Source organism: Saccharopolyspora sp. ID03-671 (assembly GCF_045278815.1).
Classification (GTDB): domain Bacteria; phylum Actinomycetota; class Actinomycetes; order Mycobacteriales; family Pseudonocardiaceae; genus Saccharopolyspora; species Saccharopolyspora ipomoeae.
Genome location: NZ_CP134054.1, coordinates 1,367,326 through 1,424,996, shown reverse-complemented (window position 1 = coordinate 1,424,996; position 57,671 = coordinate 1,367,326). Strand labels below are relative to the sequence as shown.

General features: G+C 70.3%; 49 protein-coding genes and 3 rRNA genes (2 of these 52 only partly in view). 43 read left to right on the top strand and 9 right to left on the bottom strand.

The features are described from left to right. On the bottom strand, positions 1-1,279 hold the 5' portion of the coding sequence (locus REH65_RS06690; protein ID WP_406691730.1) for a GntP family permease. Its footprint begins 125 nt before the window's first position; 1,279 of the gene's 1,404 nt are visible here — the first part of the coding sequence; it begins with the start codon at positions 1,277-1,279; the stop codon falls past the left edge of the window. 8 nt (positions 1,280-1,287) lie between these two features. Next, positions 1,288-2,874: an amidohydrolase family protein gene (locus tag REH65_RS06685; RefSeq protein ID WP_406691729.1), complete on the bottom strand. Its 1,587-nt coding sequence runs from the start codon at positions 2,872-2,874 to the stop codon at positions 1,288-1,290. A 147-nt stretch (positions 2,875-3,021) separates the two neighbouring features. On the opposite strand from REH65_RS06685, the gene REH65_RS06680 reads away from it, so the two are divergent. Further along, the gene (locus REH65_RS06680) at positions 3,022-3,408 is read left to right on the top strand and encodes a Rid family detoxifying hydrolase (RefSeq protein WP_281455977.1); all 387 of its coding nucleotides are present in this window, start codon (positions 3,022-3,024) and stop codon (positions 3,406-3,408) included. A gap of 40 nt (positions 3,409-3,448) precedes the next feature. Here REH65_RS06680 and REH65_RS06675 read toward each other — a convergent pair whose 3' ends face one another. Further along, complete coding sequence (locus REH65_RS06675) at positions 3,449-4,684, bottom strand: amino acid deaminase (RefSeq protein WP_406693105.1); 1,236 nt, start codon at positions 4,682-4,684, stop codon at positions 3,449-3,451. Between the two features lie 175 nt (positions 4,685-4,859). Here REH65_RS06675 and REH65_RS06670 point away from each other — a divergent pair, with 175 nt between their 5' ends. Next, entirely contained in the window at positions 4,860-5,603 is a 744-nt protein-coding gene (locus REH65_RS06670) for an IclR family transcriptional regulator (protein WP_406691728.1), read from the top strand. 1 nt (position 5,604) lies between these two features. Here the strand turns inward: REH65_RS06670 and REH65_RS06665 are convergent, their stop codons facing one another. Further along, on the bottom strand, positions 5,605-5,889 hold the full coding sequence (locus REH65_RS06665) for a DUF1844 domain-containing protein (RefSeq protein WP_406693104.1): 285 nt from the start codon (positions 5,887-5,889) through the stop codon (positions 5,605-5,607). A gap of 365 nt (positions 5,890-6,254) precedes the next feature. Here REH65_RS06665 and infC point away from each other — a divergent pair, with 365 nt between their 5' ends. From infC to pheT, 6 genes are all read left to right on the top strand, one after another. Next, entirely contained in the window at positions 6,255-6,830 is a 576-nt protein-coding gene (infC, locus tag REH65_RS06660; protein WP_281455975.1) for a translation initiation factor IF-3, read from the top strand. Between the two features lie 86 nt (positions 6,831-6,916). Beyond that, positions 6,917-7,111: a 50S ribosomal protein L35 gene (rpmI, locus tag REH65_RS06655; protein ID WP_093415814.1), complete on the top strand. Its 195-nt coding sequence runs from the start codon at positions 6,917-6,919 to the stop codon at positions 7,109-7,111. A 109-nt stretch (positions 7,112-7,220) separates the two neighbouring features. Further along, positions 7,221-7,589: a 50S ribosomal protein L20 gene (rplT, locus tag REH65_RS06650; protein ID WP_093415812.1), complete on the top strand. Its 369-nt coding sequence runs from the start codon at positions 7,221-7,223 to the stop codon at positions 7,587-7,589. Further along, positions 7,589-8,428 (top strand): TrmH family RNA methyltransferase, encoded by an 840-nt coding sequence (locus REH65_RS06645; RefSeq protein WP_406693103.1) that lies wholly within the window; start codon positions 7,589-7,591, stop codon positions 8,426-8,428. The genes rplT and REH65_RS06645 overlap by 1 nt, the downstream gene beginning before the upstream one ends. Before the next feature lie 184 nt (positions 8,429-8,612). Continuing rightward, a complete protein-coding gene (gene pheS / locus REH65_RS06640; RefSeq protein ID WP_406691727.1) occupies positions 8,613-9,674 on the top strand; it encodes a phenylalanine--tRNA ligase subunit alpha in 1,062 nt (353 codons plus the stop codon). Positions 9,675-9,807: 133 nt separating this feature from the next. Next, entirely contained in the window at positions 9,808-12,300 is a 2,493-nt protein-coding gene (gene pheT, locus REH65_RS06635) for a phenylalanine--tRNA ligase subunit beta (RefSeq protein WP_406691726.1), read from the top strand. A 96-nt stretch (positions 12,301-12,396) separates the two neighbouring features. On the opposite strand, the gene REH65_RS06630 is transcribed toward pheT, so the two are convergent. Next, a complete protein-coding gene (locus REH65_RS06630; RefSeq protein ID WP_406691725.1) occupies positions 12,397-12,993 on the bottom strand; it encodes a GNAT family N-acetyltransferase in 597 nt (198 codons plus the stop codon). Between the two features lie 192 nt (positions 12,994-13,185). Next, complete coding sequence (locus tag REH65_RS06625) at positions 13,186-13,869, bottom strand: DNA alkylation repair protein (protein ID WP_406691724.1); 684 nt, start codon at positions 13,867-13,869, stop codon at positions 13,186-13,188. A gap of 205 nt (positions 13,870-14,074) precedes the next feature. On the opposite strand from REH65_RS06625, the gene argC reads away from it, so the two are divergent. The 28 genes from argC (at position 14,075) to REH65_RS06485 (ending at position 46,232) form a co-directional block, all read left to right on the top strand. Beyond that, the gene (gene argC / locus REH65_RS06620) at positions 14,075-15,103 is read left to right on the top strand and encodes an N-acetyl-gamma-glutamyl-phosphate reductase (protein ID WP_406691723.1); all 1,029 of its coding nucleotides are present in this window, start codon (positions 14,075-14,077) and stop codon (positions 15,101-15,103) included. A gap of 28 nt (positions 15,104-15,131) precedes the next feature. Beyond that, on the top strand, positions 15,132-16,292 hold the full coding sequence (gene argJ, locus REH65_RS06615) for a bifunctional glutamate N-acetyltransferase/amino-acid acetyltransferase ArgJ (protein ID WP_406691722.1): 1,161 nt from the start codon (positions 15,132-15,134) through the stop codon (positions 16,290-16,292). Continuing rightward, positions 16,289-17,197 (top strand): acetylglutamate kinase, encoded by a 909-nt coding sequence (gene argB / locus REH65_RS06610; RefSeq protein WP_281455968.1) that lies wholly within the window; start codon positions 16,289-16,291, stop codon positions 17,195-17,197. Before argJ ends, argB begins: the two co-directional genes overlap by 4 nt. Positions 17,198-17,268: 71 nt before the next feature. Next, entirely contained in the window at positions 17,269-18,456 is a 1,188-nt protein-coding gene (locus REH65_RS06605) for an acetylornithine transaminase (protein WP_406691721.1), read from the top strand. Next, positions 18,456-19,379: an ornithine carbamoyltransferase gene (gene argF / locus REH65_RS06600; protein WP_281455966.1), complete on the top strand. Its 924-nt coding sequence runs from the start codon at positions 18,456-18,458 to the stop codon at positions 19,377-19,379. The genes REH65_RS06605 and argF overlap by 1 nt, the downstream gene beginning before the upstream one ends. After that, a complete protein-coding gene (locus REH65_RS06595; protein WP_406691720.1) occupies positions 19,376-19,879 on the top strand; it encodes an arginine repressor in 504 nt (167 codons plus the stop codon). Before argF ends, REH65_RS06595 begins: the two co-directional genes overlap by 4 nt. A 139-nt stretch (positions 19,880-20,018) precedes the next feature. Then, positions 20,019-21,440, top strand: a complete 1,422-nt coding sequence (gene argH, locus REH65_RS06590) for an argininosuccinate lyase (RefSeq protein ID WP_281455964.1) — start codon at positions 20,019-20,021, stop codon at positions 21,438-21,440. A 43-nt stretch (positions 21,441-21,483) separates the two neighbouring features. Continuing rightward, a complete protein-coding gene (locus REH65_RS06585; RefSeq protein WP_406693102.1) occupies positions 21,484-22,098 on the top strand; it encodes a DNA-3-methyladenine glycosylase in 615 nt (204 codons plus the stop codon). A 33-nt stretch (positions 22,099-22,131) separates the two neighbouring features. Further along, positions 22,132-23,406 (top strand): tyrosine--tRNA ligase, encoded by a 1,275-nt coding sequence (tyrS, locus tag REH65_RS06580; RefSeq protein WP_406691719.1) that lies wholly within the window; start codon positions 22,132-22,134, stop codon positions 23,404-23,406. Positions 23,407-24,028: 622 nt separating this feature from the next. Next, positions 24,029-25,551: ribosomal RNA gene (locus REH65_RS06575) — 16S ribosomal RNA — on the top strand. Between the two features lie 218 nt (positions 25,552-25,769). Then, positions 25,770-28,846 (top strand): 23S ribosomal RNA (locus REH65_RS06570). A 126-nt stretch (positions 28,847-28,972) separates the two neighbouring features. Further along, a 5S ribosomal RNA gene (rrf, locus tag REH65_RS06565) occupies positions 28,973-29,089 on the top strand. The 16S, 23S and 5S rRNA genes sit together here, the layout of an rRNA operon. A gap of 279 nt (positions 29,090-29,368) precedes the next feature. Then, complete coding sequence (locus REH65_RS06560) at positions 29,369-31,342, top strand: hypothetical protein (protein ID WP_406691718.1); 1,974 nt, start codon at positions 29,369-29,371, stop codon at positions 31,340-31,342. Further along, the gene (locus tag REH65_RS06555) at positions 31,339-32,337 is read left to right on the top strand and encodes an HAD-IIA family hydrolase (protein ID WP_406691717.1); all 999 of its coding nucleotides are present in this window, start codon (positions 31,339-31,341) and stop codon (positions 32,335-32,337) included. Before REH65_RS06560 ends, REH65_RS06555 begins: the two co-directional genes overlap by 4 nt. A gap of 121 nt (positions 32,338-32,458) precedes the next feature. Then, positions 32,459-32,689, top strand: coding sequence for a hypothetical protein (locus REH65_RS06550; RefSeq protein WP_093421418.1), 231 nt, complete (start codon positions 32,459-32,461; stop codon positions 32,687-32,689). A 4-nt stretch (positions 32,690-32,693) separates the two neighbouring features. Continuing rightward, entirely contained in the window at positions 32,694-33,548 is an 855-nt protein-coding gene (locus REH65_RS06545; RefSeq protein WP_281455741.1) for a TlyA family RNA methyltransferase, read from the top strand. After that, positions 33,545-34,432, top strand: coding sequence for an NAD kinase (locus REH65_RS06540; RefSeq protein WP_281455740.1), 888 nt, complete (start codon positions 33,545-33,547; stop codon positions 34,430-34,432). The genes REH65_RS06545 and REH65_RS06540 overlap by 4 nt, the downstream gene beginning before the upstream one ends. Before the next feature lie 119 nt (positions 34,433-34,551). Then, positions 34,552-36,348, top strand: coding sequence for a DNA repair protein RecN (gene recN, locus REH65_RS06535; RefSeq protein WP_281455739.1), 1,797 nt, complete (start codon positions 34,552-34,554; stop codon positions 36,346-36,348). Positions 36,349-36,575: 227 nt separating this feature from the next. Beyond that, entirely contained in the window at positions 36,576-37,760 is a 1,185-nt protein-coding gene (gene steA / locus REH65_RS06530) for a putative cytokinetic ring protein SteA (RefSeq protein ID WP_281455738.1), read from the top strand. After that, positions 37,757-38,701, top strand: a complete 945-nt coding sequence (locus REH65_RS06525) for a copper transporter (protein WP_406691716.1) — start codon at positions 37,757-37,759, stop codon at positions 38,699-38,701. The genes steA and REH65_RS06525 overlap by 4 nt, the downstream gene beginning before the upstream one ends. 236 nt (positions 38,702-38,937) lie before the next feature. Next, positions 38,938-40,653, top strand: coding sequence for a CTP synthase (locus REH65_RS06520; RefSeq protein ID WP_406691715.1), 1,716 nt, complete (start codon positions 38,938-38,940; stop codon positions 40,651-40,653). Positions 40,654-40,729: 76 nt separating this feature from the next. After that, on the top strand, positions 40,730-41,386 hold the full coding sequence (locus REH65_RS06515; protein WP_406691714.1) for an NUDIX domain-containing protein: 657 nt from the start codon (positions 40,730-40,732) through the stop codon (positions 41,384-41,386). After that, positions 41,383-42,330, top strand: coding sequence for a site-specific tyrosine recombinase XerD (xerD, locus tag REH65_RS06510; RefSeq protein WP_406691713.1), 948 nt, complete (start codon positions 41,383-41,385; stop codon positions 42,328-42,330). The genes REH65_RS06515 and xerD overlap by 4 nt, the downstream gene beginning before the upstream one ends. Positions 42,331-42,505: 175 nt before the next feature. Further along, positions 42,506-43,444 carry a ParA family protein gene (locus REH65_RS06505; RefSeq protein ID WP_281455733.1) on the top strand — a complete coding sequence of 313 codons (939 nt, stop codon included), beginning with the start codon at positions 42,506-42,508 and terminating at the stop codon, positions 43,442-43,444. Continuing rightward, on the top strand, positions 43,441-43,800 hold the full coding sequence (locus REH65_RS06500) for a hypothetical protein (RefSeq protein ID WP_406691712.1): 360 nt from the start codon (positions 43,441-43,443) through the stop codon (positions 43,798-43,800). The genes REH65_RS06505 and REH65_RS06500 overlap by 4 nt, the downstream gene beginning before the upstream one ends. After that, positions 43,797-44,717 carry a segregation and condensation protein A gene (locus REH65_RS06495; RefSeq protein WP_406691710.1) on the top strand — a complete coding sequence of 307 codons (921 nt, stop codon included), beginning with the start codon at positions 43,797-43,799 and terminating at the stop codon, positions 44,715-44,717. Before REH65_RS06500 ends, REH65_RS06495 begins: the two co-directional genes overlap by 4 nt. Then, a complete protein-coding gene (scpB, locus tag REH65_RS06490; protein WP_406691709.1) occupies positions 44,717-45,469 on the top strand; it encodes an SMC-Scp complex subunit ScpB in 753 nt (250 codons plus the stop codon). The genes REH65_RS06495 and scpB overlap by 1 nt, the downstream gene beginning before the upstream one ends. Beyond that, complete coding sequence (locus REH65_RS06485) at positions 45,459-46,232, top strand: pseudouridine synthase (protein WP_281455729.1); 774 nt, start codon at positions 45,459-45,461, stop codon at positions 46,230-46,232. The genes scpB and REH65_RS06485 overlap by 11 nt, the downstream gene beginning before the upstream one ends. 60 nt (positions 46,233-46,292) lie before the next feature. Here REH65_RS06485 and REH65_RS06480 read toward each other — a convergent pair whose 3' ends face one another. Both REH65_RS06480 and REH65_RS06475 read right to left on the bottom strand, forming a co-directional pair. Beyond that, the gene (locus REH65_RS06480; RefSeq protein WP_406691708.1) at positions 46,293-47,468 is read right to left on the bottom strand and encodes a cation:proton antiporter; all 1,176 of its coding nucleotides are present in this window, start codon (positions 47,466-47,468) and stop codon (positions 46,293-46,295) included. 55 nt (positions 47,469-47,523) lie between these two features. After that, positions 47,524-48,006, bottom strand: a complete 483-nt coding sequence (locus REH65_RS06475) for a cation:proton antiporter regulatory subunit (RefSeq protein WP_281455727.1) — start codon at positions 48,004-48,006, stop codon at positions 47,524-47,526. A 182-nt stretch (positions 48,007-48,188) separates the two neighbouring features. On the opposite strand from REH65_RS06475, the gene cmk reads away from it, so the two are divergent. From cmk to REH65_RS06450, 5 genes are all read left to right on the top strand, one after another. Beyond that, the gene (cmk, locus tag REH65_RS06470) at positions 48,189-48,911 is read left to right on the top strand and encodes a (d)CMP kinase (protein ID WP_406691707.1); all 723 of its coding nucleotides are present in this window, start codon (positions 48,189-48,191) and stop codon (positions 48,909-48,911) included. Continuing rightward, a complete protein-coding gene (locus REH65_RS06465) occupies positions 48,908-49,579 on the top strand; it encodes a lysophospholipid acyltransferase family protein (RefSeq protein ID WP_281455725.1) in 672 nt (223 codons plus the stop codon). Before cmk ends, REH65_RS06465 begins: the two co-directional genes overlap by 4 nt. An 11-nt stretch (positions 49,580-49,590) precedes the next feature. Further along, positions 49,591-51,009, top strand: coding sequence for a ribosome biogenesis GTPase Der (der, locus tag REH65_RS06460; protein WP_406693101.1), 1,419 nt, complete (start codon positions 49,591-49,593; stop codon positions 51,007-51,009). 71 nt (positions 51,010-51,080) lie between these two features. After that, the gene (locus REH65_RS06455) at positions 51,081-51,770 is read left to right on the top strand and encodes a response regulator (RefSeq protein WP_406691706.1); all 690 of its coding nucleotides are present in this window, start codon (positions 51,081-51,083) and stop codon (positions 51,768-51,770) included. Beyond that, on the top strand, positions 51,767-52,852 hold the full coding sequence (locus REH65_RS06450) for a sensor histidine kinase (protein ID WP_406691705.1): 1,086 nt from the start codon (positions 51,767-51,769) through the stop codon (positions 52,850-52,852). The genes REH65_RS06455 and REH65_RS06450 overlap by 4 nt, the downstream gene beginning before the upstream one ends. A 56-nt stretch (positions 52,853-52,908) precedes the next feature. On the opposite strand, the gene REH65_RS06445 is transcribed toward REH65_RS06450, so the two are convergent. Further along, on the bottom strand, positions 52,909-54,987 hold the full coding sequence (locus tag REH65_RS06445; RefSeq protein WP_406691704.1) for a prolyl oligopeptidase family serine peptidase: 2,079 nt from the start codon (positions 54,985-54,987) through the stop codon (positions 52,909-52,911). 326 nt (positions 54,988-55,313) lie between these two features. Here REH65_RS06445 and REH65_RS06440 point away from each other — a divergent pair, with 326 nt between their 5' ends. Both REH65_RS06440 and REH65_RS06435 read left to right on the top strand, forming a co-directional pair. After that, entirely contained in the window at positions 55,314-56,270 is a 957-nt protein-coding gene (locus tag REH65_RS06440) for a glycosyltransferase family 2 protein (protein ID WP_406691703.1), read from the top strand. Further along, positions 56,270-57,671, top strand: partial view of a GtrA family protein gene (locus REH65_RS06435; protein ID WP_406691702.1) — the 5' portion only. Its footprint extends 1,028 nt past the window's final position; the window shows 1,402 of its 2,430 coding nt (coding positions 1-1,402); its start codon is at positions 56,270-56,272; its stop codon lies beyond the right edge, outside the window. The genes REH65_RS06440 and REH65_RS06435 overlap by 1 nt, the downstream gene beginning before the upstream one ends.

Below are 57,671 nucleotides of genomic sequence, written 5' to 3'. Positions count from 1 at the left end.
AGAAGCCGCCGTCGTTGACGTGCGAGGCGATGATCGACCCGGCGGCGATGGCCACGGCGATCAGCGCCAGCTGCGGCTGCGACAGACCGGCCGAGGCGACCAGGGGGGCGACGATGCCGCCCGTGGTCACGATCGCCACCGTCGCCGAGCCCTGCGCGATCCGCAGACCGCTGCTGATCACGTACGCCGAGACGATCATCGGCAGCCCGATGCCCCGCAGCGAGCCGGCCAGGGCGTCGCCGACGCCGGTCTCGGCCAGCACCTTGCCGAAGAAACCGCCCGCGCCGACGACCAGCAGCAGCATCCCCAGCGGGCGCAGCGCCCCGGCGGTCAGCTCGGACAGGTCCCGGCCGGTCATCCCGCGCCGGGTTCCCAGCAGCCAGAACGACAGCAGCACCGCGAGCGTCAGCGCCACCGTCGGGTTGCCCAGGAACGTCAGCACCGACAGCGGGCCGCTGCCCTCCGGCAGCGTGATGCTGCCGAACGTCGCCCCGAGGATCAGCACCATCGGCAACCCGATGATCAGCGCGACCACGCCCAGCGACGGATCGCGCCGGCCCTCGCGCTTGGCGGCGAGCTCGTCGGCGGTCGCCAGCATGTCGGCGGGCACCGGCAGGTCGATCCGCTTGCCGATCCACACCGGGTACAGCAGGCCCGCCACCGCGAAAGCGGGCAGCCCGCAGACCAGTCCCATCAGGATGATCCAGCCGAGGTCCACGCCGAGCAGACCCGCGGCCACCACCGGACCGGGGTGCGGTGGCAGGAACGCGTGCGTCATCGACAACCCGGCCACCAGCGGCAGGCAGTACAGCAGGATCGAGCGCTTGCCCTGCCGCGCCACCACGTACACCAGCGGTGCCAGCACGAAGATGCCGATGTCGAAGAACACCGGGATCCCGAAGATCAACCCCGACAGCCCCATCGCCAGCGGCGCCCGGTTCTCGCCGAACGCCGCGAGCAGCTTGCGGGTCAGCAGCTGCGCGCCGCCCGAGGCCTCCAGCATCGAGCCGAGGATGGTGCCGAGCCCGATGATCGCGGTGATGTGCCCGAGAATGCTCGCGAAACCGCCTTCGAGCAGCGAATCGCTGCTCTTCTGCGCGGTGCCCACGATGTCCTCCACCGGCAGCCCGGCGGCCAGCGCGATCAGCAGTCCGCTGACCAGCAGCGCGATGAACGGCTCGATGCGGAACCGGATGATCATCACCAGCAGCACTGCGATCCCGGCCGCGCACAACGTGAGCAGTCCGGACGTCGAGTGCTGCAGCCAGTCGAGGAACACGGGGACTCCTAGCGGTTCTCGCGCAGCGCGCGTCCGGGGAGAGCGTCGGTCCGATGTCCGTCGTCGATCACCGGCACGCCGTTGACCAGCACGTGCGGGATGCCGACGGCCTGCTGCCGGGGTTCGTCGAAGGTGGCGGTGTCGCGCACGGTCTCGGGGTCGAACAGCACCAGGTCGGCCACGTGGCCCGTCCGGACCCTGCCGCGATCGGTGAGCCCGAGGCGGTCGGCCGGCCGCGAGGTCATGTTCCGCACGCACTCCTCCAGCCCGAGCACGCCGAGTTCCCGCACGTAGTGGCCCAGGTAGCGGGGGAACGTGCCCCACGCGCGCGGGTGCGGGCGCGCGCCGACCAGCAGCCCGTCGCTGCCCGCCGTGTGTGTGCGGTGGCGCATGATCGCCCGCACGTTGTCCTCGTGCCCCACGTGCATCAGGCACGAGGCGCCCAGCCGCTCGTCGACCAGCACGTCGAAGTAGAACTCGGTCGGCTGCGCGCCCGCGGCCAGCGCCGAATCGGCCACGCTGCGGCCGACCAGGTGCGCGTTGCCCGGTTCGCGGACGCCGTTGATCTCGATGGTGCTCCAGTCGACCGGGACGCCGTGGCAACCGTCGGAGCCCTCGACCTCCAGCACCTCGCGAATCCGCCGCCGCTGCGCGGGATCCCGCAACCGGTCCACCGTCGCGGTCACGCCACCGGCCATCGCCCAGCTCGGCAGCAGCGCGTGCAGCGAGGTGCTGCCCGGCAGGTACGGGTAGGTGTCGAGGGTGATGTCGCACCCGCCGTCGAGCGCCGCGTCCAGCATCGCCAGCAGCTCACCGGCCCGCCCGGCGTTGACGCCGAAGTTCATCGTCGCGTGCGCCAGGTGCAGCGCGCACCCGGAGGCGCGGCTGACCTCGATCATCTCCTCGTAGGCCGCCAGCGCCCCGGCTCCGTAGCTGCGGTGGTGCGGGCTGTAGTAGCCGCCGCGCGCGGCCACGACCTCGCACAACGCCGTCAGCTCCGCGGTGTCGGCGTACATCCCGGGCGTGTAGGTCAAGCCCGAGGACATCCCGAACGCGCCCTGGGCGAGCGAGTCGTCCAGGACCTCGCGCATCCGGTTCAGCTCGTCGTCGGTCACCGGACGGTCCTCGTAGCCCGCGCACAGCAACCGAAGCGTGCCCTGCGGCACGAGGTAGGCGGCGTTGGTGGCGATGCCGGTGTCGAGCCGGTCGAGGTACTCGGCGACGCTGCGCCAGTTCCAGTCGAAACCCGGCGGATCGTCGTTCCACCCGGCCAGCTGCGCGCGCAGCGTCTCCAGGGTGGCGTCGTCGACGGGGGCGTAGGACAGCCCGTCCTGGCCGATGACCTCCAGCGTCACGCCCTGGGAGACCTTCGCGGTGTGGTCCGGTTCCGCCAGCAGCCGCAGGTCCGAATGCGCGTGCATGTCCACGAAACCGGGGGCCAGCACGAGCCCGTCGGCATCGACGCGGCGACGTCCGCTCAGCGTTCCCGCGTCGGCGATCTCGGCGATGCGCCCGTCGGCGACGCCGACGTCGGCGAGGAACCCGGGACCGCCGTCGCCGTCGACCACCTGCGCGCCGCGATAGACGATGTCCACAGTGGATCTGTTCCTCCGGTCACACGCCGGGCAATTGGTCTGCACCGGGTGGTCGAATGGTAAGTACCATTCCCGGGGAAAGCAATGGAGATCGGTTTCGACCGAATTCTCGCTCCACGACGCCGAAAATCCCGGAAGGACACCGACATGAGCAGGACCGTGGTGAGCACCGACGCCGCACCGAAGCCCCCGGCGAACATCCCGCTGTCGCAGGGCGTGCGCAAGGGCAACATCCTGCAGGTCTCCGGCCAGACCGCGGTCGACCCGGCGACCGGGAAGGTCGTCGAGGGCGGTGTCGCCGAGCAGACCGAGCAGTGCCTGCGCAACGTCATCGCCATCATCGAGGCCGAGGGCGGCTCGCTGGAGGACGTGCTGATGCTGCGCGTCTACCTCACCGACACCGCGCAGTTCGCCGAGATGAACGAGGTCTACGCCCGCGTCGTCGGCGAGCCCTTCCCGGCCCGCACCACCGTCTACGTCGGCCTCCCGGCCGGTCTCCTCTGCGAGATCGACGCCCTCGCGGTCCTCGACTGAACTCGGTGGGGGAAGTTTTCATGAAAACTTCCCCCACCCCTCAGAAGTACGTCCGGATCAGGTCGGTGACCTCGTCGCCGTCGACCACCGGGATCAGGGTCCACTTGTCCAGGACCGTGCAGGGGTGCGACAGGCCGAAGGCGATCCAGTCGCCTACCTCGACCTCGGCCCCGGTGAGCTTGAGGAACGCGTGCTGATCGGCCAGGCCGGTGACGTGGCAGGAATCGGCCGCCAGGTCCCGGATCTCGCCGTCCTCGCCGCGGATCGCCTGGGGTTCCGGCAGGCCCTGGTCGAACGAGACGTCGCGGCGACCCATCGTCAGCAGCGCCAGGTCCGGCTCCGGCCGCGACATGACCTGGGCCCAGATGCGCATCGCCGGGCGGAACGGCGCCTCCGAACCCGCCAGCCGGTGCTCGCGGCCGAACGGTGAGCGGACCCGGTAGAAACCGTCGTCGTGCAGCAGGTACCCGCCGCTGCGCAGCACCGGCACCACCGGCAGCCCCACCGGCCACGGCCGGGTCAGCGCCTCGGCGACCTGGTCGAAGTAGGCGCTGCCGCCAGCGCTGACGATCACCTCGTCCACCCCGTCGAAGTGGCCCGCCTCGGCGAACTCGGCCACCAGCGCGCGGAATTCGCCCAGGTAGTCGTCGATGGCCGACAGCGAGGACTCCGCGATGTCGTGCGCCACCTCGCCCTCGTAACCCGACAGCCCGACCAGCCGCAGCCGCGGCTCGGCCGCCACCGCCGCGGCCACCTCGCGCGCCTGCTCGGCGGTGCGCGCACCGGTCCGCCCGCCCGGCACGCCGAACTCGACCAGCACGTCCACCGGCCGCCGCCCGCCGTGCTCGGCGATCGCCGCCCCCATCAGCTCGACCCCGCGCGGCGAGTCGACGTAGCAGCAGAACGAGAAGTCCGGATCGGCGTCGAGCTCGGCGGACAGCCAGGCCAGGCCGTGCGGATCGACCAGCTCGTTGGCGAACAGCACCCGCTGCACCCCGAACGCCCGGTACACCCGCAGCTGGCTGACGTTGGCGGCGGTGATGCCCCACGCCCCGTGCTCCAGCTGCCGCTCGAACAGGCGGGGAGCCATCGTGGTCTTGCCGTGCGGCGCGATCCGCAGGCCGTGCTCGTCGCACCAGGCGGCCATCGTGCGGAGGTTGTGCTCCATCGCGGCGTCGTCGAAGGTCAGCAGCGGTCCGACGAAACCGGCCTCGAACAACCGCGGTCGCTGAGCCAGGAACTCGCCCGCGGTCGTGCCGAACGCCTGGGCCGGCATGCCCTTGAACCGCCAGTCGATGGTCTCGTCGCGCAGCGCGCGGACCGCTCCGGTGTTGATCCCCTCGGGCACGCCCGGCCTCCTATTGCATGTTGTGCAACGACTGTTGCGCGACGAACGACATCGGTGTGTAGCATTGCCCGCTTCGTCGAGTCAACGATGATCGGAGACGCCGGTGAGTCAGAGCCTGGAACGCGGACTGGCCGCGCTCACCGCGCTGGCCGAGGGCCCGCAGACGCTCGACGGACTGGCGCAGCGGCTCGGCGTGCACAAGACCACCGCGATGCGCCTGCTGCGCACGCTGGAATCCGGCCGCTTCGTCCGCCGCGAGGACGCGCACCGGTACCGGCTCGGCAGCGCCGTGTTCGCCCTGGCCCACCAGGCGCTCGACGACCTCGACGTGCGCGAGGTCGCCCGCCCGTTCCTGGCCGGGCTGGGGGAGCGCACCGGGCACACGATCCACCTGGCGATGCTCGACGAGGACCAGGTCGTCTACATCGACAAGGTCGACAGCATCCACCCGGTCCGGATGTACTCGCGGATCGGCCGCCGGGCCCCGCTGCACTGCACGGCGGTCGGCAAGGCGCTGGTCGCGGAGCTGGGGCAGCAGGAGCGGGAGAGGCTGGTGCGGCGCATCGGCTACCCGAAGCTCACGCGGGGCACGATCGACTCACCGGACCGCTACCTGGAGGAGCTCGAACGGGTCCGCACCCGGGGTTACGCGACCGACCGCAGCGAACACGAGGAGTTCACCCACTGCATCGCCGCGCCGGTCCGCAACCACCGGGGCGACGTGGTGGCGGCGACGTCGATCTCGGTGCCGAAGGTCCTGCTCTCGTGGGAGGACCTGCTCGGCTGGCTCCCGGATCTCCGCCGGACCGCGGCGGAGATCTCCCGGGAGCTGGGCAGCCGCCAGTAGATCAGTAGACGGGGCCCGTGTACTTCTCGCCCGGGCCCTGGCCCGGCGCGTCGGGGTGGGTCGAGGCCTCGCGGAAGGCGCGCTGCAGGGACTGCAGACCGTCGCGCAGCGGGCCGGCGTGCGGCCCGAGGTACTCCACCGAAGCCGTGATCAGCCCGGCCAGCCCGGTGATCAGGCGGCGCGCCTCGTCGAGGTCGAGCTGCGGGGCGGCGTCGGGGTCGTCGTCGGCGAGCCCGAGCTTCTCCGCCGCCGCGGACATCAGCATCACCGCAGCGCGGCTGAGCACCTCGACGCTGGGAACATCCGAGAGGTCGCGTACGTTGAGCTCGACATCCGCGTCGTGTGCCGGCTCACCGGCACCGGTCGTGGCGTTCGGGGGAGTGGTTGGCTGCGGTTCGCTCACGCCTGCTACCCTGACACGCACGACCAGCCCCCGCTGCGGCGGGGGCGGCAAAGTGGAGCCCCGCTCCCACCCGAGCAGCCGCCGAGGCCGCCGGGTTCCGGTCCTGTCGACGCCCGTGGGGTGTCGGTGGTGCGAACGGTATCGCTGATACCGGTTCGATCGGTTTGGAGTCAGGGTCCCGCGGTGTCCGCGCAATGCGGAAACGCCGACGGGACCTTTGCATTCCGGGGTGAGCTCTACACGCCGTGGTGTGCAGTACACAGCCATCGAACCGAGGAGGCCCCATCAGCTCCGAGACGCGCATCAATGACCGCATCCGGGTTCCGGAAGTCCGCCTGGTCGGACCCAACGGTGAGCAGGTCGGGATCGTCCGCATCGAGGACGCCCTGCGCCTGGCCCAGGAAGCGGATCTGGACCTTGTCGAGGTCGCCCCGCAGGCGCGCCCGCCGGTCTGCAAGCTCATGGACTACGGCAAGTTCAAGTACGAGAGCGCGCAGAAGGCTCGCGAATCGCGTCGCAACCAGCAGCAGACCGTCATCAAGGAGCAGAAGCTCCGGCCGAAGATCGACCCGCACGACTACGAGACGAAGAAGGGCCACGTGTCCCGCTTCCTCGGTCAGGGTCACAAGGTCAAGGTGACGATCATGTTCCGCGGTCGCGAGCAGTCGCGGCCCGAGTTGGGCTTCCGCCTGTTGCAGCGACTGGCCGATGACGTGTCCGAACTCGGGTTCATCGAGGCGAACCCGAAGCAGGACGGTCGGAACATGATCATGGTTCTGGCGCCGCACAAGACCAACAAGACCAAGCCCAAGGCCAACGCGTAAGCGCTGAGCCAGGGCTCGTGATGTGAGGCCGGGTCGGGACGCTGGCCGCGCCCCCTCCCGGCTCCAGTACGAAACGAGGACGGAAGATGCCGAAGAACAAGACCCACAAGGGCACCTCGAAGCGCTTCAAGGTGACCGGTTCGGGCAAGCTGCGGCGCGAGCAGGCCGGTCGCCGGCACATCCTGGAGAAGAAGTCCAGCCGCGTCACCCGCCGCCTCGAGGGCACCGAGGCCGTCGCCAAGGCCGACGTCAAGCGCATCAACAAGCTGCTGGGTCGCTGACGCCGACTTCCCCGCTGCGCCCGCGAGGGAGCAGCTCGGCATCGCACCATCCAGCCACCCGAACCGGGCGGCACCCCACCGCCCCCGATGAGATAACAGGACGGACCCCGTGGCACGCGTCAAGCGAGCGGTCAACGCCCAGAAGAAGCGCCGCACAGTTCTCGAGTCGGCCCGCGGTTACCGCGGTCAGCGCTCGCGCCTGTACCGCAAGGCCAAGGAGCAGATGCTCCACTCGATGACCTACTCCTACCGGGACCGCCGCGCCCGCAAGGGCGAGTTCCGGAAGCTGTGGATCACCCGCATCAACGCCGCGACCCGGCAGCACGGCCTCAGCTACAACAAGTTCGTGCAGGGCCTGAAGGCCGCCGAGGTCGAGGTCGACCGCAAGATCCTGGCGGAGCTCGCCGTCAACGACCCGCAGGCCTTCGAGGCGCTGGTCGACGTGGCGCGCAAGAACCTGCCGGAGAGTGCGGCCTGATCGCCGAAAGCACTTCCGATCCGCGACCCGGGACCCCGCTCACCGAGCGGTCGTCCCGGGTCGCGGTCGCTCGTAAGCTCACCCGCCGCGCGGGCCGCGAGAAGGCCGGCGCCTTCCTCGCCGAGGGCGCCCAGGCCGTGGGCGAGGCGCTGACCGCGCACGCCGACGACCGGCTGCGGGTGCGCGAGCTGTTCGTCACCGAGCAGCCGCGGCACGCCGAGCTCGCCGAGCGCGCGGTGCTGGCCGGGGTGCCGGTGCACGAGGTCACCGACAAGGCCGCCGCGTCGCTGTCGGAGACGGTCACCCCGCAGGGCGTGGTCGCCGTCTGCGACCTGCCCCGCACCGACCCGGTGACCGCCCTGGCGCGGCGTCCCGCGCTGGTCGCGGTGCTGGTCGGCATCGCCGACCCGGGCAACGCCGGAACCGTGGTGCGCGTGTCCGACGCCGCGGGGGCCGGTGCGGTGCTGTTCGCCGGGGACACCGTCGACGCCTACAACGGCAAGGCGGTGCGGGCCTCCACCGGAAGCCTGTTCCACCTGCCGGTGGCCCGGGACCGCGACGTCACCGCCGTGCTGACGGCGTGCCGGGAGGCCGGGCTGCGGCTCGTCGGCGCCGACGGCTACGCCACCGGCGACCTGGACACCGCCGACCGGGCGGGCGAGCTCGCCGAACCCACCGCGTGGGTGTTCGGCAGCGAGGCGCACGGGCTGTCCGACGAGGTCAAGGCCCAGCTGGACACCACGCTGCGGGTACCGCTGTACGGTCAGGCGGAGAGCCTCAACCTGGCCACCGCCGCGGCCGTCTGCCTCTACGCCTCGGCGCGTGCCCAGCACCGCTGAGCTCGGGCGGAGCGGATCACCGCGCAACGTCGTGGACGCCGTCGCTTAGAATCGCCCATGTCAGCTTGCGGCTTCGCACCGAAGAGTCGTATGCAACCTCAGCAGGTTCGCAGGCCCGGCTACCTGGCAGAACAGGGACCTGGCCGATGATGCCTGCGGGATCAACGGGAGTCACGCACTAACGATGTCTGGAGCCAACGACTCGTACGACCCGAAAGAGGTCGCCGCGCTGTCGCCGGAGACGCTGGACGCCGCGGTCGAGGAGGCCAAGAAGGCCTTCGTCGCCGCAGCGGACCTGGACGAGCTGGCCGCCGTCAAGCCCGGCCACCTCGGCGACCGCTCGCCGCTGCTGACCGCGCGCCGCGAGATCGGAGCCCTGCCGCCCAAGGCGCGCTCCGAGGCGGGCAAGCGCGTCAACCAGGCCCGCGAAGCCATCCAGGGCGCATTCGACGAGCGTCGCGCAGCGCTGCAGGCCGAGCGCGACGAGCGCGTGCTGCGCGAGGAGTCGGTCGACGTCACGCTGCCGTGGGACCGCGTGCCCACCGGTGCCCGGCACCCGATCACTCAGCTCGCCGAGCAGATCGAGGACACCTTCGTGGCCATGGGCTGGGAGGTCGCCGAGGGCCCCGAGCTGGAAGCCGAGTGGTTCAACTTCGACGCGTTGAACTTCGGCAAGGACCACCCGGCGCGCACCATGCAGGACACCTTCTACGTGGCGCCGGAGGACTCCGGGCTGGTGCTGCGCACGCACACCTCGCCGTCGCAGGTCCGCGCGCTGCTCAACCGCGACCTGCCGGTGTACGTGGTCTGCCCGGGCCGCACCTTCCGCACCGACGAGCTCGACGCCACCCACACCCCGGTGTTCCACCAGGTCGAGGGTCTGGCGGTCGACAAGGGCCTGACCATGGCGCACCTCAAGGGCACCCTGGACGCCTTCGCCCGCTCGATGTTCGGACCGGAGTCCAAGACCCGGCTGCGCCCGTCGTACTTCCCGTTCACCGAGCCGTCCGCCGAGATGGACATCTGGTTCCCGGAGAAGAAGGGCGGCGCCGGCTGGGTCGAGTGGGGCGGCTGCGGCATGGTGAACCCCAACGTGCTGCGCGCCTGCGGCGTCGACCCGGACGTCTACACCGGTTTCGCCTTCGGCATGGGCCTGGAGCGCACCCTGATGTTCCGCAACGGCATCCCGGACATGCGGGACATGGTCGAGGGCGACGTGCGCTTCACCCTGCCCTACGGCATTTAAGAAGGTCTGCCGATGGTCGATCTGCGTAGCGGTGCAAGCTGCGAGGGTGGGCTGAGCGGCTTCGCCGCTTCAAAGACACCCACGACGACCGTCCCCGACATCACTTACCTGAACGAGAGAAGGGCCTGACCAAGTGCGGATTCCGGTTTCCTGGCTGGCCGAGCACCTCGAGCTGCCCGAGGGGACGACCGCGGAGACGCTGGCAGAGGCGTTCATCCGGATCGGGTTGGAGGTCGAGGAGGTCGAGCACCTGACGCAGGTGCGCGGCCCGCTCGTGGCCGGTCGCGTCGCCGAGATCGAAGAACTCACCGAGTTCAAGAAGCCGATCCGGTACTGCAAGGTCGAGATCGGCGCCTCCGAGGACGGCGAGCAGAAGCTGCAGAACATCATCTGCGGCGCCCGCAACTTCGCCGAGGGCGACCTGGTGGTCGTCGCGCTGCCCGGCACGGTGCTGCCCGGCGAGTTCGAGATCAGCTCGCGCAAGACCTACGGCAAGCTCAGCGAGGGCATGATCTGCTCCGCCAAGGAGCTGGGCCTCGGCGAGGACCACGACGGCATCCTGGTGCTGCCGTCGGGTTCTGCCGACCCCGGTGACGACGCGGTGGAGCTGGTCGGGCTCGACGACTCGATCATCGAGCTGGCGATCACCCCCGACCGCGGCTACTGCTTCTCGGTGCGCGGTCTGGCCCGCGAGCTGTCCAACGCGCTCGACGTGCCCTTCGGCGACCCGGGTGCGCGCCCGGTCCCGGAGGAGGACAAGCCGTCGCGCGGCGTGCAGATCAAGGACGCGCAGGCCTGCTCGCGGTTCGTGCTGCGCCGGGTGACCAACGTGGACCCGACCGCGCCGAGCCCGTGGTGGATGCGGCGCCGGCTCGCGCTGGCGGGCATCCGCTCGATCTCGCTGTCGGTGGACGTCACCAACTACGTGATGCTCGAACTGGGCCAGCCGCTGCACGCCTTCGACGCCTCGAAGGTCTCCGGCGACCTGGTGGTCCGGCACGCCGATGGCGGCGAGAAGCTGACCACGCTGGACGGTCAGGTCCGCGAGCTCGACCCGGACGACATCGTGATCGCCGACGACTCCGGTGTGGTGTCGCTGGCCGGCGTCATGGGCGGCGAGAGCACCGAGATCGGCGACGGCACGCACGACGTGCTCATCGAGGCCGCGAACTGGGACCCGGCCAACGTCGCGCGCACCATCCGCCGCCACAAGCTGCCCAGCGAGGCGGGCAAGCGCTTCGAGCGCACGGTGGACCCGGCGGTGGCGCCGGTGGCCGTGGAGCTGGCCGCGCAGCTGCTGATCCGCTACGGCGACGGCAAGCTCACCGCGGGCCGCACCGATGTGGGCGAGGTCCGGGCCCCGGCGGCGGTGACGATGCCGCTGGCGCTGCCGGACAAGGTCGCCGGTGTCTCCTACGAGCGCGGTGTGACCGCGCGCCGGCTGTCCCAGATCGGCTGCAAGATCGATCTGAGCACCTCCGACGACGGCGTCGGCCTGATCACCGCGACCCCGCCGTCCTGGCGTCCGGACCTGACGCAGCCGTTCGACCTGGTCGAGGAGGTGCTGCGGCTGGAGGGCTACCACACGATCCCGTCGGTGCTGCCCGCCGCGCCGCCCGGCCACGGCCTGTCGGCCGCCCAGCGCCGCAAGCGCGCGGTCTCGCGCGCCCTGGCCGGTGCCGGTTACGTCGAGGTGTTGCCCTTCCCGTTCACCGGTGAGGAGGCGCTGGACGCCTTCGGCCTGGACGCCGACGACGAGCGCCGCCGCACGGTGAAGGTGCTCAACGCGCTGGAGAGCGACAAGTCGCAGCTGACCACGACGCTGCTGACGGGCCTGCTGGACACCTTGCAGCGCAACGTCTCCCGCGGTCACCGCGACGTTGCGCTGTTCCACATCGGCCAGGTCAGCCAGCCGTCGCAGGACCAGCCCGCGGTGCCGGAGGTCGGTGTCGACGGTCGTCCCAGCGACGAGCAGCTCGCCGGGCTGCTGGCGGCTCTGCCCGCCCAGCCCACGCGGGTGGCGACGGTGCTGGCCGGTCAGCGCGAGCAGGCCGGTTGGTGGGGCAAGGGCCGCGCCGCCGACTGGGCGGACGCGATCCAGGCGGCTCGCGTGGTGGCCTCGGCCGCCGGTGTCGAGCTGACCGTCCGCAAGGCGGAGTTCGCCCCGTGGCACCCGGGCCGCTGCGCCGAGCTGCTGGTGGGCGAGACGGTCGTGGGCCACGCCGGTGAGCTGCACCCGAAGGTCGTCGAGGCGCTGGGCCTGCCCAAGCGCACCAGCGCGATGGAGCTCGACCTCGACGCCCTGCCGCTGGTGGAGCGCCGCACCGCCCCGGACATCTCGGCCTACCCGCCGGTGCTGATGGACGTGGCGCTGGTCGTCGACTCCTCGGTCGCGGCCTCGGACGTCGTCGACGCGGTCCGCGCCGGTGGCGGCGAGTTGCTGGAGGACGTGCGCCTGTTCGACGTCTACGCGGGCGAGCAGCTGGAGAAGGGCAAGAAGTCGCTGGCCCTGGCCCTGCGCTTCCGCGCCCCGGACCGCACCCTCAAGCAGGAGGAGGCCACCGAGGCCCGCGACGCCGCGGTCCAGTCCGCGACCGACCGACTCGGAGCCACCCTCCGCGCCTGACCGCACGACGAGAACGGCCCCGCCCCAGGACTTCCCGGGCGGGGCCGTTTCTCGTTCGCCTCGGTGATCGCGGGCCGCGGTGGGGCTCTGTCGGCCTCAGTGGTTGCGGGGGAGGTGGCGGGTGGTGAAGCCCTCGGCGGAGATGCCCATGATCACCAGGTGGAGCATGCGGTCGGAGAGGGAGTCGGGTTCGCTGGCGCGGCCTTCCTCGCGGAATCCGAGCTTGGTGTGCAGCGCGATCGAGGCGACGTTCTCCCGGTAGATGCCGACCTGGCAGTGCCGGAAGCGGCGGCGGCCGAACATGACGGCCAGCAGCGTGATGATCGCGTCGTCGGCGTAGCCGTGGCGGCGGTGCATCGGGCCGATGCCGACGCCGTAGCTGAACACGTCGGGATCGTCGGCCTTGCTGATGCACATCGAGCCGACGAGCACCTGGTCCCGGCGGGTCTCGATGGCCAGCTGGAAGTCGTCGGGGGAGTCGACGTGGTTCGCGCGGTGCGCGGCCCAGTGCCGGTAGCCGTCGGTCTGCGCGTACGGGGCGCGGGTGGGGTCTTGGTCGAAACCGGCGAGGGTGCGCCGATCGGCGGCGGCCACCCGGCGTAACAGCACCTGCCGACCGACCCAGGACGACGTCGTGATCGGCGCCGCGCGGTGGCGGGCCCCCAGGTTCGGGTGCGGCGGGATCATCGTCATCGATCTCGATGATGCCTTCCGGGACGGACCGAATCCACAGCGGGGTCCACGTGCTGTGACCTCGTGCAAGCGGTGTGAAACCTGGATGGCCGCGGCGTTACCGCCTGTCAACGACGACGCCCGAAATGCCGCTATTGCGGGTGAATCCGCGACGGCAGTGGTGCCGGATGATCGCGAGCGGTGAGAATCCCGCTAATGCCCGATGTTCCGGAGCGCTTCGCGTCGCGACAGCGGTGAGAGCGCGTGGTGCTCGGCGAAGTCGAGGACCCATCCGGGGTCGGTCTTGGCGTGCTCGCGCAGCGCCCAGCCGATCGCCTTGCGGAGGAAGAAGTCCGGATCGGCGAGGTTGGCGTCGATCGCCCGGCGCAGCAGCGCGACGTCGGTGCGCTCCTTGGCGCGCAGCTGCGCGATGATCGCCGTGCGGCGGCGCCAGCGGTCGTCGTCGGTCGCCCAGCGCAGCAGCAGCGGGCGCACGACGTCGGGATGGCTCAGCAGCAGCGGGCCGATGCGCCGGCTCGCGGTCTCGTCGACGAAGTCCCACCAGGCCCCGCTGACCACGAACTCCTCGTAGAGCCCGAGCATCCCGGGATCTTGGAAGCGCCGCTGAGCCTTGTGCCCGGTCACGGACAGCGCGACGTAGCGCTCCTCCCGGAAGCTCGCCTCCCGCCACAGCGCCCGCGCGGAGCCGATCAGCTCCTCCTGGGTCGCGAACGGGAACCGCGCGCACAGCTCGTCGACGATCCCGACCCGTGCCGGTTTCCGAACGCCCAGGAACGCCATCTCCGACTTCATGTAGGCCCGCATCCCGGGCGCGTCGGCCGCCACGGCCCGCTCCCGCAGCAACCGCAGCGCCGCCTCCCGGAACCTCTCGCTCACACCGCGGATCGTCCCACCGGCCCCCGACATCGCGATTTCAATGGAAGTCGGGGACCTGATTTCCGTTGAAATCCGGTCGACCGGGGTGGCCGCGCACCGGCGGGGCGGGTCGGATCACAGGTTCGGTGAGGGTGTGACGTGGGAGGATGGTGGCCCGGCGCGAACTCGTTTGATTGATTTTGCATGGCCGTGCATAATCATCCGTATGACGGTGAGGGTTGCTGTAGCGGGTGCCAGCGGTTACGCGGGCGGAGAACTGCTCCGCCTGCTGCTGACGCACCCCGAGGTCGAGATCGGTGCGCTGACGGCGGGGGGCAACGCGGGCAGCAGGCTCGGCCGGCACCACCCCAACCTGCTGCCGCTGGCCGACCGCGAGCTGACCGAGACCACCGCCGAGCGGCTGCGCGGCCACGACGTCGTCTTCCTCGCGCTGCCGCACGGCCACTCCGCGGCCATCGCCGCCGAGCTCGGCGACGACGTCGTGGTCGTCGACTGCGGCGCCGACCACCGGCTCAACGACGCCGAGGACTGGACCCGCTGGTACGGCGGCGACCACCCCGGCACCTGGCCCTACGGCGTGCCCGAGCTGCCCGGCGCCCGCGACCGGCTGCGCGGCGCCAAGCGCGTCGCCGTGGCGGGTTGCTTCCCGACCGTGTCCTCGCTGGCCATCGTGCCCGCGCTGGCCGCGGGGCTCGTGGAGCCCGACGCCGTGATCACCGCGATCACCGGAACCTCCGGAGCGGGCCGCGCGCTCAAGCCCCACCTGCTCTCGGCCGAGGTCATGGGCTCGGCCAGCGTCTACGGCGTCGGCGGCGCGCACCGGCACACCCCGGAGATGATCCAGAACCTCAGCGCCGCGGCGGGGGAGAGGGTCAAGGTCTCCTTCACCCCGGTCCTCGCGCCGATGGCGCGCGGCATCCTCGCCAGCTGCTCGGCCCCGCTGCGCGGCGACGTCGACACCGCCGCGGCCCGCAAGGCCTACCTCGACGCCTACGGCGACGAGCCGTTCGTGCACGTGCTGCCCGAGGGCACCTGGCCGCAGACCTCCGCGACGCTGGGCGCCAACACCGTCCACCTGCAGGTCACCGTCGACCCCGACGCGGGTCGGCTGGTCGTGGTCGGCGCCGAGGACAACCTCACCAAGGGCACCGCCGGCGGAGCCGTGCAGTGCATGAACCTCGCGCTCGGCCTGCCCGAGACCACCGGACTGCCCACCGCCGGCCTCGCGCCGTGAATCCCGCCACCAGAACCGAGGAGAAGACATGAGCGTGACCGGTCCCGCCGGTTTCCGGGCGGCGGGGGTCGCCGCAGGCATCAAGGCAGCGGGCGCGCGCGATCTCGCACTCGTGGTCAACGACGGCCCGCAGCAGTCCGCGGCCGGGGTGTTCACCACCAACAAGGTCAAAGCGGCGCCGGTGCTGTGGTCCCAGCAGGTGCTGCAGGAGCGCAAGCTCCGGGCGATCGTGCTCAACTCCGGCTGCGCCAACGCCTGCACCGGCCCCGGCGGGTTCCAGGACACGCACGCCACCGCGGAGAAGGTCGCCGACGTCCTGGGCGTCGGCGCCATCGAGGTCGCGGTCTGCTCGACCGGCCTGATCGGCGAGCGCCTGCCGATGGACGCGCTGCTGCCCGGCGTCGACACCGCCGCCCAGGCCCTCGACGCCGGTGAGCAGTCCGGCCTGGACGCCGCCACCGCGGTGCTCACCACCGACAGCAAGGCCAAGCAGGCCCACCGGGCGCACGACGCCGGCTGGTCGATCGGCGGGTTCGCCAAGGGCGCGGGCATGCTCGCGCCGAACATGGCGACCATGCTCAGCGTGATCACCACCGACGTGGCGATCAGCGGCGCCGACCTCGACGAGGCGCTGCGCGCGGCCACCCGGGTCACCTTCGACCGGCTCGACGTCGACGGCGGCACCTCCACCAACGACACCGTGCTGGTCATGGCCTCCGGCGCCTCCGGGACCGAGGTCGCCAAGGAGGAGTTCACGGTGCTGCTCACCGAGGTCTGCCACGACCTGGTGCGCCAGCTGCAGGACGACGCCGAGGGTGCCACCAAGACCATCGACATCACCGTGCGCGGCGCCGTCAGCGAGGCCGACGCGGTCACCATCGGCCGCGTCGTCGCCGAGGACAACCTGGTCAAGACCGCCATGTTCGGCTCCGACCCGAACTGGGGCCGGATCGCGATGGCGCTGGGCCGCGCGCAGGCGGAGATCGACGTGGACAAGGTCGAGATCGCCACCAACGGCGTCTCGCTCTACGCCGACGGAGCCACCGCCCGCGACCGCAGCGAGGCGGACCTGTCCGGCCGCCAGATCGAGATCGTCATCGACCTGCACCTCGGCGAGCACACCGCCACGATCCTGTCCACCGACCTCTCCCACGACTACGTCGAAGAGAACAGCGCGTACTCCTCATGACCAGTGACACCAGCGATCGGCTGGCCACCGCGGCCGAGAAGGCCAGCGTCCTCGTCGAAGCCCTCCCGTGGCTGCAGCGCTTCAACGGCGCCACCGTCGTCATCAAGTACGGCGGCAACGCCATGATCGACGACGAGCTCAAGGCCGCGTTCGCCCAGGACATGGTGTTCCTGCGGCTCGCGGGCCTGCGGCCCGTCGTCGTGCACGGCGGCGGACCCCAGATCACCTCGATGCTCGACCGGCTCGGCATGGAGGGCGAGTTCCGCGGCGGACTGCGGGTGACCTCGCCGGAGACGATGGACGTGGTCCGGATGGTGCTGGTCGGGCAGGTCGGGCGCGAGCTCGTCGGTCTGATCAACCAGAACGGGCCCTACGCCGTCGGCATGTCCGGCGAGGACGCCCGGTTGTTCACCGCCGCCCGCCGCACCGCCACCGTGGACGGCGAAGCGGTCGACGTCGGCCTGGTCGGTGACGTCGTCGACGTCAACGCCGACGCCGTGCTCGACCTGATCAACGCCGGTCGCATCCCGGTGGTCTCCACCGTCGCGCCCGACGTCGACGGCGTCGTGCACAACGTCAACGCCGACACCGCCGCCGGGGCGCTGGCGGTCGCGCTCGGCGCGGAGAAGCTCGTCGTGCTCACCGACGTCGAGGGCCTCTACACCGACTGGCCGGACAAGTCGTCGCTGGTCGACCGGCTCGACGTGGACCAGCTCGCCGAGATGTTGCCGAAGCTCGCCTCCGGGATGGTGCCCAAGATGGAGGCCTGCCTGCGGGCCGTGCGCGGGGGAGTGCCGCGCGCCCACGTCATCGACGGGCGGCTGGCGCACTCCGTGCTGCTCGAAGTCTTCACCAGTGCAGGAGTGGGAACGATGGTGTTCCCGGTCGAATCGGAGGACGCATGAGTGACAATTCCGCGCCGCACGCTCATGTCGGCCGACCGGGTGCGGGTGTCCCGCATGAACACGGAGGACGCATGACCACCAACGCAACCGGGATGCAGCGCTGGCAGGCGTCCATGATGGACAACTACGGCACCCCGAAGCTGACCTTCGTCAGCGGCTCCGGTGCCGAGCTGACCGACGCCGACGGCAAGACCTACCTGGACTTCGTCAGCGGCATCGCCGTCAACGCCCTCGGGCACGCCCACCCGGCCATCGTGCGGGCGGTGTCCGACCAGGTCGCGAAGCTCGGGCACGTCTCGAACCTCTACGTGCACGAGCTCGGCCTGACGCTGGCCGAGCGGCTGCTGGAGCTGGCCGGGGTGACCGGCCAGGGGCGCGTGCTGTTCTGCAACTCCGGCGCCGAGGCCAACGAGGCCGCGTTCAAGATCGCCCGGCTCACCGACCGCCCGAAGATCGTCTCCACCCGCGGCGGGTTCCACGGCCGGACCATGGGCGCGCTCGCGCTCACCGGCCAGCCCGCCAAGCAGGAACCGTTCGCGCCGATGCCGGCCGGCGTCGTGCACGTGCCCTACGGCGACGTGGCCGCGCTGGAGTCCGAAGTGGACGACAACACCGCAGCGGTGTTCCTGGAACCGATCCAGGGCGAGAACGGCGTCGTCGTCCCGCCCGAGGGGTACCTGCGGGCCGCGCGCGAGATCGCCTCGCGCAACGGCGCGCTGCTGGTCGTCGACGAGGTGCAGACCGGCATCGGCCGCACCGGCTCGTGGTTCGCCTTCCAGCGCGAGGGCGTCACGCCGGACGTGATCACCCTGGCCAAGGGCCTCGGCGGCGGTCTGCCGATCGGCGCCTGCATCGGCATCGGGGCCGCGGCCGACCTGCTGCACCCCGGTCAGCACGGCACGACCTTCGGCGGTAACCCGATCGTGTGCGCGGCGGCGCTGGCGGTGCTCGACACCATCGCGGCCGATGGGTTGCTCGATCACGTCGAGCGGGTCGGCAAGGAGCTCGTCACCGGTGTGCAGGGACTCGGCCACCCGCTGGTCCGCGAGGTCCGCGGCGCCGGGCTGCTGATCGCGATCGGCCTCACCGAGCCCGTCGCCGCCAAGGTCGCCGCCGCCGCGCAGGAGCGCGGATACCTGGTCAACCCGATTCAGCCGGACGCCATCCGGCTGTGCCCGCCACTGGTGGTCAGCGGTGAGCAGGTGCAGCGGCTGCTCACCGACCTCCCCGAACTGCTTTCCGCTGGCAAGGAGAACTGATGTCCCGGCACTTCCTCCGCGACGACGACCTCACGCCCGACGAGCAGGCCGAGGTCCTCGACCTCGCCGACGAGCTCAAGGCGGATCCGCTCGGGTCCGACGTGCTCCAGGGCAAGTCCATCGCGGTGCTCTTCGAGAAGAACTCCACCCGCACCCGGCTGTCCTTCGAGGTCGGCATTCACCAGCTCGGCGGACAGCCGATCGTGGTCGACGGGCGGATGATGCAGCTCGGCCGCGAGGAGACCATCGAGGACACCTCGCGGGTGCTGTCCCGCTACGTCGACGCCGTGGTGTGGCGGACCTTCGCCCAGGCGCGCATCGACGCGATGGCCTCGGTCTCGCGCGGACCGGTGATCAACGCGCTCACCGACGAGTTCCACCCCTGCCAGGTCCTCGCCGACCTGCAGACCATCCGCGAGCGGCACGGCAAGCTCGCCGGGCTGACCCTGACCTACCTCGGCGACGGCGCCAACAACATGGCCCACTCGCTGCTGGTCGGCGGTGCCACCGCGGGCATGCACGTGCGCATCGGCGCACCCGAGGGCTTCCGGCCCGCCGAGTGGGTGCTGGAAGCCGCCCGCGAGCGCGCGGCCGAGACCGGCGGTTCCGTCGAGCTGCACAACACACCGCAGGGCTCCGTCGAGGGCGCCGACGTGCTGGTCACCGACGCGTGGACGTCGATGGGGCAGGAGAACGACGGCAAGGACCGGGTCAGCCCGTTCCGGCCGTACCAGGTCAACGCCGAGCTGCTGGCCGCCACCGGCAAGGCCGACACCAGTGTCCTGCACTGCCTGCCCGCGCATCGCGGCCTGGAGATCACCGACGAGGTGATCGACGGCCCCGCCAGCGCGGTGTTCGACGAGGCCGAGAACCGGCTGCACGCGCAGAAGGCCCTGCTGGCCTGGCTGGTGCGACGATCATGAGCACGACCCGGGTCGCGCGGCAGGCGCGCATCGTCGAACTCGTGTCCTCGATGGACATCCGCAGCCAGACCGAACTGGCCAAGCTGCTCGGCGACGCCGGCATCGAGGTCACCCAGGCCACGCTGTCCAGGGACCTCGACGAGCTCGGTGCGGTGAAGCTGCGCGGCCCGGACGGCGGGGCGGCCGTCTACGTCATCCCCGAGGACGGCAGCCCGGTCCGGGGCGTCCAGGGCGGAACCTCCCGCCTGAGCCGGCTGCTCGGCGAGCTGCTCGCCGGTGCCGACGGGGCGGGCAACCTCACGGTCCTGCGCACCCCGCCCGGTGCGGCGCAGTTCCTGGCCAGCGCCATCGACCGCGCCGCCCTGCACGAGGTCGTGGGTTCCATAGCGGGCGACGACACGGTCATGATCGTGGCCCGCGAGCCGCTCACGGGCCACGAGCTCGCCGACCGCTTCACCGCGATGGCGGCCGGCGAGGCGGACCACGAGGATGAGGGCTGAACTCCTGGGCACCGTGACAACGTCCGTTGGCAGCTGACGGTTTTAGCCATAATTGACCGGACATAACGGACATCGATCATGGACAGTTCTGGCTAAAACTGTCCCGACCACCTACCGAGAGAGCACCGAGGAACCGAACGTGACGCAGCAAGGCAGTGAGTCCACCAAGCTCTGGGGCGGCCGCTTCGCCTCCGGCCCCGCCGAGGCGATGGCCGCGCTGAGCCTGTCGACGCACTTCGACTGGCGACTGGCGCCCTACGACATCGCCGGATCGCGCGCCCACGCCCGCGTCCTGCACCAGGCCGGGCTGCTGACCGCCGACGAGCTCGACGCGATGCTCGCCGGGCTCGACACCCTCGCCGCCGACGTCGAATCCGGTGCCTTCACGCCGGTCATCGACGACGAGGACGTGCACACCGCCCTCGAACGCGGACTCCTCGAACGCGTCGGCGCCGACCTCGGCGGCAAGCTGCGCGCCGGTCGTTCCCGCAACGACCAGGTCGCCACCCTGTTCCGGATGTGGCTGCGCGACGCCAGTCGCCGCGTGGCCGCCGGTGTCCTCGACGTCGTCGACGCGCTGGTCGCCCAGGCCGCCGCGCACCCGGACGCGGTGCTGCCCGGCCGCACCCACCTGCAGCACGCCCAGCCGGTGCTGCTCGGCCACCACCTGCTGGCGCACTGCCAGGCACTGCTGCGCGACGTCTCCCGGATCCGCGACTGGGACGCCCGCACCGCCTACTCGCCCTACGGCTCCGGCGCGCTGGCGGGCTCCTCGCTGAGCCTGGACCCGCAGGCCATCGCCGCCGAACTGGGATTCCGGGGCGCCACCGACAACTCCATCGACGGCACCGCCGCTCGCGACTTCGCCGCCGAGGCCGCGTTCTGCCTGGCCATGCTCGGCGTCAACCTCTCCCGGATCGCCGAAGAGGTGATCATCTGGAACACCGCCGAGTTCGGCTACATCACCCTCGACGACGCCTGGGCCACCGGCAGCTCGATCATGCCGCAGAAGAAGAACCCCGACGTCGCCGAACTCGCCCGCGGCAAGTCCGGCCGGCTCATCGGCAACCTCTCCGGCCTGCTGAGCACCCTCAAGGCGCTCCCGCTGGCCTACAACCGGGACCTGCAAGAGGACAAGGAACCGGTCATCGACTCCGTCGAGCAGCTCGACCTCCTGCTCCCCGCGATGAGCGGCATGCTCGGGACCCTCACCTTCCACACCGAGCGGATGGCCGAGCTCGCCCCCGCCGGGTTCACCCTCGCCACCGACATCGCCGAGTGGCTGGTGCGCCAGGGCGTGCCGTTCCGGGTGGCGCACGAGGCGTCGGGCGAGTGCGTGCGCACCGCCGAGGCGCGCGGCGTGGGGCTGGACGATCTCACCGACGAGGAGCTGGCCGCCGCTCACCCGTCGCTGACGCCGCAGGTCCGCGAGGTGCTGACGGTCGCCGGGTCCATCGAGTCCCGCGACTCGCACGGCGGGACCGCTCCCGCCCGCGTTGACGAGCAGCGCAAGCAGGTCGTCGCCGCCGCCGACGAGCACCGCGGATGGCTCGCGGATTGATCGAGATCTCGGTTCTCCCGGTAGGGTGCTGAGCGTGGACCTGATGACGCGCGAGGAGCTGGCCCGCGACCCGCTGTGGGTCGCGCGGCGGCTGCTGGGCTGCGAGCTGCGGTCCAGCAGCCCGGAGGGCGAGGTCGGCGTCCGCCTGGTCGAGGTGGAGGCCTACCGGGGAACCGACGATCCCGCGTCGCACTGCTACCGCGGCCGGACCGAGCGCAACTCGGTCATGTTCGGCCCCGCGGGACACCTCTACGTCTACTTTGTCTACGGGATGCACTTCTGCATCAACGTGGTGAGCTTGACCGACGGTGTCCCCGGGGCGGTGCTGCTGCGCGCCGGGGAGATCACCACCGGCCGCGATCTGGCCCGAAGCCGCAGGCCGGCCGTCCGCAAGGACGTCCAGCTGGCCAGCGGCCCGGCGCGGCTCGCGGGGGCCCTGGGCATCACCCGCGAGCACAACGGCATCGACCTGACCGACCCGGATTCCCCGGTGCGCCTCTACGACGGCGCCCAGGTCGCTGAGGACGACATCCGCACCGGTCCCCGCGTGGGGGTGGCGGCTGCGATGGACATGCCGTGGCGGTCCTGGGTCGACGGTTCGGAGGCCGTCAGCGCCTACCGGCGGGGCGGGCGGCGCCGCATCCGAGCCCGGGCGTAAACCCGGTTGCGGGGATGAGCGAAACTGAACCCCGTGAGTGAGCACATCCTTGACGAGCTGGCCTGGCGCGGACTGATCGCGCAATCCACCGACCTCGACGCGCTGCGCCGAGACCTCGACACCGGCCCGCTCACTCTCTACGCCGGCTTCGACCCGACGGCGTCGAGCCTGCACGCGGGCCACCTCGTGCAGCTGCTCACGCTCGCGCGCTTCCAGCGCGCGGGACACCGGCCGATCGTGCTCGCGGGCGGCGCCACCGGTCAGATCGGCGACCCCCGCGACGTGGGTGAGCGGACGTTGGCGACCCGGGAGGTCATCGAGGAGCGGCTGCGGTCGCTGGGCACCCAGCTCGAGAAGTTCGTGGACTTCGACGACTCGCCCACGGGCGCGATCGCGGAGAACAACCTGAACTGGTTCGACGGTGTCACGGCGCTGGACTTCCTGCGCGACGTCGGCAAGCACTTCTCGATCAACACGATGGTCGGCCGGGAGACCGTGAAGCGCCGGCTCGCCGGTGATGGGATCTCCTACACCGAGTTCAGCTACATGCTGCTGCAGTCGTACGACTACCTGCAGCTGCACCGCAAGTACGGGACGAAGCTGCAGATCGGCGGGTCCGATCAGTGGGGCAACATCATCGGGGGCGTCGACTACGTCCGCAAGGTCGACGGTTCGACCGTGCACGCCCTGACCACGCCGCTGGTCACCGACGCCGAGGGCCGCAAGTTCGGCAAGTCCACGGGTGGCGGCAACGTCTGGCTCGACCCGACGCTGACCTCGCCGTACGCCTGGTACCAGTACTTCGTCAACGCCGCCGACGCCGACGTGCCGCACTACCTGCGCCTGTTCACCTTCCTCGACCGGGAGGAGATCGAGGAGCTGGAGAAGACCACGGCCGAGCGCCCGCAGCTGCGCGCCGGGCAGAAGCGCCTCGCCGAGGAGCTGACGACGCTCGTGCACGGCGAGGACCAGACCCGCAAGGTGACCGCGGCCAGCCAGGCCTTGTTCGGCCGGGGTGAGCTCGCCGACCTCGACGAGACGACGCTGGATTCGGTGATGGCGGCCGTGCCGAACGCGGAACTGCGCCTGGCGGACCGGCCGACGATCGTCGACCTGCTCGTCGAGACCGGCTTGGTCAACGGCAAGGGAGCCGCCCGCCGCACCATCAAGGAGGGCGGCGCCTACGTCAACAACGCCAAGATCTCCGACGAGGAGTGGGCACCGAGCCGCGAGGACCTGCTGCACGGTCGCTGGCTCGTCGTCCGCCGGGGCAAGCGCAACACGGCGGGTGCTCGGGTCCTGAGCTGACGGGGACCGGGCAACGGGGCGCTGACCTGCGGTTTCGCGCCCCGTTTCGGCTTAAGGGACCCCCGGTTCACGGCCCCGAGAAGGGGTCGTGTAACTTATTCCAAGTCAGCGCGACACGGACTGGGAACACCGGGCCGGGCCTGACGCGGGGTTGCGAACCAAGCTCCTGTCTCCGGATGGTAGAGTGGGCGCCCCGAACGGGAAACCAAGAAAAGCAGAGGCGAGCTTCGCTGCTCGCGGACGTGGACGCGGTTTTCCACCCAGAATTTGATTGAAAATGGCGCTTGGTACGCTGCCGGGCAGAATAGTGAGCCGAGATTTCGGCGGCCATCGGATAAGGGATACCCCCCGGTGAGACCGAAAAATCGACCTGCTAGTCTTCACTGCAGCGAAAGCGCGAACTAAAAGAAATGACTCCCCGGAGTGCGCGGGCCTGATGGCTTGTGGCGATGGTGTGGGTGTGTTCTTTGAGAACTCAACAGTGGACTGTTTTGGTTAGTGTTCTTTTATGCCCCTAACCAACTGGTGCGAGTGATCGTGCTGGTGGTTGGTGGTTTCTTTGAGTATCACGCTCCGACCTTTGTGGTTGTTGAGTGTGTGCTGGGATTGTTTCAACAAGGCATTGTTGGAGAGTTTGATCCTGGCTCAGGACGAACGCTGGCGGCGTGCTTAACACATGCAAGTCGAACGATGAAGCCGCTTCGGTGGTGGATTAGTGGCGAACGGGTGAGTAACACGTGGGTAATCTGCCCTGCACTCTGGGATAAGCCTTGGAAACGAGGTCTAATACCGGATACGACACGTCACCGCATGGTGTGCGTGTGGAAAGTTCCGGCGGTGCAGGATGAGCCCGCGGCCTATCAGCTTGTTGGTGGGGTAGTGGCCTACCAAGGCGACGACGGGTAGCCGGCCTGAGAGGGTGACCGGCCACACTGGGACTGAGACACGGCCCAGACTCCTACGGGAGGCAGCAGTGGGGAATCTTGCGCAATGGGCGAAAGCCTGACGCAGCAACGCCGCGTGGGGGATGACGGCCTTCGGGTTGTAAACCTCTTTCGACAGGGACGAAGCGCGAGTGACGGTACCTGTAGAAGAAGCACCGGCTAACTACGTGCCAGCAGCCGCGGTAATACGTAGGGTGCGAGCGTTGTCCGGATTTATTGGGCGTAAAGAGCTCGTAGGCGGTTTGTCGCGTCGGCCGTGAAAACCTGCAGCTTAACTGTGGGCGTGCGGTCGATACGGGCAGACTTGAGTTCGGCAGGGGAGACTGGAATTCCTGGTGTAGCGGTGAAATGCGCAGATATCAGGAGGAACACCGGTGGCGAAGGCGGGTCTCTGGGCCGATACTGACGCTGAGGAGCGAAAGCATGGGGAGCGAACAGGATTAGATACCCTGGTAGTCCATGCCGTAAACGTTGGGCGCTAGGTGTGGGGATGGGTTCCACCGTTTCCGTGCCGTAGCTAACGCATTAAGCGCCCCGCCTGGGGAGTACGGCCGCAAGGCTAAAACTCAAAGGAATTGACGGGGGCCCGCACAAGCGGCGGAGCATGTGGATTAATTCGATGCAACGCGAAGAACCTTACCTGGGTTTGACATGCACTAGACAGCCTCAGAGATGGGGTTTCCCTTGTGGTTGGTGTACAGGTGGTGCATGGCTGTCGTCAGCTCGTGTCGTGAGATGTTGGGTTAAGTCCCGCAACGAGCGCAACCCTTGCCCTATGTTGCCAGCGCGTGATGGCGGGGACTCGTAGGGGACTGCCGGGGTCAACTCGGAGGAAGGTGGGGATGACGTCAAGTCATCATGCCCCTTATGCCCAGGGCTTCACACATGCTACAATGGCCGGTACAGAGGGTTGCGATACTGTGAGGTGGAGCGAATCCCTTAAAGCCGGTCTCAGTTCGGATCGGGGTCTGCAACTCGACCCCGTGAAGTCGGAGTCGCTAGTAATCGCAGATCAGCATTGCTGCGGTGAATACGTTCCCGGGCCTTGTACACACCGCCCGTCACGTCATGAAAGTCGGTAACACCCGAAGCCCATGGCCTAACCCCTTGTGGGAGGGAGTGGTCGAAGGTGGGACTGGCGATTGGGACGAAGTCGTAACAAGGTAGCCGTACCGGAAGGTGCGGCTGGATCACCTCCTTTCTAAGGAGCAATACACCCCAGTTTTCGTGCTGGGAGTGTCCGAGTTGAATGTCCGCACGTGGCATTGCTTGGGTGCTCGATGGATTGTGGAACACACTAACGTTTAGCGAAACGGTTCACTGTTGGGTATCTGAGAGAGCACACTGCGCTCGTTGTGAGTGTGTGTTGTTTCTCGGGTTGTTGTTTGAGAATTGTATAGTGGGTGCGAGCATCTTTGTGGCCAAGTTTTTTAGGGCACATGGTGGATGCCTTGGTACCAGGGGCCGATGAAGGACGTGGTAGGCCGCGATAGTCCTCGGGGAGTTGTCAAACGAGCTGTGATCCGAGGGTGTCCGAATGGGGTAACCCAGCCCGAGTGATGTCGGGTTACTCATGCCTGAATATATAGGGTGTGAGGGGGAACGCGGGGAAGTGAAACATCTTAGTACCCGTAGGAAGAGAAAACACTGGTGATTCCGTGAGTAGTGGCGAGCGAAAGCGGAAGAGGCTAAACCGTGCGCGTGGGATACCTGGTAGGGGTTGCGTGTGCGGGGTTGTGGGACACTGTTGGGCGGATCTACCAGTCCGCCAGCGTGGCGATGATGGCTAGTTGAATAGGTTGGGAAACCTGACCGTAGACGGTGAGAGTCCGGTAGGCGAAAGTCATTGTTGTGCGTGTGGTGGTGTTCCCGAGTAGCAGCGCTTTCGTGGAGGGTGCTGTGAATCTGGCGGGACCACTCGCTAAGCCTAAATACTTCCTGGTGACCGATAGTGGATAGTACCGTGAGGGAATGGTGAAAAGTACCCCGGGAGGGGAGTGAAATAGTTCCTGAAACCATGTGCCTGCAATCCGTCAGAGCCTCCTTTGCAGGGGTGATGGCGTGCCTTTTGAAGAATGAGCCTGCGAGTTACTGCTGCGTGGCGAGGTTAACCTGGTTGTGGGGTAGCCGGAGCGAAAGCGAGTCTGAATAGGGCGTTCTAGTCGCGTGGTGTAGACCCGAAGCGGGGTGATCTACCCATGGCCAGGGTGAAGCGCGGGTAAGACCGTGTGGAGGCCCGAACCCACCAGGGTTGAAAACCTGGGGGATGAGCTGTGGGTAGGGGTGAAAGGCCAATCAAACTCCGTGATAGCTGGTTCTCCCCGAAATGCATTTAGGTGCAGCGTCGCATGTTGCTTGGGTGGGGTAGAGCACTGGTTGGTTGATGGGCCTTCACGGGTTACTGAGATCAGCCAAACTCCGAATACGCCTGAGTTGAGTGTGGCAGTGAGACGGCGGGGGAGAAGCTTCGTCGTCGAGAGGGAAACAGCCCAGAGCATCGGCTAAGGCCCCCAAGTGTGCGCTTAGTGGGAAAGGATGTGGGATCGCTTAGACAACCAGGAGGTTGGCTTAGAAGCAGCCATCCTTGAAAGAGTGCGTAATAGCTCACTGGTCAAGTGGTCCTGCGCCGACAATGTAGCGGGGCTGAAGCGCACCGCCGAAGCCATGCCAATCCAGATTTTTCTGGGTTGGGTAGGGGAGCGTCCTGCACGAGGTGAAGCGTCCGCGGAAGCGTGGTGTGGATTGTGTGGGAGTGAGAATGCAGGCATGAGTAGCGAGTGAAGAGTGAGAATCTCTTCCGCCGGATGACCAAGGGTTCCTGGGGAAGGTTCGTCCGCCCAGGGTGAGTCGGGGCCTAAGGCGAGGCCGACAGGCGTAGTCGATGGATAACGGGTTGATATTCCCGTACCCGTGCATATGCGCCCATGATGAAACGGTTGAGACTAACCATCCGCGATGTGTGGATCCTTCGGGTGAAGCATTGAGTGCATGGGACCTGATTCTGCGGTAGTCAAGTGATGGGGTGACGCAGGAGGGTAGCTCTGCCAGTGAGTGGTTGTACTGGTGTAAGCCTGTAGCCCGGTGTGTAGGTAAATCCGCATGCCTTGTGGGTGAGGGGTGATGCGTAGCCGTTGTGGTGATGTGAGTGATCCCATGCTGCCGAGAAAAGCCTCTAGCGAGTGTGTGCACGGCCCGTACCCGAAACCGACACAGGTGGTCAGGTAGAGAATACCGAGGCGGTCGGGTGAACTGTGGTTAAGGAATTCGGCAAATTGCCCCCGTAACTTTGGGAGAAGGGGGGCCACTGCTGGTGAACGCCCTTTGCGGTGGGAGCTGGTGGTGGTCGCAGAGGCCAGGGAGAAGCGACTGTTTACTAAAAACACAGGTCCATGCGAAGCTGTAAGGCGATGTATATGGACTGACGCCTGCCCGGTGCTGGAACGTTAAGAGGACCCGTAAAGCCCTTTGGGGTGTAGCGGAGAATTTAAGCGCCAGTAAACGGCGGTGGTAACTATAACCATCCTAAGGTAGCGAAATTCCTTGTCGGGTAAGTTCCGACCTGCACGAATGGCGTAACGACTTCTCCGCTGTCTCGACCACAGGCCCGGTGAAATTGCAGTACGAGTAAAGATGCTCGTTTCGCGCGGCAGGACGGAAAGACCCCGGGACCTTTACTATAGCTTGGTATTGGTGTTTGGTTCGGCTTGTGTAGGATAGGTGGGAGACTGTGAAGCTATCACGCTAGTGGTGGTGGAGTCGTTGGTGAAATACCACTCTGGTCGTTCCGGGCATCTAACTCGGGTCCGTGATCCGGATCGGGGACAGTGCCTGGTGGGTAGTTTAACTGGGGCGGTTGCCTCCTAAAGGGTAACGGAGGCGCCCAAAGGTTCCCTCAGCCTGGTTGGCAATCAGGTGTTGAGTGTAAGTGTATAAGGGAGCTTGACTGTGAGACTGACGGGTCGAGCAGGTGCGAAAGCAGGGACTAGTGATCCGGCACTGGCTGGTGGAAGCGGTGTCGCTCAACGGATAAAAGGTACCCCGGGGATAACAGGCTGATCTTGCCCAAGAGTCCATATCGACGGCATGGTTTGGCACCTCGATGTCGGCTCGTCGCATCCTGGGGCTGGAGTTGGTCCCAAGGGTTGGGCTGTTCGCCCATTAAAGCGGCACGCGAGCTGGGTTTAGAACGTCGTGAGACAGTTCGGTCCCTATCCGCCGCGCGCGTAGGAGACTTGCGGAAGGCTGTCCCTAGTACGAGAGGACCGGGACGGACGAACCTCTGGTGTGCCAGTTGTTCTGCCAAGGGCACGGCTGGTTGGCTATGTTCGGGAGGGATAACCGCTGAAAGCATCTAAGCGGGAAGCCTGTTCCTAGATGAGGTCTCCCGCCCCTTTGTGGGTTAAGGCTCCCGGTAGATGACCGGGTTGACAGGCCGGATGTGGAAGCACAGTAATGTGTGGAGCTGACCGGTGCTGATAGGCCGAGGACTTGCTCACGAAGGTGTTACGCACCCACTATACGATGTCTGAGACAACAACCCATGGGTTGTTGATAATCGGATATGTGTGTCAACGTTGATTGACACCCGATGGTTTTCCCGCGGTTTCGTGGGAACGAGGGTTGTCGGTGGCGATGGCGGGGAGGGTCCGCCCGGTCCCATTCCGAACCCGGTAGCTAAGCTCCCCAGCGCTGATGGTACTGCACTCGCTAGGGTGTGGGAGAGTAAGACACCGCCGACACATTCCTTACAACGGGGCCGATTGATCCCATTCACGGATCAATCGGCCCCGTTTTTTCGTCGTGCGGCCGTCGGCGCGTGGTCCCGGAAGCTCGGAGCCCGTCGGCGAGCTGTACGATTTGGTGAAGGCGGTTCGGTCGCGGCTGTTCAGCCCCTGCTCGGGGGCTCGGATGACGGTGCGAGCGCAGGTGGTCGATCAAGACCCCGCGATGCCGGACGCGCTCAGCCGGGGAGCGCTTCCCCGGTGCGATCTTGTGGCTTTTCTTTCTCAGGAGGTTCGGTGTCCGGTTCCGACGACAAGCGCGGCGGCCCCCGCCGCGGGGCCGGTGCCGGCCGCAGCGGCCAGGGCGGTCGCGGCAACTACGACCGCAAGCCGGGCGGCAACTCCCAGGGGCGCGGCTCCTACGGTGGCCCGCGCCGTGACAACGACGGCGGTCAGCGTCGCTTCAACGACCGCGACAACCGCGGCGGCCCCCGCAATGACCGCCGGGATGACCGGGGCGGCGGCTACCGCAACGACAGGAACGATCGCGGCGGATACCGGGGCGACCGGGACAACCGAGGCCCGCGCGATGACCGCGGCGGCTTCCGCCGCGATGACCGCCCGCGTCGTGATGACTTCCGGCGCGACGACAGGGGCCGCGACAACAGGGGCCGCGACGACCGCCGGGGCGGGGACTTCCGCCGTGACGACCGGCGGGACAACAACCGTGGCGGTGACTTCCGCCGGGACAACCGGGGTGGCGACAACCGGGGCGGCTACCGCAACGACCGCAACCGCGACGACCGCGGCGGCTTCCGCCGCGACGACCGTCCCCGCCGCGACGACTTCCGGCGCGACGACCGCGGGCGGGATGACCGCCGGGGCGGTCGTGACGACTTCCGGCGTGATGATCGGCGTGACGACCGCCGGGACAACCGAGGTGGCGGCTACCGCGACGACCGCAACCGGGACGACCGGGGCGGCTACCGCCGCGACGACCGCCCGCGCCGCGATGACCGCGGTCGCGACGACCGGGGCCGTGATGACCGGCGCGACAACCGGGGCGGCGATTTCCGCCGGGACAACCGGGGCGGCGACAACCGGGGCGGCTACCGCAACGACCGCAACCGCGACGACCGCGGTGGCTTCCGCCGGGACGACCGTCCCCGCCGAGACGACCGCGACAACCGCAACCGGGACGACCGCCCGCGTCGCGACGAGCGGGGCCGCGACGACCGGCGGGACAACCGCAACCGGGACGACCGGGGCGGGCGGCGCGACGACTTCAAGAAGGACGGGTTCAAGAAGGGCGGCTTCAAGCGCGACGACGACCGCCGCCCCGAGCGCCGCAAGGACGACGAGGCTCCGAAGCCCGTCGAGCCGGCGCTGCCTGAGGAGGGCGTCGACCCGTCCGAGCTGGACCCGGAGATCCGCCGCGAACTGCTGTCGCTGCCCAAGGGCGCTGCGGAGAAGGTCGCGCAGCACCTGGTCGCGGCCGGTCAGCTGATCGACGAGGACCCGGAGCGCGCCCTGGAGCACGCCCGGTTCGCGCGGCAGAAGGCATCCCGGACCCCGTCGGTGCGCGAGGCCAACGGTCTCACCGCGTACCTGACCGGGGAGTGGAGCGAGGCGCTGTCCGAGCTGCGCGCGGCGCGCAGGATGGGCGGCGGCCCCGGCCACCTGGCGATCATGGCGGACTGCGAGCGGGCGCTGGGGCGCCCGGAGCGGGCCATCGAGCTGGTGCGCAGCGAGGAGGCGCTGCAGCTCGACAAGGAGGACGAGATCGAGCTGCGGATCGTGGCCGCCGGTGCGCGCCGCGACCTCGACGAGATCGAGGCGTCCGTGGTGAGCCTGCAGATCCCGGAGCTGGACCCGAAGCGGCAGGAGCCGTGGAGCGCCCGGCTGTTCTACGCCTACGCCGACAACCTGCTGGCCGCCGGCCGCGAGCGCGACGCGTTCACCTGGTTCGTCCACGCCGCGCACGCGGACGATGAGGAGGAGACCGACGCCCCGGAGCGCCTGGAGGAGCTCGCGGTGCAGATCGGTGGCCCGGAGGTCGTCGAGGAGCTGGTCACCGAGGCCGAGGCGGCCGCGGAGATCGATGACGACGATGACGACGAGGACGAGTTCGACGGCGAAGCGGATGAGGATCCTCTCGCTGACGACCTGGACTCCGAGGTCGACGCCCTCGATGATGAGATCGCGGCGGCTGACGAGGACGGTGAGAACGTCACCGGGTCTGCGGCCGAAGGAGGATCGCAGACGCGATGAGCAGCACGCTGCTGGACCAGCACGACGTTGTGCTGCTCGATCTGGACGGCACGGTCTACCGGGGCGGTGAGCTCGTCCCGCACGCGCTGGCGTCGATCCAGCGCGTGCACGGCGCCGACGTCCCGGTCCGCTACGTCACCAACAACGCCTCCAAGCCCGATCAGGCGGTCGTGGACCACCTGATCGGGCTCGGGCTCCACGCCGAGCGCAGCGAGGTGAGCACCAGCGCCCAGGCGGGCGCGGCCGTGCTCGCCGAGAAGCTGCCGGCCGGATCGCGCGTGCTGGTCACGGGTTCTCCCGCGCTGGAGTCCGAAGTGCACGCGCTCGGCCTGGTGCCGGTGCACGCCTTCGCCGACGAGCCGGTGGCGGTGGTGCAGGGCTTGTTCAACGAGCTGACCTACGGTGATTTCGCGGAGGCCTGCTTGGCGATTCGCGACGGCGCGCTGTGGGTGGCGTGCAACGCCGACCGGACCCTGCCGACCGAGCGGGGTCTGCTGCCGGGCAACGGGTCGCTGGTGGAGCTGCTGCGCGCGGCCACCGACCAGGACCCGGTGGTGGCGGGCAAGCCGGAGCGGCCGCTGCTGGACCGCGCGGTGTCCTCGGCAGGGGGCAGCAGACCGCTGATGGTCGGCGACCGGCTGGACACCGACATCGCCGGCGCGGTCAAGGCCGGGATGCCGTCGCTGATGGTGCTGACCGGCGTCAACACGCCCCGAGACCTGCTGGAAGCGATCCCGGCGGAACGTGCCGACCACGTGTCGGTGGACCTGCGCGGTCTGCACGCCCCTGCCTCGGAGGTCGCGATCGCCGAGCAACCGGCCTGGTCGGTGACCGTCGGGAGCAGACTTGAGCTGTCCGCGCTGGGCGGCGGTGACGAGCTCGGTGCCCTGCGCGCGCTGTGCGCCGCGTGGTGGAAGGCCGGTTCCGGCCCGGTGGAGGTCGTGGGCACCGACGACGCCGCGCGCGACGCGCTGCGAGCGCTGGAGATCGACTGACCTGACGGGAACGGCGCGGACCGTTCGGCTAGCGTGAAGGCGGCGCCGCGCGGCGATCGCGCGGGCGCCGGTGGCCCGGACCCGATGACCCCGGTCCGGTGATCGAGGGGAGAACCCGCCCATGACCTCTCCGTGGCAGCAGCAGGCACCGAACCCGGCGATGCTGGCCCGCCAGGCCGACGACGGGCAGTCGGCGATCGACGCGATCTCGGCGGCGATGTCCGAGCTCGACGAGGTGCGCGAGCAGCCCGTCGCCGAGCACGTCCAGCGGTTCGAGAACGTGCACAGCGCGCTGACCGAGGCCTTGTCGAAGGCCGACCACCTGCAGTCCCAGAACACCCCTCGGAGTTGACGAAGTGCCTCGCAAGGCGCGCCTGGACGCCGAACTGGTTCGGCGCGGACTGGCCCGATCCCGCGAACACGCCGGGGAGCTCGTCGCCGCGGGCCGGGTGACGGTGCGCGGGATGGTCGCGCGCAAGTCCGCCACGGCCGTGGAGATCGACGCCCCGGTGCTGGTCACCGAGGACGTCGACGATCCCGGCTGGGCGTCGCGCGGCGCCCACAAGCTGATCGGCGCGCTGGAGGCCTTCGAACCCGGCGGGCTGTCGGTGGCGGGCAAGCGCTGCCTGGACGCCGGTGCGTCCACCGGCGGGTTCACCGACGTGCTGCTGCGCCGCGAGGCCCGCGAGGTCGTGGCGGTCGACGTCGGCTACGGCCAGCTGGTGTGGAAGTTGCAGACCGACGACCGGGTGCGCATCCACGATCGCACCAACGTCCGGGCGCTGGCTCCCGAGGACATCGGCGGCGAGGTGGACCTGGTGGTCGCCGACCTGTCGTTCATCTCGCTCAAGCTCGTGCTGCCCGCTCTGGTCGCCTGCTCCAGCGACTCGGCCGATCTTGCGCTGATGGTGAAACCGCAGTTCGAGGTGGGCAAGCAGCGGCTAGGCTCGGGTGGCGTGGTCCGGGATCCGCAGCTGCGCGCCGAGGCCGTCCTCGACGTGATCGACTTCGCCGCCGAGCACGGGCTCGGGCTGCGCGACGTGGTGGCCAGCCCGTTGCCGGGACCGTCCGGCAACGTCGAGTACTTCGTCTGGCTGCGCCCCGGAACCGACCCCGACCACGACCGCGCGGAACGCCTGGTGGCCGACGCCGTCGAGCGGGGCCCGCAGAACTCGACCAGGAAATCACCCCGGCAAGGGAGTGGGAGTTGACCCGACGGGTGCTGCTGGTGGTGCACACCGGCAGGGAGCAGAACCTGCGCACAGCGGAGAAGGTCGCCGGTCGTCTGCTCGACGCGGGGATCGCGGTGCGGGCGCTGGCCGGTGAGGCCGACGAGCTGCGCGACAGCGCCTGCGAGGTCACGAGTCCGGACGAGAACCCGGCCGTGGGCACCGAGCTGGTGCTGGTGCTCGGCGGCGACGGCACGCTGCTGCGCGCCGCGGAGCTGGCCAGACCCGCCGGGGTTCCGCTGTTCGGCGTCAACCTGGGCCGGGTCGGATTCCTGGCCGGCGCGGACTCCGACGCGCTGGACGAGGCGATCGCCGCGGTCGTGGAGTCGCGGTACCACGTCGACGAGCGGATGACCTTGGAGGTCACCGCGACGGTCAACGGCGAGCAGGTCGCGAGCACGTGGGCGCTCAACGAGGCGAGCGTGGAGAAGAGCAGCCGGGAGCGGATCCTCGACGTGGTCGTCGAGGTCGACGGGCATCCGGTGTCGGCGTTCGGTTGCGACGGCGTGCTGTGCTCGACCCCGACCGGGTCGACCGCCTACGCGTTCTCCGCCGGTGGTCCCGTGGTGTGGCCGGACGTGCAGGCGCTGCTGGTGGTGCCGAGCAACGCGCACGCGCTGTTCGCCGGACCGCTGGTGGTGTCGCGGGATTCGCTGGTGGCGATGGAGGTCGACCAGCACGGTCATCACGCGGTGCTGTGCTGCGACGGGCAGCGGCAGTTCGACCTGCCGCCGGGTGCGCGTGTCGAGGTCGTAGGCGGGTCCACGCCGATCCGGCTGGTTCGGCTGCACGACACCTCGTTCACCGACCGGCTGGTGCGCAAGTTCGAGCTGCCCGTGCAGGGGTGGCGCGGCCCCGCCACGTAGTCGCGGCTCGGGCGCCCCGGGCTCGGGCATCCAGGGCTCGAACACACTGTCTAACGATTTCGGTGGCGATCACCGCAGTGGGGCGTGTCCCGGGCCTCGGTGCCGATAGGGTGCTGTGTGTGTTGGCGGAGATGCGTATCCAGGGACTGGGCGTCATCGACGACGCCACGCTCGCACTGCACGCAGGCCTGACCGTGGTCACGGGTGAGACGGGCGCGGGCAAGACGATGGTGGTCACCGGCCTCCACCTGCTCAGCGGCGGCCGGGCCGACGCCTCGCGCGTCCGCTCCGGTGCGCAGCGGGCCGTCGTGGAGGGACGTTTCGCGACGACCCCGGACTCGCCGGCGGCGAAGGTCGCCGGGGACGCCGGTGCCGAACCCGACGACGACGGAAGCCTGATCGCGCTGCGCACGGTCACCTCGGACGGGCGCTCCCGGGCGCACCTGGGCGGCCGTTCGGTGCCCAACGGCGTGCTCTCGGAGCTGTCCGAGCAGGTGCTGGCGGTGCACGGGCAGAACGACCAGCTGCGGTTGCTGCGGCCGGGGGAGCAGCGCGCGGTGCTGGACCGGTTCGCCGGGGAGCCCGTGCTGCGCGTCCTGGCCGACTACCAGCGGGTGCGCGCCGAGTGGGCCGAGGCGGTCCGCGAGCTCACCGAGCGCACCGAGCGCTCCCGCGAGCTGTCCCGCGAGGCCGACATGCTGCGGCACGGTCTCGCCGAGATCGAAGCCGTCAACCCCGAAGCGGGCGAGGACGTCTCGCTGGTGGACGAGGCGCGGCGGCTCGCCGACGTCGATCAGCTGCGGGAGATCGCGGCCGGGGCCCAGCACGCGCTGTCCGGTTCCGCCGACGGCGACCCGGAGGCGCCCGGCGCGCTCGGGCTGATCGGGGAGGCCGTGCGCAGGTTGGCGTCCTCGGAGGACCCGGCCCTGCGGGAGCTGGAGCCGCGGGTGGCCGAGGCCGTCGCGGTGCTCTCCGACGTGGGCGGGGAACTGGGCGCCTACCTCGACAAGCTCGACGCCGACCCGGCTCGCCTGGAGCAGGTGCTGGCACGTCAAGCCGAGCTCAAGCAGCTCACCAAGAAGTACGCGGCCGACGTCGACGGGGTGCTGGCCTGGGCCGAGGACGCCCGTTCCCGGCTGTCCGGGATGGACACCTCGGAGGAGGCGCTGGCCGCGCTGGCCGCCCGCCGCGACGAGCTCGCCGTGGAACTCGCCGAGCACGCCCAGGCGCTCAGCGCCGCCCGCGCCGAGGCCGCCGTCGGGTTGTCCGAGGCGGTCTCGGAGGAGCTGTCCGGGCTGGCGATGGCGCAGGCCAAGCTGCAGGTCCTGGTGAGCCCCAAGGAAGCCGAGGACGGCGATCAGAACGCGCTGCCGGTCGACGGTCGGGCGCTGCACGCCGGGCCGGACGGGGTCGACGAGGTCGAGCTGCAGCTGATCGCGCACTCGGGTGCGCCCGCGCTGCCGATCCACAAGGGCGCCTCGGGCGGTGAGCTCTCCCGCGTCATGCTGGCGCTGGAGGTCGTGCTCGCCGACGCCGACACGGTTCCCACGCTGGTCTTCGACGAGGTCGACGCCGGTGTCGGTGGCCGCGCGGCGGTCGAGATCGGCAGACGGCTGGCTCGGCTGGCCCGCACCCACCAGGTCATCGTGGTGACCCACCTCCCGCAGGTCGCGGCCTTCGCCGACCGGCATCTCGTGGTGGACAAGGGCCAGGTCGACGGTGGTCTCACCAAGAGCGACGTCCGCCTGGTCGCCGATGAGCGCCGGGTCGTGGAGCTGGCCCGCATGTTGGCCGGGATGGACTCCACCGAAACCGGGCGCGCCCACGCCGAAGAGCTCCTGGAGACGGCGAACACCTACAAGCTGACCCAGGAGAAGTTCGGCCGAAAGTCCAAGGGCGGAAAGAGGAAGTCTTAAACGCTCTGTGGTCTTGTTGCTTGGCGGTGCGGGTAGCGGAACCTGACACGCCTTCTGGCTCCGGGATCCGAGGCTTGTGCACGCCGATGCACGACACGTCGGCTGTCCTCCCCGGAAGACGCTTGTCGCTTGTTGGGCTGAACGGCGGATCGTTCGCTGCGGTATATGACGCAGCGGGTTCGGCGTGGCGCGGACACGATCGGTGATGGGTTTGTCACCATCGGCGCATGAAAATCAGCGGACTGCTGACTCGACAGCAGGAGGAGCTGCCCGGTCTCGCCGGGGTCGCCAGGGTGGAGCGCCGCTCCGGTGATCTGCCGCGCCGGGTCCGCACCGGTGACATCGCGGTGATCGACCACGCCGACCTGGACCGCCGCACCGCGGAGACCCTGGTCGCGGCCGGGGTGATCGGGGTCGTCAACGCGGCCCCGTCGATCTCCGGGCGCTACCCCAACCTCGGCCCCGAGGTGCTGCTGGCCGCCGGGGTGACGCTCATCGACGGGGTCGGCAACGACATCCTCAACCAGGTCAAGGACGGCGCGAAGATCCGCCTGCACGAGGGCGGCGTGTTCGCCGGGGAGCGCGAGCTGGGGCGCGGCGTCGAGCAGGACGCCAACTCGATCGCCGACCAGCTCATCGAGGCCAAGGCCGGGATGGCCACCCAGCTGGAGGCCTTCTCGGCCAACACCATCGAGTTCCTGCGCACCGAGCGCACGCTGATCCTCGACGGCATCGGCGTGCCCGAGCTGACCGGCTCGCTGGAGGGCAGGCAGGCGCTGGTGGTGGCGCCCGGCTACGGCCACGCCGACGACCTGCGGCGCCTCAAGCGCTACATCCGCGAGTACAAGCCGGTGCTCATCGGCGTCGAAGGCGGCGCCGACGCGCTGCACCGCGCCGGGTACAAGCCGAGCGTCATCGTCGGCACCCCGGACACCGTGAGCACCGAGACGCTGCGCTGCGGCGCGGAACTGGTCATCCCCGCGCACCTGGACGGGCACGCGCCCGGCCTGGAGCGCATCCAGGACCTGGGCGTGGGCGCGATGACGTTCCCAGCCTCCGGCAATCCCGAGGACCTGGCGCTGCTGCTGGCCGACGCCCACAAGGCCGACCTCATCATCACCGTCGGGTTCCAGGCCACGCTCAGCGAGTTCCTCGACCGCGGTCGTTCCGGCTCCAACCCGTCGACGTTCCTGACCCGGTTGCGGCTGGGCAGCAAGGTCATCGACGGCGCCGCCGTCGCCACCCTGCAGCGCAGCCGCACGCCGATGTCGGCGGTGGTCCTGCTGGTGCTGGCGGTGCTGGCGGTCGTCGTGGTGGCGCTGCTGGTGTCCGGGCTCGGAGCCGCGGTCGTGGACCAGCTGGCCGACACCGCCGGTGTCGTCTCGGCGTACTTCAAGGGGCTGTTCTCGTGATCACCTTGCGCTACCACATCATCTCGATCGCCGCGGTGTTCCTCGCGCTGGCCGTGGGCGTGGTGCTCGGCACCAGCTCGGTCAGCGAGGGCCTGCTCAAGTCCGTCGGCGGGGAGAAGGAGGAGCTGCAGGCCCAGGTCGATCAGCTCGGCGCCGAGCGCGCGCAGTTCAAGGCCCAGGCCGACGCCGCCGACCGGTTCGACACCACCGTGGCGCCGCTGGCGGTGCAGGGCCAGCTCACCGGCCGCAGCGTGGTGCTGATCAGCTCCCCCGAGGTCGAGGACGGCCGCCGCGCGGCGATGGCGAAGCTGCTGCGCGACTCCGGTGCCGACGTCACCGGCGAGGTCCGCCTCGGCGAGGCGCTGACCGACCCGGACCGCACGGACCAGCTGCGCGGCGTGGTCACCCAGCTGCTGCCGGCCGGGGTCCAGCTGCCCACGGCCGCCGACCCGGGCACTCTCGCGGGCGGCCTGATCGGCCCGTTGACGCTGGTCAACCCGCAGACCGGGCAGCCGCAGGCGGCTGACGACGCGCGTGCCGCGGCGCTGTCCGGGCTGGCCGGGGGCGGCTACGCGACCGCCTCCGAGGGGCTGCGGCCCGCGCAGCTGGCGGTGGTGCTCACCGGCGGTCGCCTCGCCGGCGACAACGCCGCGGACCGGGCCACGGCGCTGGCGCGCTTCGCCACCCAGATCGACCGCTCCGGGCAGGGCGCGGTGCTGGCCGGGGAGAGCGGGTCCTCCGACGGCCGCGGCGCGGTCGGGGTGGCGCGGGTCGACCCGGCGATCGCCTCGGCCCTGTCGACGGTGGACAACGCCGAGACCGGCGCCGGTCGCGTCGCGGTCGTGCTGGCCGCCCGCGAGCAGGCGGACCGGCAGAGCGGGCACTACGGTGTGGCCAGCAGCGCGCAGGGGCCCGTGCCGGGCACCCGCGGCGACTCGTGACCCGCGGATTCACGCCTGGTCCCGTTCCGTTCACCGAGACGTCACGGCGAACCGGCCGGAAGACCGCCGGATGGCGGTTGACCCGGCCGGTTCGCCGTTTTCGCGTAAGGCGGGTCTCGGTGCGGGCTCCGACCGCCGTGCGTTAGGCTGGAATTCCGTGGGAGCGACGGATCCAGCCGTCCTGCCAGCGCAGAAATCCAGCCAGGCGACGGCTTGACCACGGGGAGCTTTTCTTGGTGCCGCAAGCACGCACTATCAAGCACGTTTTCGTAACGGGGGGCGTCGCCTCTTCGTTGGGGAAGGGACTCACGGCGTCCAGCCTGGGCGAACTGCTCACCTCCCGCGGACTGCGGGTGACCATGCAGAAGCTCGACCCCTACCTGAACGTCGATCCGGGGACGATGAACCCCTTCCAGCACGGTGAGGTGTTCGTCACCGAGGACGGTGCTGAGACCGACCTGGACATCGGTCACTACGAGCGGTTCCTGGACCGCGATCTGACCCGCAACGCCAACGTCACCACCGGCCAGGTGTACTCCGCGGTCATCGCCAAGGAGCGCCGCGGCGAGTACCTGGGTGACACGGTGCAGGTCATCCCGCACATCACCGACCAGATCAAGGCCCGCATCCGGGCCATGGCCGAGCCCGACGAGAACGGCGTCACCCCGGACGTGGTGATCACCGAGGTCGGCGGGACCGTCGGCGACATCGAGTCGCTGCCGTTCCTGGAGGCCTGCCGCCAGGTCCGCCACGACGTGGGCCGCGACAACTGCTTCTTCCTGCACGTCTCGCTGGTGCCCTACCTGGCGCCGTCGGGCGAGCTGAAGACCAAGCCCACCCAGCACTCGGTGGCGGCCCTGCGCAACATCGGCATCCAGCCCGACGCGCTGGTGTGCCGCGCCGACCGCGAGCTCCCGGCCGACCTCAAGCGCAAGATCGCGCTGATGTGCGACGTCGACACCGACGGCGTGGTGGCCTGCCCGGACGCGCCGTCGATCTACGACATCCCGAAGGTGCTGCACAGCGAGGGCCTGGACGCCTACATGGTGCGCAGGCTCGGGCTGCCGTTCCGCGACGTCGACTGGTCGGTGTGGGGCGACCTGCTGGACCGGGTGCACAACCCGTCCGAGCGGGTGCGCATCGCCCTGGTCGGCAAGTACGTCGACCTGCCCGACGCCTACCTGTCGGTCACCGAGGCCCTGCGCGCCGGTGGGTTCGCCCACCACGCCAAGGTCGAGATCTCCTGGGTCGGTTCGGACACCTGCGAGACCGACGCCGGTGCCGCGCAGGCGCTGGCCGGGGTGGACGGCGTGCTGATCCCGGGCGGGTTCGGCGTGCGCGGCATCGAGGGCAAGCTCGGCGCCATCCGCTACGCGCGCACCAACAGCATCCCGATCCTCGGCCTGTGCCTGGGCCTGCAGTGCATGGTGATCGAGTCGGCGCGGTCGCTGGCCGGGTTGGAGCGGGCGAACTCCACCGAGTTCGAGGAGCCCTGCCAGCACCCGGTGATCAGCACGATGTCCGACCAGCACGACGTGATCTCGGGCGACCGGGACATGGGCGGCACCATGCGGTTGGGCTCCTACCCGGCGAAGCTGGCCGAGGGATCGCTGGTCGCCGAGGCCTACGGCAGCAGCGAGGTCCACGAGCGGCACCGGCACCGCTACGAGGTCAACAACGCCTACCGGGATCGCCTGAGCAAGGCGGGCGTGGTCTTCTCCGGCACCTCGCCGGACGACCGGCTGGTCGAGTTCGTCGAGCTCGACCGGGAGATCCACCCGTTCTTCGTGGGCACCCAGGCGCACCCGGAGCTCAAGAGCCGGCCGACCCGCCCGCACCCGCTGTTCGCGGCGTTCGTGAAGGCGGCGATCGACTACCGCGCGGCGGAGCGGCTGCCGGTCGAGCTGGAGCCGACCGTGGCCGAACCGGAGTCCGAGCCCGCCGGGGCCTGATCCATCGCAGGTGAGCGGCCCGCATCGACGATCACGTCGGTGCGGGCCGCGTCACGTTCGGGCGATCGGCTCTAGGGTGGTGGCTGTGGAGACCACGGGTAGCGGTGTCGCGCGCACCAACGGAGAGCACGAGTTCACCACGCTGACCAGCGAGGACGTTTACGTCGGGCGGATTCTGGCGCTGCGGGCCGACGAGGTCGGCATGCCGGGTGGCGGGCACGCGCGCAGAGAGGTCGTCGAGCACTACGGGGCGGTGGCCGTCGCCGCGATCGACGAGCAGGAGCGGGTCGTGCTGGTGCACCAGTACCGGTACCCGATCGGCCGCCGGTTGTGGGAGCTGCCCGCGGGCCTGATGGACGAGCCCGGCGAGGAACCGGTGCGCACCGCGCAGCGCGAGCTCGCCGAGGAGAGCGGGATGGCCGCCGAGAACTGGTCGGTGCTGGTCGACGTCGCCACCTCGCCCGGGTTCACCGACGAGGTGGTGCGGGTGTTCCTGGCCACCGGTCTGTCGGAGGTGGAACGGCCGGACGCGGTCGGCGACGAGGAGGCGGACCTGGTCATCGAGCGGTTCCCGCTGGCCGAGGCGGTGCGGATGGCGCTGGCGGGGGAGATCGTGAACGGGCCCGCGGTGGCGGGCCTGCTGGCCGCGCGGGCCGCCCTCGACGGTGTCGCGCCGCCCCGCCCGGCCGACGCCGAGTGGACCGACCGGCCGCAGCGGTTCGCCGCGCGGTGAAGGGTTTCGAATCGCTGCCGGCGGGACTGCGCTCCGCCGTCGGCGAGTACCTCGACCACCTCGCGGTCGAGCGCGGAACCGCGCGCAGCACCCTCGACTCCTACGCCCGCGACCTGCGCCGCTACGCGGAATTCCTGGTGACGCAGGGGGTTTCCGCGCTCGACGAGGTGCGCACCGAGCACCTGGCCGAATTCCTGGCGCAGCTGCGCGAAGGCGTCGAGGGACGGCCGCCGCTGGCGTCGTCGTCGGCGGCGCGGGCTCTGGTGGCCGCGCGCGGGCTGCACCGCTTCGCCCACGCCGAGGGCCGCATCGCCGTCGACGTGGCCCGCGAGGTCGCGCCGCCGAGCCCGCCGAAGCGGCTGCCGAAAGCGCTGTCGGTGGACGACGTGGGTCGGCTGCTGGAGCACGCCGGGGGCGACGATCCGCGCGGTCTGCGGGACCGGGCGCTGCTGGAACTGCTGTACTCCACAGGTGCGCGGATCTCCGAGGCGGTGGGCCTCGACGTCGACGACATCGACCGCACCGACCGGACCGTGCTGCTGGACGGCAAGGGCGGCAGGCAGCGGCTCGTGCCGATCGGACGTCCCGCGCTGGAGGTGCTGGAGGCCTACCTGGTTCGGGCGAGACCGGTGCTGGTGGCGCGCGGGCGCGGCAGTTCGGCGGTGTTCCTGAATTCGCGCGGCACCGGACTTTCCCGCCAGAGCGCCTGGAACGCGTTGAAAACAGCTGCGCAACGGGCGGGAATCGCCGAAACCGTCTCGCCGCACGTGCTGCGCCATTCCTTCGCCACGCACCTGGTGGAAGGAGGGGCGGACGTGCGGGTGGTGCAGGAGCTGCTCGGGCACGCCTCGGTGACCACGACGCAGGTGTACACGCTGGTCACGGTCAACACGCTCCGGGAGGTCTACGCCACCGCGCATCCGCGCGCACACCTTTCGGGGTGAGATCACCACTTGCGCATGCGCGTGATCAACCAAGGCGGTAGATCTTCATCACAGCAGAATCACGGCCATTCCACCGAGCCAATTACCGACACCACGGCGAGGCACGTTGCCGCAGCTCGTTTGAGCGACTTAGGCTGCGATCGATCGCCACCGGTACCGAAGGAGTCAGATCGCCATGTCGTTGCCGCATCCTTCCGCCGCCCGGCGGCCTCGGGGCGCGGTCGACCTGAGCATCGCCCCCGAGACCACGGGTCCTGAGGCCAACGCCGACAACCAGGACAGCCGCGGCCTCGGTCCGACCGGTCGGCCGCTCCGCCACATCCCCGAACCACCGCTGCTGGACCACCACGGTCCCGCGTCGGTGCTGGCGATGTGCAACCAGAAGGGCGGCGTCGGCAAGACCACCTCGACGATCAACCTCGGTGCCGCGCTGGCCGAACACGGGCGTCGGGTGCTGCTGGTGGATTTCGACCCGCAGGGCGCGCTCTCAGTCGGCCTCGGCGTGCAGCCGCACCAGCTAGAGCAGACCATCTACAACGTCATCATGGAGCGCGGGGTCACCGTCGACGACGTGGTGCGCCGCACCACCGTCGAGGGCATGGACCTGCTGCCCAGCAACATCGACCTGTCGGCCGCCGAGGTGCAGCTGGTCACCGAGGTCGGCCGCGAGCAGACGCTGCTGCGCGTGCTGCGGCAGTCGATCGAGGAGTACGACTACATCCTGGTCGACTGCCAGCCCTCGCTCGGCCTGCTCACCGTCAACGCGCTGGCCGCCGCCGACGGCGTGATCATCCCGCTGGAGTGCGAGTTCTTCAGCCTGCGCGGCGTGGCGCTGCTGATCGACACCATCGAGAAGGTGCGCGAGCGGCTGAACCCGAAGCTGGAGATCAGCGGGATACTGGCCACCATGTTCGACCCGCGCACGCTGCACTCGCGCGAGGTCATGCAGCGCGTCGTGGAGGCGTTCGGCGACGTCGTGTACGACTCGGTGATCAACCGGACCGTGCGGTTCCCGGAGACCACGGTCGCCGGTGAGCCGATCACCCGCTGGGCGCCCCGCTCCGCCGGAGCTCAGGCCTATCGGGCGCTGGCCCGCGAGGTGATCGCTCGATGACGCGTCGGGTCGCCCTGCCCGGAGCCGCCGAACTGTTCCGTACTACTGTTTCCCGAACGGATCAGGCCTCGGCGCCGCAGGAGGACCGGACGCCGGCATCCCCGGTCGAGGAGCGGGGACGGCCGCGGACGGCGGGTTCCGGTCGGCGCAAGCACGATTCGAAGATCACCGTGTACGTGTCCGACGAGGAGTTGCTGGGTTTGGAGCAGGCTCGGCTCGCGTTGCGGGCGGACCACGGCATCGCCGTGGACCGCGGCCGCGTCGTGCGCGAGGCGATCGCGGTGCTGCTCTCCGACTTCACCGAGCGCGGTGCGGACTCCGTCCTGGTCCGGCACCTGCGGGAGTCCGGCGAGTGACCGATGCCGCCCAACCCGCGCCCTCCGGCGCTGGGGCCGAACTCGCGCCCTCCGACGCAGGGGACGACGCAGCGCAGCAGGATTCGCCGTTAGCCGCACCCGAGGAGCACTCCGGTGACGGCAAGTTCACCGTGCGGCTGGAGAACTTCGAGGGACCGTTCGACCTGCTGCTGCAGCTGATCTCGGCGCACGAGCTCGACGTCACCGAGGTGGCGCTGCACAAGGTCACCGACGAGTTCATCGCCTACACCCGCGCGCTCGGCGAGCAGTGGGACCTCGACGAGACCACCGAGTTCCTGGTGGTCGCCGCGACGCTGCTGGACCTCAAGGCCGCGCGGCTGCTGCCCGCCGCCGAGGTCGAGGACGAGGCCGACCTCGCGCTGCTGGAGGCCCGCGACCTGCTGTTCGCGCGGCTGCTGCAGTACCGCGCCTACAAGCAGGTGGCGGCGCTGTTCGGCGAGCTGGAGGCCGGTGCGCTGCGCCGCTACCCGCGTTCGGTGTCGGTGGAGGAGCGCTACGAGAACCTGCTGCCGGAGGTGGTGATCGGCGTCGACCCGCAGCGGTTCGCCGAGATCGCCGCCTCGGTGTTCCGGCCGAAACCGCCGCCGACGGTGTCGCTGGACCACATCCACCAGCACGGCGTCTCGGTGCGCGAGCACGCGGCGCTGCTGCGGGTGCGGCTGGCCGAGAAGGGCACGCTGACCTTCACCGAGCTGGTGTCGGACTGCGGGCACACGGTCGAGGTGGTGGCCCGGTTCCTGGCGCTGCTGGAGCTGTACCGGGAGAAGGTGCTGCAGTTCGAGCAGGACAGCCCGCTCGGCGAGCTGCAGGTGACCTGGGTCGGCGGCTCGCTCGACCAGGCCCGGGCCGAGGCCGAGGAGCAGCGCGCCAACCAGGAAGAGGAGGAGTACGGCTGATGCCCGCCGAGGAATCCGAGGTTCCCGCTGGGACCTCCGTCCCCGAGAACGACGGCGAGGTTTCGACCGAAACGTCCCTCCCCCTGGAGGCCGACGAGGTGGCGGAGCCGACCGGGGCCGCTGAGCCGGATGCGGTTTCCGCCGGAACCTCCGGTGATCAGGGCGAGGGCGCGGGGGACGACGCCGTGGAGGTGTCGGGGGCGCCGGATCTGACGGAGGACTCCGAGCTGGACGCCGCGCTGGAGGCGTTGCTGCTGGTGGTGGACGTGCCCGCGGGGGAGGAGCTGCTGGCCGACACGCTGGAGCAGCCCGTGGGACGGGTGCGCGGCGCGCTGCGGCGGTTGTCCGAGGGCTACGCCGAGAGCGAGCGCGGCATCGACCTGCGCTACGTCGGCGACGGCTGGCGGTTCTACTCGCGGGAGAAGTACGCGGGCTACGTCGAGCGCTACCTGCTCGACGGGCAGCGGACCAAGCTGACCCGGGCGGCGCTGGAGACCCTCGCGGTGATCGCCTACCGGCAGCCGGTGACGCGCTCGCGGGTCGCGGCGGTACGGGGTGTGAACGTGGACGGGGTCATCCGTACCCTGGTGGGGCGCGGCCTGATCGGTGAGGCCGGCACCGACCCGGAGACGGGCGGCATCCTGTACTGCACGACCGAGCTGTTCCTGGAGCGGCTGGGGCTGTCGTCGCTCAAGGACCTGCCGCCGCTCGCACCCCTGTTGCCCGAAGTGGATTCGATCGATGACGTCTGAACGCCGTTCCCCGTCCAGTGCCGCGAAGCACCCCAGCGAAGAGGGGGTGCGGTTGCAGAAGGTGCTGTCGCAGGCCGGTGTCGCGTCGCGGCGGGCCGCCGAGGAGATGATCGTCGAGGGCCGCATCGAGGTCGACGGCGAGGTCGTCATGGAGCTGGGCCGCCGCGTCGACCCGGAGACCGCGGTCATCCACGTCGACGGCAGCCGCATCATGGTCAACAACAACCTGACGCACCTGCTGCTGAACAAGCCCGCCGGGATCCTGTGCACCATGTCCGACGACAAGGGCCGTCCGTGCATCGGTGACTACCTGCGGGAACGCCAGGGCAAGCTGTTCCACGTGGGCCGCCTGGACCAGGACACCGAGGGCCTGCTGCTGATCACCAACGACGGCGAGCTCGCCAACCGGCTGATGCACCCGTCCTACAAGGTCCGCAAGACCTACATGGCCGAGGTGCTCGGGCCCATCCCGAAGGACCTCGGGCAGCGGTTGAAGGAGGGCGTGGAGCTCGACGACGGTCCGGTGAAGGTGGACCGCTTCAAGCTGGTCGACCAGAACCAGAACCGCGCGCTGGTCGAGATCGTGCTGCACGAGGGCCGCAAGCGCATCGTGCGCCGGCTGCTCAAGCACGTCGGCCACCCGGTGCAGCGCCTGGTGCGCACCCGCATCGGCGACGTCCAGCTCACCACCGAGCGGCAGGGCGCCATCCGGCCGCTCAACCGCCAGGAGATCAGCTCGCTGTACAAGATCGTCGGCATGTGACGCGCTGAGAACGTCGGAAGCCGCGGCCGGGAACGCTCCCGACCGCGGCTTCCGCGCATCTCAGGCCGCCTGGGTCTTGCGGGTCAGCACCGCGCGGGCCAGGGGTTCCACGACGCGAGCGGCGACCGGTCCGAGGATCGCCATGAGCAGCACGTAGGCGGTGGACAGGGCCGCCATCTCTCCGTTCACCGCGCCGGAGGACACCGCCAGCCCCGCGATGACGATGGAGAACTCGCCGCGCGCCACCAGCGCGGCGCCCGCGCGCAGCCGGCCCATCCGCGCCACGCCCTGCATGCGGGCCGCGATCCAGCCGGTGAGCACCTTCGTCAGGACGGTCAGCACGGCCAGGCCCAGCGCGACCGGCAGCACCGGCGGGATCAGCTCCGGGTCGGTGTTGAGGCCGAAGACGACGAAGAACACCGCGGCGAACAGGTCGCGCAGCGGCTCCAGCATCCGGGTCGCGTTCTGCGCGGTGGACCCGGAGATCGCGATGCCCAGCAGGAACGAGCCGACCGCGGCCGAGACCTGCAGCTCCGAGGCCAGCCCGGCGACCAGCAGCGCGGCGCCGAGCAGGCGCAGCAGGAACACCTCGGGATCGGGGCTGTCGACGATCGCCGAGACGTACTTGCCGAAGCGCAGCGCGATCACCAGCACGACGGTGATCACCAGCAGCGAGATGCCGACGGCGGTCAGCCCGCCGACGAAGCTCACCCCCGCCAGCAGGGCGGTGAGGATCGGCAGGTAGACGGCCATCGCGAGGTCTTCGAAGACCAGGATCGACAGGATCACCGGGGTTTCGCGGTTACCGAGCCTGCCCAGGTCGCCGAGCACCTTGGCGACGATGCCCGACGAGGAGATGTAGGTGACACCGGCCATCGCCAGCGCCCCGATCGGTCCCCAGCCCAGCGCCAGGGCCACCAGGGCGCCCGGGGCGGCGTTGAGCACGATGTCGATCACGCCCGCCAGCCACGAGCGGCGCAGGCCGGTGACCAGCTCGCCCGCGGAGTACTCCAGCCCGAGCAGGAGCAGCAGGAGCACCACGCCGATCTCGGAGGCGATGTGGGTGAACGGCTGGATGCCGTGCAGCGGGATCAGGCCGCCGGTGCCGAACGCGACCCCGCCCAGCAGGTACAGCGGGATCGGGGATATGCCGATCTTCCACGCGAGCCTCCCGAGGATGCCGAGACCGAAGAACACCGCTCCCAGCTCGATAAGGGAGATCGCCGTGTCGTGCACCGTGTTTCCTCTCGCGTGTTCCCTGCGTATGGAGTTGTGACGGTCGCGATCCTCCTCAGCCGCGGGCGAGGATCTCCTCGGCCGCGCGCAGCCCGTCGGCCGTGCCCACCACGACGACCAGGTCGCCGGAGGCGAAGACGAAGTCCGGCCGCGGTGACGGGTGGACGACGCCGTCGCGGACCACCGCGACGATCGACACCGAGGTGCGGGTGCGCATCTCGGTGTCGCCGAGCTCCCGTCCCGCGTAGGGCGAACCGGCGGGCACCGGCAGCTGCCAGGTGGTCACCCCGGCGACCTCCCGCTGCTGCTCGGAGAGCTTGGCCACCAGCTGCGGAGCCCCCAGCAGCCCGGCCAGCGTGCTGGTCTCGGTGCTGGACAGCTCCACCGAGGCGGCGACCTTGTCCGGGTCCTCGTGGTCGGAGACGATCAGCTCGAAGCGACCGTCCCGGTAGGTGATCACCCCGACGCGGTGACCGGATCCGGTGGTGAAGTCCTGGCGCGTGCCGAGCCCCGGCAGCGGAGTCACAGTTACGTCCACCCTTTTAACCCTAAAGGTCTGGACCCGTATTCCTAGATCCCCCCGGCGTTCTCTCGGTCTCGGTCCGGTTCCGATCCGCAACCGGGTGCGATGCCGACCACCGCGTGGCGGCCAGGCAGAATGGTTCGTTGGTTCCGGCGACCCGCCGGGGCCGTGCACGTGATGCGGGGAGGAACGGCGACGTGGCGCAGGCCAGGCTTCGCGGAGTGGTGGCTCTCGACGGACCGTCGGGCACCGGCAAGTCCACGGTGTCCAGGAAGTTGGCGGCGGCGCTCGGCGCGACCTACCTCGACACCGGCGCCATGTACCGGGCGGTGACGCTCGCGGTGCTGCGCGCCGGGGTCGACCCGGCCGACGCCGCCGAGGTGACCCGGGTGGCCCGGGCCGCCGAGCTGAGCATGGGCACCGACCCGCTGGCTCCCGGCGTGCGGCTGGACGGGGCCGAGGTCGAGGGCGAGATCCGGGGCCCGGAGGTCACCGGCGCGGTGTCGGCGGTCTCGGCGGTCGCCGAGGTCCGCGAACTGCTGGTGGCGCTGCAGCGGGAGCTGATCGGCCGGGCGATGACCGAGCCGGGCGGCATGGTCGTCGAGGGCCGCGACATCGGCACCGTCGTGGTGCCGGACGCGGGACTGAAGGTGTACCTGACGGCCTCCGCCGAGGCGCGGGCCGCGCGCCGCACCGCCCAGGACGCCTCCGACGGGAGGCGGAGCGACCTGCGCAGCACGCACGCCGACGTGCAGCGCCGCGACGCCCTGGACTCCGGCCGCAAGGTCGCGCCGCTGCGCCAGGCCGATGACGCGGTGGAGGTCGACAGCACCGACCTCGACATCCACGGGGTCCTCGAACAGCTCATCAAGCTCGTGGAATCGCGCGGGCTCGTGACCGGCGACGGAGGTGCGGTGTGAGCGAGCAGCTCCCCGACGGTTCCTGGCCGTGGTTGCACCGGGTCGGCCAGTGGATCTCGCGGCGTCCGCTGCGCCTGCCGTTCCGGGTGAAGGTCCACGGCGCCGACCGGGTGCCGCGCACCGGCCCGGTCGTGCTGGTGGCCAACCACAGCTCCCTGCTGGACGGCCCGCTGCTGCTGGGAATGGTGCCGCGCCCGGCGGTGTTCCTGATCAAGCAGGAGATGTTCAAGGGCGCGCTGGGCTGGTTCCTGACCCGCATCGGGCAGATCGGCGTCCGCCGCGGCGAACCCGACCGCACCCCGCTGCTCGCGGCCGTGCGCGTGCTCAAGGGCGGCGGGCTGGTCGGGGTGTTCCCCGAGGGCACCCGCGGTTCCGGTGACGTCGACAACGCCCAGCACGGGGCCGCGTGGCTGGCGCGCGCCTCGGGCGCCCAGATCCTGCCGGTGGCCTGCCGGGGCACCCGACGACCCGAAGGATCGGGCCGTAGGCTGTTACCCAGGATCGACGTGTTGTTCGGGGAGCCGATTTCCCCGGCGGGCGGCAAGGGCCGCGCCGGGCTGGTGGCGGCGACCGACACCGTGCGCACCGAACTGGTCGAGCTGATCGCCGAGTTGGATCGGCTGGTCGCCGACCGGACCGAAGACGATGTGAGAGGTAAACGAGCGTGACCGACGAGTCGCTGGAGGGCCTGGACGGCACGTGGTCCGACGAGTCCGAGTGGGCGGAGTTCGACGAGGCCGCCGCCGAGGGCGACGAGGCCCCGCCGAAGCCGCAGCCGGTGCTGGCCGTGGTCGGACGCCCCAACGTGGGCAAGTCCACCCTGGTCAACCGGCTCCTGGGGCGGCGTGAGGCCGTTGTGCAGGACACCCCGGGCGTGACCCGGGACCGCGTCGCCTACGACGCGCTGTGGAACGGCCGCCGCTTCACGGTGGTCGACACCGGTGGTTGGGAGCCCGACGCCAAGGGCCTGCAGAGCTCGGTGGCCGCGCAGGCCGAGATGGCGATGCACACCGCCGACGCGATCGTGCTGGTCGTCGACGCCAAGGTCGGCGCGACCGCCACCGAGGAAGCCGTGGCCCGCGTGCTGCGCCGCTCGAAGCGGCCGGTGATCGTGGTCGCCAACAAGGTCGACGACGAGCGCGGCGTGGCCGACGTCCACTCGCTGTGGTCGCTGGGCCTGGGTGAGCCGATGCCGGTCAGCGGTCTGCACGGGCGCGGCTCGGGCGACCTGCTGGACAAGGTCCTCGAAGCCCTGCCGGAGACGCCGCGCGAGGTGTTCGGCGCCAGCGGCGGCCCGCGCCGGGTCGCGCTGGTCGGCAAGCCCAACGTCGGCAAGTCCAGCCTGCTCAACAAGCTCACCGGCGAGGACCGCTCGGTCGTGCACGACGTCGCGGGCACGACCGTGGACCCGGTCGACTCGCTGGTCGAGCTCGACGGCCAGGTGTGGCGGTTCGTCGACACCGCCGGGCTGCGCAAGCGGGTCAAGACCGCCAGCGGCACCGAGTACTACGCGTCGCTGCGCACCAAGGCCGCCATCGAGGCCGCCGAGGTCGCGATCGTGCTCGTCGACGGCTCCGAGCCGATCAGCGAGCAGGACCTGCGGGTGATCACGATGGTGGTCGAGTCGGGCCGCGCGCTGGTGCTGGCCTACAACAAGTGGGACAAGGTCGACGAGGACCGCCGCCACCAGCTGGAGAAGGAGATCGACCGCGAGCTGGTGCGGGTGCGCTGGGCCGAGCGGGTCAACGTCTCCGCGCTGACCGGGCGCTCGGTGGCGAAGCTGGCGCCCCAGCTGCGCACCGCCCTGGACTCCTGGGACACCCGGATCTCCACCGGCCGCCTCAACGGCTGGCTCAACGAGCTCGTCGCCGCGAACCCGCCGCCGGCGCGCGGCGGGCGCCAGCCGAAGATCATGTTCGCCACCCAGGCGCAGACGCGGCCGCCGACGATCGTGCTGTTCACCACCGGGTTCCTGGAGGCCGGCTACCGCCGGTTCCTGGAGCGCAAGTTCCGCGAGACGTTCGGCTTCGTCGGCAGCCCGGTGCGGATCTCGGTGCGCGTGCGCGAGCGGAAGGCCAAGGGCAAGGGCAAGCGCTGAACCGGCGGTCCGTGCGCTGCGGGTCGGCGGTGGCGGGTTAGTCTGCTGTCGACCCTCGGGAAGCAGCGGAGGTGAACCGAGAGGTGGCGGGAACCGACGGCGGTGCGCCGATCAGGGTCGTGCTGGCCGACGACGAGCCGATGCTGCGACGCGGGCTCAAGGTCCTGCTCGAGAGCGGCGGCACCATCGAAGTGGTGGCCGAGGCCGAGAACGGCCGCGGCCTGCTGTCCGAGGTGCGCGCCCACCGCCCGCACGTCGCCCTGATCGACGTGCAGATGCCGGGCACCGACGGGCTCGCCGCGCTGCAGGACCTGGTGCGGCTGCCCGAACCGCCCGTAGCGGCGATGCTGACCACCTTCGACCTCGACGACTACGTCACCGAGGCGCTGCGCTTCGGCGCCCAGGGCTTCCTGCTCAAGGACGCGGAGCCGGAGGTGCTGGTCCGCGCGGTGCAGGACCTCGCCGCCGGTGGTGCGGTCCTCGACCCGCGGATCACCGCGCGCCTGCTGCCGCGGCTGCGCACCAGCAGCGAGAACGCCCGCGAGCAGACCCTGGTCAAGGCGCTGTCCGGGCGCGAGCGCCAGGTGCTGCAGCTGCTCGCCGACGGACGATCCAACGCCGACATCGGCAGTCGCCTGGGCCTCACCGAGGCCACCGTGAAGAGCTACGTCTCGACGGTGCTGAGCAAGCTGGGCGCGCAGAACAGGGTGCAGGCCGCTCTCATCGCGCAGCGCGTCGCCGGTGTCGGGGGCGAGCGGTGAACGGCGTGCGCCGGCGGTTCTGGGGCCTGGAGGTCCTGGCCGTCGGACTGCCCGTCGCCGCGGTCCTGGCCGCGCCCGACCCGTTCGGGTACAAGGTCATCTCCGGGTTGGCCGCCGCGCTGCTGCTGCCGCTGCGGCACCGCTGGCCGCGGCTGGCCGTGCTGCTGTGCATGCCGGCGATGGCCGGTGGCCTGGGCTGGGCGGCGATCCTGGTGGCGATGTTCCGCGTCGGCCGGGTCCACCCGCAGCTGCGAGAACTGGCCGGGTGGGTGCTGCTGACCTGCGTCGTCGCGGTCGCCCCGGTGCTGCTCACCCAGTCGCTGACACCAGGTTCGATCCTGCTGACCCTGGTGTTCGTGCTGCTGTCGGCGGGCGCCCCGGCCGCGATCGGGATGCTGGTGGCGCTGCGCGAGCAGCTCGCCGACAGCCTGCAGCGGTTGGCCACGGCCAGCGAGGTCGCGGCGCAGGCCAAGGCCGAGGTGGCGCGGGCCGAGGAGCGGGCCCGCATCGCCCGCGAGATCCACGACGCCGTCGGCCACCACGTCACGCTCATCGCCGTCGAGTCCGCCGCGCTCGGCGCGACCAGCGACGACCCGGCGGTGCGCGAGGCCGCGACCCGGGTGCGCGGGCTGGCCAAGCAGGCGTTGGGCGAGATGCGCTCGACCCTCGGATTGGGGGCCGCGCAGGCCGACGGCCAGGCGCAGACGATCTCCGACCTGGTCGGCCAGGCCCGCGCCTCCGGGGTGGACGTGGAGCTGACCGGCGAGCTGGCGAACCACGAGGTGCCGGGCGCGGTCGAGCGCGCCGCCTACCGGGTCGTGCAGGAGGCGCTGACCAACGCCTCCAAGCACGCGCCCGGCGCCGGGATCAGGGTGGACCTGAGCAACCGGGCCGACGCGCTGCGCATCGTGGTCACCAACGGCGCCCCCGATGCCGCGCGCGAACCGATCACGGACCTCACCGGCGGCGCGGGCCTGGAAGGCCTGTCCGAGCGGATCCGGATGGCCGGCGGCGAACTCGACGCCGGCCCCTCCGAGGACGGCGGCTTCCAACTGGTCGCCGTCCTGCCCCAGAAGTCCTAGGACCTGCTTCCAGCGGTTGCCGTGCTCGGCGTGCCCGCCGCGAGAACCGACGACTTCTAGCGGGCCAGGGACTTCTTCAGGAAGTCCACCTGCATGACCAGCAGGTTCTCGCTGGTGGTCTCGTCGGTGGGCATGTGGCTCACGCCCGCCAGCGGCAGCACCGTGTGCGGGCGGGCCGCCGCGGTCAGGGCCGCCGAGAGCCGCAGGCCGTGGGCGAGCACCACGTTGTCGTCGACCGTGCCGTGCACGATCAGCATCGGGCGCTCCAGCTTCGCGGCGTCGCGCAGCAGCGAGTTCGCCTCGTAGACCTCCGGTGAGGTGTTCGGGTCGCCCAGGTAGCGCTCGGTGTAGTGGGTGTCGTAGAGCCGCCAGTCCACGACACCGGCGCCGACGACCGCGGCGTGGAAGACGTCCGGGCGGCGCAGCACCGCCAGGCCCGCCAGGTAGCCGCCGAAGGACCAGCCGCGGATCGCGACCCGGCTCAGGTCCAGCTCGGGGTGCTCGGCCGCGGCCGCGTGCAGCGCGTCGACCTGGTCTTGCAGCGGCGGTCCTGCCAGGTCACCGGCGATCGCGCGGTCCCAGTCCGGTCCGCGCCCCGCCATCCCGCGGCCGTCGGTGACCAGCACCGCGAAGCCCTGGTCGGCGAACCACTGCGAGGTCAGGTAGCCCTGCTGGCGGGCCAGCACCCGCTGGGCGTGCGGGCCGCCGTAGGGGTCCAGCAGGACCGGCAGCGGACCGTCGGCGGGGGAGTGATCGCTGGGCAGCAGCAGGGCGCTGCGCAGCTCGCGCTCGCCGAGCCGCAGCAGCCGGACGTTGAGGTCCAGGCCGTGCTCCTCGGCGTGGTTGGCGATCTCGGCGACCGTCTGGCTGCCGCGCCGCACCACCACGCGGGTGCGCGGCTGATCCGGGGAACCGGTGGCCACGACCAGCACGTCGCCGCCGCGGGTGCCGGTGTGCACGCCGAACTCGCCGGTCAGGCGCTCGTGCCCGGCGGCGGTGACGCGGTAGAGGTGCACCTCGGCCGGATCGTCCTCGGAACCGGAGATCAGCACGTCGTCGGCGCCGACGTCGACGATGCCGCGCACCTGCAGCGGGGCCGAGGTCCACGGCCGGCCGCCCACGACCAGGCGGTAGGCGCCCTCGGCGGCGTCGACGCGCACCAGCTCGCCCGCCGGCGTCCACGACGGCCAGCCCGGCTTGATGTCGATCCAGTGCGGGTCGGTGTCCCGGTGGATCTCCTCGGTCGTGCCCGCCTCGGTATCGACCGCGAGGACCAGCTGGGTGCGCTGGTCCCGGGTCTGCACCGCCAGCAGCGGGCTGCCGTGCCCCGACCAGTGCGCGGTGGCCAGGTACGGGTAGGTGTCGCGGTCCCACTCGACCGCCACGCGGGTGCCGTCGAGGGCGATCGCGTGCAGCGACACCTCCGCGTTGGCGGTTCCGGCGGCGGGGTAGCGGGTCGCGACCGGAACGCGATCGGGGTGCGCGGGATCGCCCAGGTACCAGTGCCGGACCGGGGACTCGTCGACCCGCGCCACCAGCAGCGACCCGCCGTCCGGGGACCACCAGTAGCCGCGGTGGCGGTCCATCTCCTCGGCCGCGATGAACTCCGCCGCGCCCCAGGTCACGTTCTCGCCGTCCGGTTCGACCAGGGCCCGGTCGCCGGAGCCGTCGGCGGCGATCAGCCGCAGCGAGCCGCCGGACAGGTAGGCGATGCGGGAGCCGTCCGGGCTGGGGCGCGGGTCGGCGACCGGCTGCTGGACCGGCAGCTCGCGGGCCTCGCCGGTGGTGGTGCCGACGGTGAACAGGCGGCCGGACAGGGTGAACACGACCAGCTCGCCGTCGCGGTCGGTGCTGTAGCCGGTGATGCCGGTGGCCCGCTCCCGGGCGCGTTCCCGGCGGGCCTGCTCCTCGGCGCTGACCTGCTCGTCGGCCTGCAGCGTCGCCGGGTCGACCAGCAGCCGCTCGGTGCCCGTGGCGGTGTCCAGCGCCCACAGGGCGGTGGTGCGGTCGGTTCCGCTGGTCGAGCGCAGGAACAGGACGTGCGCACCGCCTCCGACGACGGTGAAGTTACGAGGCGCACCCAGGCTGAAGCCCTGCGTGCGTGCGCTCCGGCGAGGAAACGATGCGGACGACATGCGAACCAGCCTGCCATCACGCACACCCGGATGCCGCACCAGGTCGATTCCTCGCCAAGACCGGACCCCGCGCCACCGCTCGTCCCGGTGCGACCGGATTTCAATGGAAGTCGGGTCTCCGATTCCCGTTGAAGTCCGGTTCCCGATTTCCATTGAAATCGGGGACTTCGCGGCGGATTTCGCACCGGGACGGGGGATTCGTCGGTGTGTTGGGAGGGGGTCCCGGCCGGGTCGGCGGGCACGGTTTCGGTGATCTCGCAAGGCCCGCAGCGGATTCCGGATCTCCGGAGCGCGGGCGTCGGTTCCGAAACGGATGAGAACTCCCCATGTACCTGTCGATGGTGGTGCCGTGCTTCAACGAGGAGCACGGAGTGCAGCGGCTGCACGACGCGCTGGTGGCCGCGCTGTCGGGCGCGACCCGGGACTACGAGGTGATCCTGGTCGACGACGGCAGCACCGACCGCACGCTGGACGAGGCGCGGCGCCTCAACGAGCACGACCCCCGGTTCCGGTACGTGTCGCTGAGCCGCAACTTCGGCAAGGAGTCGGCGATGCTGTGCGGCCTCCGGCACGCGCGCGGCGACCGGGTCGCGCTGCTCGACGCCGACCTGCAGCACCCACCGGCGCTGCTGCCGCGGATGCTGGTGCTGCTCGACACCGGCTACGACCAGGTCGTGGCCCGGCGCAGCCGCTCCGGCGACCGGCCCTGGCGGACCGCGCTGTCCCGCACCTACTACCGGCTCGCGCGGCGGTTCCTGGACGTCCGGTTGCAGGACGGGGTCGGGGACTTCCGGGTGCTGTCGCGGCGCGCGGTCGACGCGCTGCTGTCGCTGCCCGAGCAGCACCGCTTCTCCAAGGGGCTGTTCGCCTGGATCGGCTTCGACACCGGATGCGTCACCTACCGCAACGTGCCCCGGGAGATCGGTGCCTCGCGGTGGCGGCCGTCGGCGCTGGTCGATCACGGCGTCGACGGGCTGACCTCGTTCAACGATCACCCGCTGCGCCCGGCCCTCTACCTCGGCCCGCTCGCCTTCGCGTTCGGCTGCGTCGCGGCCGCGATCGGCGACGGTCCGCAGCGCTGGGCGGCGGCGCTGCTCGGGTCCGCCGGGATCGAGGTGTTCCTGCTCGGCGTGCTGGGGGAGTACGTCGGGCGCACCTGCGCCGAGGTCCGGCAGCGGCCGCACTACCTGGTCAAGGAGTCCAGCCCGGCGCCGGTCGACCTGCGCGCCGCGGAGTTGGTTGCGGGATCTGGGCCGGTTCCGGGACCTGGGCTGGTGTCGTGATGTGGCGGCGGATCGGAGCCTCGCAGTTCGGCCGGTTCGCGCTGGTGGGCGGCGCGAACACCTCCGTGCACTGGGCGGTGTACCTGGGGTTGTGGCTGGTGCTGCCGTACTTGCTGGCGCACGTGCTGGCCACCGCCGCGGCGACGCTGTGCTCCTACGCGCTGCACTGCCGGTTCACCTTCCGGGTGCCGCCCACCGGGCGGTCGTTGCTGCTGTTCCCGCTGAGCAGCCTGGCGCTGCTGGTGGTGAGCACGGCGGCGGTGGCGCTCGCGGTGAGCGTGTACGGGATCGATCCGAGGTTGGCGCCGCTGGTGGGGTTCGCGCTGGTCCCGGTGACGTTCCTGGCCAGCCGCGCCGCCCTGACCCGGGGACAGGTCGGGGAGTGGCGAGGTGCGGCCGGGGTCGCGCTGGCGACTGCCGCGCTGGGGACGTTGCCGCTGCTGGTGAACCCGTCGTTCTACTTCGCCGACGACAGCGCCGCGCAGTTCCTGCCGATGTGGCACCGGCTCGGCGAACGGCTGCTGGCCGGGCAGTGGTCGCTGGGACTGGAACCGGACTCGTGGATGGGCGGCAACCTCGCCGCCGAGTCGCTGTTCGGCATCTGGAACCCGGTGCACCTGCTGGACTACCTCCTCGTCGCGCTCATCGGCGACCTGGCCGTGGCCGGGGCGGTGGTGAAGATCCAGTTCCTGGTGCTGCTGGCGGTCGGCACGTACCTGCTGTGCCGGGGTTGCGGTGCGAAACCCGCTGCCGCGTCGGCGTTGTCGGTGGCGCTGCCGGTGTCGGGGTTCGTGCTGCACTTCGAGGCCGCGAGCTGGGCCGGTGGGCTGATGGGGCTGGCGTGGCTGCCGTGGGCGTGGTGGGCGCTGCGCCGCCACGTCGCCGACGGTGCGCCCGCCTTGCTGCCGTTCGCGCTGTGCTACCTGTGCGTCTCGGCGGGCGACCCGTACGCGCTGCTGGCGTTGTGCCTGGTCTTCGCCGGGTTGGCGGTCGAGTTCGGGCCGCGTCGGTTGCTCGGGATCGGGGCGGCGGTGGCCGCGTGCCTGCCGCTGGTGTTCTGGCCGGTGCTGGCGACCTCGTCGGTGGGGTGGCGGTCGGGTGCGGAGCTGTTCAACTCGGGGCTGCTGGTGCCTGGCGTCGGGGACCTGCTCAACGCCAGCACACCGGGTTTCCTGCCGCAGATCCTGTCCTTCGGCGACTACCGGATGACGGTTCCGGCGACGTTCCTGGCCTGGTTCGCGGTGCCGCTGCTGCCCTGGGTGGACTGGCGCGCGGTGCCGTGGCGGCGGTGCCGGGCGGTGCTGGTGGTGGCCTGCTGCTCGGTGCTGCTGTGCCTCGGACCGTCGAACGTGTGGATGTTCCGGTGGCCGCTGCGGCACATCGCGGTCCTGCACCTGGCGC

Coding starts and splice junctions, on each gene's coding strand:
- REH65_RS06680 (WP_281455977.1), top strand. CDS start 3,022: ATGAGCAGGACCGTGGTGAGCACCGACGCCGCACCGAAGCCCCCGGCG.
- REH65_RS06500 (WP_406691712.1), top strand. CDS start 43,441: ATGACGCGTCGGGTCGCCCTGCCCGGAGCCGCCGAACTGTTCCGTACT.
- REH65_RS06555 (WP_406691717.1), top strand. CDS start 31,339: ATGAGCAGCACGCTGCTGGACCAGCACGACGTTGTGCTGCTCGATCTG.
- argF (WP_281455966.1), top strand. CDS start 18,456: ATGTCCCGGCACTTCCTCCGCGACGACGACCTCACGCCCGACGAGCAG.
- argJ (WP_406691722.1), top strand. CDS start 15,132: ATGAGCGTGACCGGTCCCGCCGGTTTCCGGGCGGCGGGGGTCGCCGCA.
- REH65_RS06585 (WP_406693102.1), top strand. CDS start 21,484: ATGACGCGCGAGGAGCTGGCCCGCGACCCGCTGTGGGTCGCGCGGCGG.
- REH65_RS06505 (WP_281455733.1), top strand. CDS start 42,506: ATGTCGTTGCCGCATCCTTCCGCCGCCCGGCGGCCTCGGGGCGCGGTC.
- REH65_RS06445 (WP_406691704.1), bottom strand. CDS start 54,987: ATGTCGTCCGCATCGTTTCCTCGCCGGAGCGCACGCACGCAGGGCTTC.
- REH65_RS06550 (WP_093421418.1), top strand. CDS start 32,459: ATGACCTCTCCGTGGCAGCAGCAGGCACCGAACCCGGCGATGCTGGCC.
- steA (WP_281455738.1), top strand. CDS start 36,576: ATGAAAATCAGCGGACTGCTGACTCGACAGCAGGAGGAGCTGCCCGGT.
- REH65_RS06440 (WP_406691703.1), top strand. CDS start 55,314: ATGTACCTGTCGATGGTGGTGCCGTGCTTCAACGAGGAGCACGGAGTG.
- pheS (WP_406691727.1), top strand. CDS start 8,613: ATGTCTGGAGCCAACGACTCGTACGACCCGAAAGAGGTCGCCGCGCTG.
- REH65_RS06675 (WP_406693105.1), bottom strand. CDS start 4,684: ATGCCGGCCCAGGCGTTCGGCACGACCGCGGGCGAGTTCCTGGCTCAG.
- scpB (WP_406691709.1), top strand. CDS start 44,717: ATGCCCGCCGAGGAATCCGAGGTTCCCGCTGGGACCTCCGTCCCCGAG.
- rpmI (WP_093415814.1), top strand. CDS start 6,917: ATGCCGAAGAACAAGACCCACAAGGGCACCTCGAAGCGCTTCAAGGTG.
- argB (WP_281455968.1), top strand. CDS start 16,289: ATGACCAGTGACACCAGCGATCGGCTGGCCACCGCGGCCGAGAAGGCC.
- REH65_RS06630 (WP_406691725.1), bottom strand. CDS start 12,993: ATGACGATGATCCCGCCGCACCCGAACCTGGGGGCCCGCCACCGCGCG.
- REH65_RS06605 (WP_406691721.1), top strand. CDS start 17,269: ATGACCACCAACGCAACCGGGATGCAGCGCTGGCAGGCGTCCATGATG.
- REH65_RS06485 (WP_281455729.1), top strand. CDS start 45,459: ATGACGTCTGAACGCCGTTCCCCGTCCAGTGCCGCGAAGCACCCCAGC.
- argC (WP_406691723.1), top strand. CDS start 14,075: ATGACGGTGAGGGTTGCTGTAGCGGGTGCCAGCGGTTACGCGGGCGGA.
- REH65_RS06595 (WP_406691720.1), top strand. CDS start 19,376: ATGAGCACGACCCGGGTCGCGCGGCAGGCGCGCATCGTCGAACTCGTG.